A 44,577-nucleotide genomic window follows, 5' to 3' on the forward strand; every position below is an offset into this window, starting at 1 on the left:
CGTAGCTCCGGCAGCCGCCGACAGTCTGATCGTCTCTACATCCCTTCCTACAGATGTGCTGGTCAATCCGATGCGGCAGGCGGTTCATGCGATCGACAAGGATCAGCCCATCGTCGAGACGATGAGCCTTCGGCAGATGCTGGATATGTACGGCTATGCAGGTCCGCGCTTCGCATTGGCGCTGTTCGGAAGTTTCGCGGTTGCGGCCCTGTTGCTTTCGCTTGTTGGAATATACGGCGTACTTTCTTTCGTCACTTCTCAGCGCACTCACGAGATTGGGATTCGCATGGCGCTTGGTGCGAATCGGTCTAAGGTGATGTGGTTGGTGTTGCGTCAGGCCTTGATCCTGGCGCTGCTTGGTGTGGCGATTGGACTTCCGCTCGCGTTTGTAGCCGGGCGATTGGCGAGGCGAGAGCTGATTCAGACGTCGCAGTTCGATCCACTGACAATCGTCGCCGTAGTTTGTATATTGCCCCTGCTGGCAGTTGCAGGAACGTGTTTACCGGCGAGACGCGCCGCTGGAGTCAATCCTGTGTCAGCCCTTCGCAACGAGTAGTGCGGCAGTAATGCTCACAAATGACGTGACCGCGAAGCAACTCAAGACTCACTCCGCGCAGAGTATTATTGCTCTGATTTAAGTTCGGGAGACCCTGGATGCCTGTTCCCTCTTGTACTCCCCGTTCCCTCAACGGCCCCCTGCTCCGCTTCAGTTTGATTTTTGTTGTTCTGATTTTCCAGGCTTCATCTCTCTTGAGTCAGACCGCGAGCTGTCCGACAGCATCCCCTCCTGCAGCTACTCCCGCAGCCACAACATACGCCGAAGGCCGGTATGCAGATGCGGAACGGGAATATGCGCAATCCTTCGTGCAACAGCCGCATGATGCATTGATCGCCGCTTCGCTCGTGCAGACGCTTTTGCGGGAAGGCAAGATTACACAGGCATCTGATCGCGTATCCGCAGCCCTTGCGGACGATCCCCACTCGGCTCCGATCCTCACCGCGCAAGCCGAAGTGCAGCTGCGCCAAGGGCAGCCCTGGCTGGCTCTGCAGACGCTCGATGCCGCTGCAGCCGCGGACAAATGCTACGCGCGCATCCATCTGATTCGCAGCCGCGCCCTGCGCATCGATTCGATGTACGCATCGGAACGCGCCGAGATCCAGAGAGCGTATGAGATCGACCCAGAAGACCCCGACATCCTCTACGCGTGGCGCAGGGTTGTTTCGCCGGCGCATGAGATTGAGGGAATCTATCAGGCGCTTCCCACGATGAAGGGCCTGGATGCGGAGACACGGCAAAAGGCTGAAGCATCCATGAACGCGATGCTGCCGCTGCTCTCAGAAAACTCGCAGACCTGCAAGATTCAGCCTGCCGTTCAATCGGCAACGCTGCACTTGATCCGCACCATGGAGGATGGCAAGCATCCGGATGGCTACCGGCTTGACGTGCAACTGCCAAAGACCAATGCAAGGCTCGTGGTGGATACGGCAGCCTCGGGAATCTTTATCACCAAAGCTCTTGCCGACGCGAATGGACTGCAGCAGGACGCCAATGATCCGCCCGGAACGGTACACGCCGACAGTGTACATATTGGGCCGCTTGAGTTTCGCGACTGCCTCGTGGGTGTGAGCAATGCACCATTTGCGGGAAAAGCCGACGGTATGATCGGCACCGATATCTTCGCCTCCTATCTTGTGACAATTGATGCCCGGGATGCCGGGCTCACGCTCGATCCACTTCCGCCGCGTACCGGAATTTTGCCGGGCGATCGTGCGACGTTGCCGGAATTCGCGGATTACACTCCGGTTTATCACCGGCGCCAATTTCTGCTTGTGCCGGTGCTGCTCAATAACAAAGCCCGCAGGCTCTTTGTACTCGACACCGGTATGCGCTTAAGCACCATGACATCGGAGACGGCGCATGCCATTTCCAGTACCAGGGCCAACTTTACCAATGCCATGCAGACCGCTTCCGGCCCAACGGCGCAGGTGTATCGCGACAACTTCGACTTTCAGTTTGCAAAGCTCTCCTTGCCCCGTCGAAGCCATATACTCCAGTGGGATCTTTCGACACTCGATCACGATATGGGGTTTGAGGTTGCAGGAATGCTGGGCTTCGACATGCTTCATTCGCTCACTTTGCACCTGGACTATCGCGATGGATTGGTGAAATTCGAGCCCACGACAAGTGAGGCTTCGCCGGCGCTCGCTAAGGGAACCATGACCGCATCCGCAGCGACGGCTGATGACACCGGTACCCCTGCATGTCAACAATTCGAGAATAGAGACTGGCCAGTTGCCTCCACCATTGAGGCTCGTGTCACGGAGTTGATGGACTCGGCGCACCTCAAACCCGGCAAGGAAGTATTTGTGAAGGTGCTGTATGGGCTTACCTATCCGGGTTGCGTGTTGACGCAGGACGCAATTCTATATGGGCACGTAACGGCTGCGGCCTCGTCGAAGAATCCCAATTCCTCTGAACTGGGGCTAGTCTTCGATCACGCCGATTGCGAGGGCCGGCAGAAACAGCAGCTCCCGCTGCGGTTGATCGGCTTGGTAGCCCCTCGCGACCAGTCGAGCATGTTGCACGACGCCTTGCCGACACAGGTCGCGGGCGGAGCTCGGTCGATCTCGAGCCCCGTTTCGGGCTCGACCGGTCGCGACGACGATCTGAGTCCCGGAGGTCCGCCACGCACCGTTCATCCGGGGATCGTAGTCCGCATGCCGAAGGTGAAGCTGGAGCCGGAAGGAGGGCCAGGTTGCAGCGCCAGAATCAGCAGTTCCGATCGCTCTGTCCAACTCGGGCCGGGCACTGAAGTTATCCTGACTGTCGAAAAAGTGGCCCCATGATGTGAAAGCCTCACCGAAGCTTGCCTTTCAAAAATGCGCCGCCGCGAATCGCGCTCCCGACAATGGTCAGTCAATGAAGGCTGTCCGGCCTGCGCTCTCCGATGTTTTCGATATTTGAAATGCCCTGATTCGATTTGCGAGCCGACCATCGTTCTCCGATGAGAATCGCATCGCCGGCTACGGATCGCTGCCATTTCCCTGCTTCCGGGATGCTCGCAATCCACCCCGGGGAGGGCAGATCACATTCTCGAAAAATCGACGCCCCTGTGTTCCACGATACGCACAAGAATGCGCGGGCAGTTGCAGACGCGATGGTGTCATGAATCGCAAAATGAACGCCCCGGGCTCTCTGAATGTCAGTATTGTCCGATTGACCCGGTGCAACGCTGGCATTGGTTTTGGGATTGCGTTTGCCGAATGAAGGCAGTACGCTTTCTGCTATCTCCCCGGAGTCTCCATGCGGCGCCTCACTTCCCCATTGCTGATTTGCTTGGCCCTCTTCGTATGCCAGGTTCCCGCGCAGACTCGTCGAGCCTTGCTCATTGGCATCAACACTTATCAGCCGCCGGGCACCACCGCCGCGCATCCGGCAGGATGCATTTACGGGCGATTCGAGCTGGGATCATTTGAAAACCTGGAAGGCTCAGTCAACGACGCGCAGGCGATGGCCGATCTTCTGACCAGCCCGAAGTTCGGTTTTCCGGCGGCCAATGTAGCTCTACTCACGAATCCCGCACCGCCCCAGCCGCGGCCAGGCGTGTTAGTTTTGCCGGCCGACCAAACGACTCGCGACGGCATTCTTGCCGCCATGCAGAAATATCTTGTCGATTTGCCCCGGCGTGGAGACACGGTGGTGTTTTACGACGCCAGCCATGGCTCGCTCCGCATCAACAGCAAGGGAACCAAAATGGAGGTATGGGCAGACGGCAAGCTGTTGCATGCCGACAGCACGTTGGTTCCTTCAGACGCGTACAAGGGCGGCTTTGACGTGCGCGACCGTGAGATGGCGCACATTTTTAACGCCGCGTTGGACAAGGGCCTTCATCTCACCGTTATCTTCGACAGTTGCCATAGTGGGGGCGCAGCGCGCGGGATCGGTCCGAAGTACCGGGAGCGCACCCTTGCCTATGATCCGCGCGACATCGACGAGCCTCCTGAAACCGGCCCCGACGGCAAAGAACGGACGCCACCGACGGAACGCGCGGACAATCCCGCCCTTGTGTTTTCCGCAGCGCAACAGGATCAGACGGCGAAGGAGTCGCCTCCGCCGGACACCGCGCAGGAACCACACGGCGCATTCACAACGGCCCTGATTGAATCGCTGCAGGTTCTGCCTGCGGATGCGCCGGCGGCGATGGTGTATCAGAGGGTGAAAGCGGTTCTCGAAGGAAACGGAGTTTCCGACGAAGAACCGGATCTGGATGCGAATGCGCAACGCCGTCAAGAGCCTCTGTTCGGGGGGAAGGCCACAAGCAGCAACAAGGTACTGACAGCCGCGATCAAGACCGATGATGACGGTTCGGTGTGGCTCGACATCGGACGCGTTTCAGGTGTCGGACCAGGGAGCGAATTTACGTTGGCAACGGATGACAGCGGCACTTCGCCGGTGAAGCTGCGTGTGACTGACCTGCTGGGAATCGCGCGTTCAAGTGCGCAGGTGGTAAGCCCCGCGGGAGCCAAGGTTTTGCCGGGCGAGATTTTTGCGCTCAGCAAGCTGGTACCGCCGCAATCCGATCCACTTCTCTTCTGGCTTTGGCCCTCACACCTTGCGCAGGAGGACATTGTTGCAGCGGCTGCGCAGGTGAAGGCGGCAGGAGTGGTTTCAGTCGTTGACCCCGCGGAAGATAACTGGACGCATCTTCTCAGTTGGGATGGAGCGAACTGGATTCTGCTGCAAGCGAAGCCGGGTGGCGATGCAAAATCGGCCCCACAGGGGGCAAGAAGCCTGAATACGACTGCGCCTCCGCCAATGAATCTTGGGCCGAAGCTCACGGTAGACGCCTTGAAGCAGCATCTCAGCGCAGATGCGCGGGTCTGGGTGAACCTGCCTGTGCCTCAGGAAGTGGCGGATAAACTCGCCCTCCACGATCCGCAAAGCGCCGTGCAAGCTGCGAAGGATTTTGCCGCCGCCAATTATCTCCTGACGGGAATCCTTACCGATGACGGTCCCGCATATGCATGGTTCCACAAGAGCGAGTTTGCCGCTGGACCACGACCGAGCAGTGCCGTCGCGGATCATAGCCCCGGCTGTTCCACGGATTCTCCTTACCCGGTTCGGACCGATTGGACAGCGCTGGGAGCTCCGCCGCAACCCGGCGCACTTACCAGAAAGCTGAATGATTACGCGCAGCGCCTGGGCAAGGTCCATGGCTGGCTCACGCTGCAGGACAGCGCGAATGGCGAGTCCGCCGAATCCTTCTATAAGCTCGCCCTGGTGCGTGCGCCCGATGGCGGTACCCTCTCGCAGGATCAGGCCGCGCATTCCGGCGACAAGCTTCAGATGCTGTTACAGTCGGAGGATCGCGTTGTCGATGCGCGCTGGGTGTACGTTCTCGACATCGGTTGCAACGGCCAGGGCACTCTTCTCTATCCGATCAATTTTGCAGAAAATCAATTCCCCAAGGCCGGAAACAGCGACCGCAGGTTTGTTTTGCCGCACTCGCTTACGCTGAAGGTCGGGCCTCCTTATGGAGTGGATACGCTGATCATGTTGAGTACAGCGCAGCCGCTTCCCGATCCGTCATCGTTGACGTTTGAGGGGGTCGCCACACGCGGCGTACGCGGCGCCGACTCTCCCTTGCAGCGGCTGTTAAACAACGCGAGCAGTTCGACTCGCGGATTATCTGAACCAGTGCCGACCGATTGGGGCATCACGGTTACAACACTTCGCAGCGTCCCGGGGAACGAAGTGATACGGGCTCAGTGATCGGGCGAATTCCGCCTGATTGATTCGCTCACGCAGTTACACAAGCAAGGAGAAAGATCATGTCCGTTTCCCGTCGCCGTTTTCTTGGAGACGCTTCAGCAATCAGCCTGATGGCCGCACTCTTGCCCGGGATTTCTGCTGCGCAGGAAACCCCGCCGCAGAATAACTCCGCGGACGATACTCCACACGACTCGTATGATTTCTGGAACGGATTCTTCGACTCGGTGAATCCGATGAGCCGGAACTATGGGCAGAAATCGGCCTCGCGCGGGCCAAAGGATCAACTTCCTGACCCGGCTGTGGAGACACAGTATCTGCACTACAAGAGCGACGAGAAGAAGCTGCGCTATGCAACCGATATTGGGAAAGACGAGCTGCTGGACCACGATGGCGATGTCGCCGTCGGCATCGCACTCTCGCAGTTCCATCCAGGTACGGGTGAGACCAATCTGAAAGCCTCACAGCTTCGCGTCGATACGACGCAGATTCACGCCTATCGGGACATCATTGCTCCCCTTGCGTGGACCGCAATCGCATCGGTTGAGCCGGATAAGGCGGGCAAGATTTCCCTCGAACAACTGGGCTTCAGAACACCCCAGGCCATGCAGGGCACCAGCAAGATTTTGCTCACACAAGGATCCGGCAAGCTGGCCGTGAACGTTTCCAGAGCGCCCGGGACATCGATCTTCGTGAAGGCGCTGAACGTCATCATTGCGGGAACAAAAGTTGCGGCGCCGCTGGTGACGCTGCCTGCGATCAGCGTTCCTGCCTTGAACGCATTCACCCAGGTGATGAGCTACTGGGAAGATCGGACACGGTTTGTGATGGCCGGGAACCTGACCACCGCGGTAGCTACTCAACAAGCACATGGCGATCCAGATCGCGAAGACCACTATATCGGGCTGCTTTCAGGTGACTACTTGATGGTTCCGCAAAAGTATACTGAGGAGCTTGCAAAGTCCCTTCCCGACCTTGACCTTGTGCAGGGCTACCTTGTTCGCAAAGACGCCGATCCGAATTTGCCGCTGGCAACGCGCGCGCAGAATGCGTTGCCCGGGATTACGTATGCCTCAATGCGCATCAGTGTGACGCCCCTCGATGCATCGTCGACGAGCAAGACGACCCCTGCGGGCGGAGGTGACACTTCCGGTGGCTCAGGGGGCGGATCGAGCAAGAAGGGCGGTTCCAAGAAAGGGTCGGGGAAAGGTTCGGGAAAAGGTTCGGGTTCAGGCTCGGCTTCAGGCTCCGGCTCCGGCTCGGGTTCCGGCAAAGACGGCAGCAAGGGTGGCGAAAAGACCGGCTGCAAGCCAGGCGATGCGACAGATGAGAAGAAATCCCAGACCAACTGATTGCGATTAATCCGCAGCGGCGCCGACTCTTCGATGTCGGCGCCGCTTTTCCTTTGCTCCGCGTAATGGATTCTGCGGCGTGATGCCGTTGACGGCCCCCGCCTTGCGGCGACCATGGCAGCCGTTTACACTTGCTCGTTCAGCTGATTACGAGACATGCTGCGCCGACGCCGAGGCACGTCAACGACAGTGTCGATCGCGTAAATGGAGCAAACGATGAAACGCATTGCCCTCCTCCTTGCTTGCGCCACTCTTGCAGGACACGCCCAAAACTATACGCGCGGCATTGGTGTATACCCCGGAGATCCGAAGCAGTATACCGGGCCCGCACTCGTGGCGGACACGCATACCTATCGCAACCTGGCGCTTCATCGCCCTGCCTATCAGTCGAGTGCGTATGACTATAACCTGACGGCGCAATTGATCACCGACGGCATCAAGGAGACCACGATTCCGCAGTGGCTTGAGACCTCAACCAGCAATGCAGGGGTCTTACCGAAGACTCAACGAGAAACCTTTCTGGATGGCAACGTCACTTCTTCGCTGGACGTGTCGGGCAATGCGCCGTGGGTCGAATTCGATTTGAAGGGTGGGAAAGAAGTCCCGGAGACCGATCGGATCGATCTCTATCTGCGCAAGATTTATGGTAGAGCGTTATCCGGCGCGTGGACGTACACAGTCCTGGGTTCGAATGATGGCGCGAATTGGAAAGAGGTGGGCCATGCTTCGGGTTCGCTGTGGCCCGACATGCGGGCTCCGGGTCCAAGCTTTTTCGAGTCGATTTCATTCGCCGCACCTGCCAGGTTTCGCTCCTATCGCGTCCAGCTTTCAGCGCCGAACGTACCCACCTGGGGAGTGGCGGAGCTTGCCCTTTTCGACCGGGGACACGCAGTTCGCGTGGCGGGTCCTGATATCTTCTCGAGTGCGTGGATGAGCGCCGGCAGCAGCGAAGAGTGGGTCTACGTCGATCTCGGCGCCATGTGCAACTTCGATCGCATCGCGCTCAGTTGGATCGCACGCGCCGCAGAAGGTGAAATCCAGGTGTCGGATGATGCGAGCAACTGGAAGACATTGCAGGCGATCCCGCCTTCCGGCGGCGCGAACGATGATATCCACCTCGCACAGCCGGGTCGCGGCCGCTATGTCCGCTTGCTGATGAGCAGGCCGGAGAATCCGGGTGACCGGTACATACTGAGCGAGTTCGAGGTTTATGGGCGCGGCGGATTCGTATCACGGCCGCATGCGCCTGCTCCGGTAGACGACAACGGCGTCTTGCCTCTCGCCGGCGGCAACTGGCGCGTGCAGCGTGCATCCCTTGTGCCGATTGAGGGTGAGAAGCTCGCGATGCCCGGCTTTGCAGACAAGGATTGGATGATCGCGACGGTTCCGGGAACTGTGTTGACCAGCTATCTGAATGATGGAGCGATTCCTAATCCCGACTTCGGCGACAACCAATACGCCATCTCCGATTCGTTCTTCTGCGCGGACTTCTGGTATCGCGACGAATTCAGCGCGCCAGTTGAACAGCGGCCGGGCGAGCACACGTGGCTCAACTTCGACGGCATTAACTGGAAAGCAGAAATCTTTCTCAATGGCCATCGCGTGGGCCAAATCGACGGCGGCTTTATGCGCGGACGATTTGATGTATCGGCCCTCGTGCACCGCGGCGGTGTGAATGCGCTGGCCGTGCGTATTCTTCGCGTTGCGAACCCAGGCAGCACAAAAGACAAGGCGGCACCGATGGTAAATGGCGGCGCGCTGGGCCGCGATAATCCCACGTACCATGCTTCGGCAGGATGGGATTGGATGTCGACGATTCGCGGCCGCGACACCGGCATCTGGAGCAATGTTTCAATCACCACCACCGGCCCGGTGAAGATCGAAGGACCGCTGGTGACAACAACATTGCCGCTCCCGGACACCACCCGCGCCGATATCACTATGCAGGCCACGCTGCGGAATCTCGAAGCCAAGCCGGTGACTGGGACGCTGCAGGCTCGCTTCGGAAACGTGAGTGTCGAGATGCCGGTGGCGATCGATGCTTCGTCTATAAAGGCAGTTGAGTTTTCGCCGGAAACGCAGGCAGCGCTCCGCCTCGTGAATCCAAAACTCTGGTGGCCGGTCGGCTACGGCGAACCCAACCTCTATCCGGTTTCATACAGCTTCGTTATCGATGGCGTGACCTCGGACCGGACTTCATTCAACATTGGGGTGCGTCAATTCACGTATTCAGAAGATGGCGGAGTGCTGAAGATCTGGATCAATGGGCGGCGCTTTATCCCGCGCGGCGGGAACTGGGGATTTCCGGAATCGATGCTGCGATATCGCTCCCGTGAATACGATGCTGCATTGCGCTATCACCGCGACGAGCACTTCAACATGATTCGCAACTGGGTGGGTCAGACCGGCGATGAGGCATTCTACGACGCCGCAGATCGCTACGGCGTGGTGGTATGGCAGGATTTCTGGCTTGCCAATCCCTGGGACGGACCCGATCCGGACGATAACAAATTGTTTCTTGCAAACGCGCATGACTACCTGTTGCGCATCCGCAATCACGCCTCGCTTGGAATCTTCTGCGGTCGCAATGAAGGATTGCCACCCCAGCCGATCGACGATGGGCTCCGCGAACTGGTGGCGACGCTTGAGCCGGGATCGCATTACATTTCGAGTTCGGCCGATGGGCCCGTCAGCGGTCACGGACCGTATCGCGTTGAGCCGCTTCGCTACTACTTCGAACATGCGCCAACAAAACTGCACAGCGAGATGGGCTCGCCCAATGTTGTGGAAATGGATGACCTGCGCCGGACAATGCCGGAATCGGCGATGTGGCCGCAGGGCTATCAGTGGCCGCTCCACGACTATCACGAGCACAATCCCTTCACCACGGCGGTTGAGAAACAGTATGGCGGAGCCGGCGATGTTGCTGCCTGGGTGAGCTTCGCCCAGTTCGTGGATTATGACGCGTATCGCGGAATGTTCGAGGGACAAAGCAAGAATCGGCTTGGTCTTCTGATCTGGATGAGTCATCCCGCGTGGCCTTCGCTGCTGTGGCAAACGTACGACTACTTCTTCGACACCGATGCCGGATTCTACGGCGCGAAGAAAGGCGCGGAGCCTTTACACATCCAGTGGAATGCGTCGACCGACGCGGTGGAGGTGGTGAACTATAGCGCCGGCGAACAGACCCGGCTGACAGCCCATGCGCAGGTGATCGACATCGACGGCTCAGTACATTGGGAGAAAACCGCGGTACTCGACAGCACAGAGGACAGTACCGTGTCTCCTCTGCAACTGCAATTCCCCGCCGGGCTGGCGCGAACGCATTTCATTCGCCTGACGCTGACCCGGGGCGCAGTCGTTTTTTCGTCGAATTTTTATCTCCATGGACTTGCCGAGGGCGATTACCAGGGGATTCGCGATCTGGCCGCCGCCAGGGTGAACGCAAAAACGCGTGTCGTACGCGACGGCGTGGAGTGGAAGATCGCGACCGAGTTGCACAATCTTTCGAAGTCGCCGGCTCTGATGGTGCGCGTCAAGGCCGTTCGCAGCAAGAGTGGCGACCTGATTGTGCCTGCGCTCTACAGCGATAACTACATCGCGCTCATGCCCGGAGAGAAACGGACCATTTCCATTTCGCTCGACGATGCGGATACGCGCGGCGAAAAGCCGAGAGTGCGCGTGGAGGGCTATAACCTCGCCGGCTCTGCGCCTCGATAGATTGGGCTCTTCCCTCAGACGCGAATGTCGCGCTCGAGATTTTCACGGTCCCAATTCGCGGCTGTCGCACCTGCTTCGTAGGTGCTTTGGCAGAAGGCAAGCAGGGCTCCTGTGGGAGAGGCCGCCGCGCGGATATCGTCGTACATGACGATGAATTCGCCGAGTCCTTCGTCATAGCGAGCTGCCGCTGGCGAAACTCGCGTTTCGCGGAATCCCGCTGGCGACGGCGCCATGTACGAGTAGAATGCCGGTCCTGCGAAACCGGCCCCGGGCCAGAAACCAACACTGCTAACTTCGTGCGAATACGCCTCCCGGGTGATGGCGTCTGCCCCATCGCGGGGCGGCGCTTTGCGGCCGGAGAATCGCGTGACCGCAAGATCGAAACTCCCCCAGAAGAAATGAACGGGGCTGGACTTCCCGATGAACCGCGATCTGAATTGCTCTAAGACCGCATGCGCTGAGAGGAGGATGCGCCAGAGCCTGGCCACCGCGTCGGGATCATAGAAGCAATGCTGCCGATCCTGATCGAATCGGATGGGTTCCGGAATCTCGACCGGCATCGGCCAGATTTTTACGTCGATGCCAGCGGAGCGGAGCATGCCGAAACATTCCTTGTAGAAATCAGCCACGGCGCGCGGCCCAAGCGGAAGCGTCTTCACAATAGCGTCGCTGGTCTCAAGAACAAGCTCATGGCGAATAAAGTCGAAACGAAGTTCGAACGATCTCTCTCCATAGGGAATACACGAGGTGGTCAGCCCGCGCGCCGTCACATACAGCGGCACGTTCCACCAGTGATTAACCAGCGGCGTCAGCCGCAAGCGGATCTTGCCGACGATCTGCGTCCACATGTGGAGAGTGGCATACGTGTCTCGCCAGGATTCAAGCGGGAGGGCCGGCCAGCAATTCGGGTGATCCGCAGTATTGGACATTATCGTGACCTCTTATGCATCGGCCTGCAGAGGAAGGCTGATGTCGTTGAAACCGATTATCCTCCTTTCATTTCGGCTGCTGCGAACGCATCTAGATCCCTGGCATCGAGGATTCTCCTAAAACCCTTTCTTCATGCGAAACTCGCGGACAACTTCAGCAGGATCGCGATGCTGACCGTCGACGGCTTCGTTCATGGCCCGCATGTCGTCTGCGCTGATTTTTCCGGCCAGGGCGTGAAGCGCGACCGCGATCTGCGGCCAGCGCCGAAGAGCATCATCGCGCACCAACGGGACAGCCTGATAGGGCGGGAAGTAATGGCGGTCATCCTGCAGCGCCACAAGACCCATCGACCGGATAGGACCGTCTGTCGAATTTGCTGCAATCATGTCGACCTGGTGCGCGCTGAGAGCGCGGTAGAGAAGGCCAAGATCCATGGTGCGCGGAGCACCTGCAAAGTGCAGATCGTAAGCGGCGCTGAGTCCCCGCAAGCCGTCGGGGCGCTGCTCAAATTCGTATCCCACGCCAGGACGCCACTGCGAAGCATATAACGCGGCCTGGCTCAGCGTCGTCAAGTGCAGGCGTCGCGCATCGTCACCGCGAATCACCATGGCAAAGGTGTTTTCGAAGCCGAGCGGCTCGGCAACTGTGACGTCGTACCTTGATGCGTAAAGACTCCGCACTGCTGCCAGAACAGCCTGCGGGTTCCGGTCGACCGGCTGCTTGAGAATTGCGGTAAGCGCCGTACCGGTGTATTCCACGTAGGCGTCAATGCGGCCGGCAACGAGCGCCTGATTGCAGATATAGCTGCCGGCAAGGTAAAACCGGCGCTCCACCTTCAGGCCGGATTTGGCTTCGATCTCTTGCGCAAGAAGCTCGCCGAGGATGACCTGCTCGGTGAAGTTCTTCGCACCAATGATGGGGTGGTTGGGACGCGGAGGCGAGCAACTGATGAGTGAAAGGCAGAACAAAAGAATCGAGGGAACGCGAACGAATCGCCTCATCGGCCGGGACCCTCTGCGTTGGGAATTTTAAATCGACGTTCCAGCAATCCGAGCGCCGCATCCGCTGCAAGCGCAAGAAGCGCCGCTGGAATCGCTCCCGCCAGGACCAGCCGGTTGTCGATGGAGGCAACGCCGCGAAAGATCAGTTCGCCAAGGCCGCCGGCGCCAACCGCGGCTGCGATGGTCGCGATGCCGATGCAGGTCACCGTGGCCGTACGAAGTCCCGCGAAGATGAACGACGCTGCGAGGGGCAGCTCGATTTTAAAGAGGCGTTGTGCGTCCGTCAGGCCAATGGCCCGAGCAACCTCGTTCAGAGTCGGATCGATGCCGCGAATTCCTGCATACGTGTTACGCAGAATGGGAAGAAGCGCGTAGGCAATGAGCGCAACAATGGCAATGCGCGCGGCGCGCTCGCCAAGCCATGGCAGCGGCAGAAGGAATCCGAACATGGCCAGCGATGGGATGGTTTGCAGCACATTGGCAACTCCGATCACTGGCTTGGCCCAGCGCGGCGAACGCGTGAGCCAGATGCCCGCTGGTACGGCGATAAGGGTCGCAAACAGCATGGCCGCTCCGGTGAGCCAGAGATGCTCGACCGTGAGTGTGGCGATTTCGCCGCCGTATTGGGAAAGAAATGAGGTCATCTGATTCCGTCCGTCGCAATCGGATTCGTCGCGGCCGCGAATTGGCCGCGGCGGAATGCGCTGGCATAGGCGGCGATCTCCGGCAGTTCCGATTGAAGAAATTCGTCGCGGGCAAGATTTGCGACGACACTTCCCTCGCCAAGCAGCACGATGCGGTCAGCGAGATAGAGCGCTTCATCGAGGTCGTGCGTTACCAGCAACACGGTGGTGCGAAGCCGCTTGAGAAGATCGCGAAGCATGTCCTGCATCTCCGTCCTGGTCAGGGGATCGAGCGCGCCGAAGGGCTCGTCCATCAGCAGGATCTTCGGCTCTGCAGCCAGTGCTCGGGCCAGGCCGACACGTTGCCGCTGGCCTCCGGAAAGTTGATGGGGATAGCGATGCGAAAACGCCGCGGCATCCAGTCCCACCAATCGCAACAGCTCGGTGCTCCGTTCCATTCGCTGCGGGCGCGGCTGTCCTTGAGCTTCAAGAACGATGCCGACGTTGCGCTCCACATTGAAGTGCGGAAACAAGCCCGTTTCCTGGATCACATAGCCCATCGTCCTGCGCAGATCCACCTGCGCCAACTCTTTGGTGTTGGCGCCGTCGACCAGAACGTCGCCGCCGGTTGGCTCAATCATGCGATTTGCAGTCCGCAAAAGCGTGGTTTTCCCCGAGCCGCTGCGTCCCAGAATCGCAGTGACGGTGCCCTCTTCGAGATTTATGGAGACGTCCTTCAGCAGCAGTCGTCCGGTCGCAACCGCCACGGAAACTTTTCGGAATTCCAGTGCAGCACTCATCGCAATGACTTGAGGTGCAGCTTACCACGGCAATCGAAAGAGATCTTCCTCCCGATCGCTCGATCGCTGTCCAATGCCCCTCGCTATTGCTTCGTCACGTCCGTCTCGTTATCGTCCGCATCGCGATCGATAAGCTTGTTCAACGGGTCGATCCCGGCGCGATCGGGCATCTTGTCCACGACGACTTCGAAGGTCTGCTTGCCGTCGTGTACCCATTGCTTCTGCAGGTAGAGCGGCTTCTCGTTGTCGCGCGAACCGGTGAACACGCCAATATCTACGAGATCGTTCATCTTCATCGGCGTTTCATTTCCGCTGCCGTCGGACTTGATCTTATGTGCTTCGACAACCAGCGTGACCTTGTATTTGTGGTCCGGCGTCTGTGTCACAGTCGCTGACTCCACACGATTGTTATAGAGCACAATATTCTCGAATGAGTCGTCGATGAAGTACTGGAGGTTTGCGGGAGTTTGTGCTCGCAGAGCCGCCACAAGTTCGCGCGTGTCGGGATATGGACCTGACTGACTGGCGTCGGCATTGGCATAGCGATACTGCATCAGGAAGTTGTGCAGGGCAAGGTTGACCTTGTCTTCCCCGATGTAGTCCGACAGCGCGTACATGATCTGACCACCCTTCTGGTACCAGACATACGCCTCCTGCTGAACCTGGGCGAGCGGCTCTTCGCGGCGAACCTCGGCGCCGCGTCCACGCAGATATCGATCCAACTCGTACTTGAGAAACTTGTGCATATGGTCATCGCCGTAACGGTGCCGCATCGTCATCAGCGCGGAGTATTCGGCCAGCGTTTCCGACATCATGTTCGATCCGGCAACCCGGCCGCCGATCAGTTGATGCGCCCACCACTGGTGCCCGAGTTCGTGCGCAGTAACAAAGTAAGTGAAGTCTATGTCGGTCGGTTTCTGCATCCGCTCGATAAACCCGATCCCCTCTGAAAAAGGAACGGTATTCGGAAACGACTGGGCGAATGTACGATACCTCGGAAACTCAAGAATGCGATATTGCTTGAATTGGTAGGGACTGAAGGCCTTTTCGTAGAACGCGAGTCCCGCTTTTGCGGCGTCGATCATGTCCTGCACGTCGAAGGTGTGCGATGGCAGATGATAGACATCGATGGCGATGGGGCCGTTGGCTCCTTGAAACGTGTCGCGGGTAAGCTCGTACTTGCCGGAGACGAAGGAGAAGAAGTCGAGCGTCTGAACGTCCCCCATGTCGTAGGTAAAGTAGTGACGTCCGTTGGCCATCCAGTCCTTTGTCAGGTAGCCAGGAGAGATGGCGATCTGATCGGCCGACGTGCTGACGGTGGTGCGGTAATGCACCCAGTCTGCTTGTGGCGTAAACAAATTGGTGACGCTACCGACAGGATCTCCACGCTTGGGCAGCAACTCTTGCGGGCTAAGATGCTCTTCGCGACGTCGCCGAGGATCGCCCAGTTCGTTATCAGCGCTATATCCGATACTTGGAAAGTATCCTGAGTCGAAGAATGTTCCGCTGTAGGCGAGTTCGGCGCGCTCGTGGCCGTCCATGAAGCCGCGGCTTTCCTTGCCCACGTTGAACGTCATGTTCATCGTCTCGCCCGGCGCGAGCGGCTTGTCGAGTGCATAAATTACGTAGAGATTGCGCGCGCTTGCCGAGGCGATGTGGAAGGGCCGGTCGAAGGCTACGTTTGTGACTGCTTGCTGCGCATCCGTGAGATGGATCTGCGCGATTGGTTGGGGCGTTTTGTTCTGAAGCACGAAGTGGCCCGTTCCGCTAAAGGAACGGCGCTCAGGAAAGATGTCGATTTGTGCACCGACTGAAATGATCTTGGGCTGCGGTAGGTGCTCATATTTCTTGAAGTTCTTTTCGTAGTCTGCCTGGATGTCGCGCCGATCCTTGTTGGTCAGGTATTCATTCAGAACATGGGTGTTGTAGTAGAACCACCACCCGCTCCCTACCGCAACTAGACAGAAGATCGCGGCTGCAGGGGCAAGCCCGAGCGCGTTCTGGCGCAGTAGGTGCAACCGCGCACGCAGCGAATCTTCTGCACCCCGGCGTGCGAGCCCGATGGAGAGGACTCCGAGGAATGCAGCTATCGACAGCCAATACGTAATCGACCAGAGCAGCGGTTGAACGAAGTGCCCGTAGCCGTTCATGTCGGAGTACGTATAGGGTGGAGTGGCTCCGAAAAGATACAGCGTGTTCTCCCATCCAAAGTTGAAGAGCACGGGCTGCATGACGAAAATGCCGATAACGATTCCGTGCCCGATGAACTTGTTGGACACGATGGTTTGCACAAACATGGCAAAGAGAGCAAACGTGAGGACCTGCGGAAAAGTGATTACGTAAAGTTCCTTGGCGTACTGCAACAGCTCGTAGTGATAGTAGCCGGCGATCGTCTGCATGATGATTCCGCAGAGCTCTGCGATCGTAAGCAGTGCCAATTCCACCACGCAGAGCGCCGTGAGCTTTGAGAGCCAGTCTGTCGATTCCTTCATCGGCAGCGCGTCATGAATCCCCTCGAAGTGCGTATCGCGCTCCCGCCAAACAAGCTCAGCTGCATAGAATGTGGCGACAATATAGAGGAAGATGATTGCCCCACCCTCGACAGCTTGCAGCATGAGATAAGTGACCGGCCAGACGTTCGTCCCTTCCGCACGCCCAGCGTAGTGCCCGTTGTTGAGGGCTAGCCCCGCCATCAGAACGAGAAGAACCCAGAATGGAACATCGAGCACGATGTTGCGCACCCGCATGCGGGTGAGGGAAACGTATTGCGCAAACGATGTGCCGAGGCCGAAGAACTGTTGCACCAGCGGAAATCTCGCAACGGCTCGACTGCGTACTGGTTGCAACTCCTCGTCCTGCTCGAGAGCAATGCGGGCACGCTTGCTGCTGGTGCGGGCCGTGAGCGCCTCGAGCGACATGGGAAAGAACTTCCACAGTAGCCCCAGAGTCAAGAAGCCAACGCAGATCCAGAGCATCCGGTTGTAGAGGAACACTCCGCCGGCAGCGTGAAGCGACCACGAATACAGAAGCGAATTCTTCTCCACCACCGTCCAGTAGCGCGTGATCGAGTCGCTGAGCATGAATCCGACCGGGTCGAATACACCGGGCCAGAAAAGTTTCGTGGCGCGCGTAGCATTATAGGCACCAATAAAGATCAAATAGATGATCAGGAAGGCCGCGCCTTGCACGTACACGATGAAGATACGGCGGGTCAGCGCCGCGACCATGAAGAACAATGATCCGGCGAAGAAGATCTCCACCAGGACGATGGAGAGAAAAGGCAGAAGATACCACGACAAGTGCGTCGGCGCGATGCGGGTGTGGTCAGCCCAGGGCGCCAGTGTGCCCAGCAATTCGCCGAATACCAGTCCGGAGAAAGCGAATGCCGTTACCACGTACGACCCAGCCCATCGACCGCCAAGATACGCAAACTTCGTAATCGGCTTTGTAAACACGATCTGCGTGGTATCGCGCTGAAAGTCGCGCAGAATTGATGTGCCGAAGATCGCGCCGATAATGATCAGCCCAATGAACGATGCCCAACAATCGTTGACGATGTTCGCATATGGTCCATTCAGGAGCACCTTGCCATTGCCGAACGCGACCGGCCCAAAGTCTTCCCAGGCGATACAGAAAAAACTGAAGGCAAACCATATGGCAAAGTAAACATACGTCGAAACGCTTTTGAAACGAAACTTCAACTCAAAGTAGAAAAATTCCAGAAACAATCGCATGGCGCTCTCCGGGCTCTAGTTCTTCGCGTGACGGGAAAGACTGAGGAAGTAGACGTCTTCCAGTTCTGACTCGGAGGGCTTGAATCCGTCTCCGGGATCGGCATCGGAGAAGACGCGAACCTCGTGCTGCCCCGCGATCAAGTGCGTCGAGATGACCTGCAGACTGGCTTCGAGCGCCTTCAGTTCATCGTCGCTAACCACAACTTTCGACCAGATCTTTCCACGCAATGCGCTGAGCGACTCTGTCGGGGAGCCTTCCAGCAGAACCGTTCCATTGGCGATGATAGCCATGCGCGGACACAGCTCGCGAACATCTTCGACGATATGCGTGGAGAGAATCACGATGACATCGCGTCCGATAGAACTGAGCAGATTGAGGAACCGGTTGCGCTCCGCGGGGTCGAGGCCCGCCGTCGGTTCGTCCACAATGATCAGCTTGGGCTTGCCGAGCAGCGCCTGTGCGATTCCAAAGCGCTGCTTCATCCCGCCGGAGTACGTGCCGAGCGACTTCTTGCGAACGTCCCAGAGATTCGTTTGATTCAGCAGCGCATCGACAATCTCGTTGCGCTCGCTCTTTTTGGTAATGCCCTTCATCACCGCAAGATGATGCAGCATATCGAGCGCCGAGACCTTCGGATACACGCCAAATTCCTGGGGCAAATATCCAAGGATCTTGCGGACTTCCGTCTTGTTCGAAAGAACATCCAGCCCGTCGAGGCTCACCGTGCCGGCATCGGGCGCTTGCAACGTAGCCACGGTGCGCATCAGCGTGCTTTTACCCGCGCCATTCGGACCGAGCAAGCCGAACATGTTGTTCCCGATTGTCAGGGAAACGTTTTGGAGCGCTTTCACACCGTTGGGGTAGGTCTTCGAAAGACCAGAGATGGTGAGAGCCAAGGCTGTGGACCTCCTGCCTGATATTCAGATATGCCAGATTTTGGAGAAAGACGGGAACTTAGCGGCCATGCTATCACACAGACAGATCAGCTAGATATCTCGCGCGCTATCGCATTGGCAGCGGCTCAATGCTGATTTGCCGTCTCTGCGATCTGCATCCGGCGCCACATCAATGAATAGATCGCAATCACGCAATAGCATAGGAGCGGCACTCCGTAGGCCAGCGAAATGCGATGCGTCTCCTGCGAAATCCATCCCATCAGCGGGGTAAGGACGCCTCCGCCGACAATCGACATCACAATGAGCGAGCCGCCGATCTTCGTGTTCCTGCCAAGACCCTCAATGCCCAGCGCAAAGATGGTTGGATACATCACGGACATGAAAAAGCTGGTGAGAAAGATGGCCCAGAGTCCAACCCAACCGGGAAAAATCACACCGATGGCAACAAGCAGAATATTGATCAAGCTGTAGAGCGCCATCAATCGATCGGGACGCACAAAACGCATGATGGCCGATGATCCGAACCGTCCGATACCAAACGCCCCCAGCGTTCCTGTCAGTAGGTAGCCGGCAATTTTCTCGTGCTGGTGCGTTGAGTCCTGCACGTACTGGATGAAATAACTCCACGTGCCCACTTGCGCTCCGACATACATGAACTGGGCAACGATGGCGAAGAGAAATGTGGGATAGCCGAGAAGTTCCCGGAATCTTCCGTGGCTTTCACCGGCTGCCTGGCCTTCGCCAGCCACCACGGGAAAGCGCGTAAAGGCGATGAGCACAGCCCACAGGATCGTTACCACGCCAAGCACCATGTACGGCGCCACGACGCGCATTGTCTCCGTTCGAAGATAAGCCGTGTACGTGTGCGCGGCCTGCATCGCCGCTACTTGCGATCCGCTGAGTTCGATTCCGGAGAAGATGAACACTGTCCCCACCAGCGCTCCTGCAATCGAGCCAAGCGGATTGAAAGCCTGGGCAAAGTTGAGCCGTCGCGCTGCGGATTGGGAATCTCCGATCTGGGCGACGAAGGGATTGGACGCAGTCTCGAGAAACGACAGCCCGCTTGCGATCACAAAAAGTGCTGCGAGAAAGTACGGGTAGCGGCCGATAATGGCCGCCGGCCAAAACAGAAAAGCGCCAGCGCTGAACAGCAGCAGTCCCGTCACAAAACCGGATTTATACCCGAAGCGCCGCATCAGCAGCGCCGCCGGAGTCGCCAGAAGAAAGTAGCCCATGTAGAAAGCTGACTGAACCAGCCCGGCCTGGAAGCGGGACAGCGCAAACGACTTCATGAACTGGCGGATCAGTACGTCGTTCAGGTTGTTGGGAACGCCCCACAAAAAGAATAGTGCGGTCACCAGCACGAAGGGGATGAGCACTCCGTGCGGAATCAGTCGAGGCTGAACGGGCTCTGCCGGCGTGTCTTCCGTGGAACTGATGGACATCAACGCTCCCCTCTTGCATTTGATTGTCCGAGTTCGCCGTTGGAAGACTTTGCCATCCGCGTCAGCACCAGCGAACACGAAACATCAACTCTGCCATGCCGGCGGCACGAAGAGCAAGAGGGGTTGTGCCTTTTAAATCCTCCGGCTCACATCGCCCGCATTCCGGCGTAACGACGAATATCGGGGGTAAGCGAGATCGCCGCGCTCCCCAGCACAAGTACTCCGACGGCAATCAAAATCCATTTGAGGCTCTGCATTCCTCCTCTTTCCTCAGTTTCTGCAATTTCCTTCCGGCGCTTTGCTGCGAAATCATCGATGGGAAGCCGTGGCACATCCACTCCTGTGGCAGGTGCATTTCGAGAACGACCGACAAATCAAACACACCGCACCGGTGTTGCTGTCGCCATCTCCTGCAACTGTCAACTCGCCGCTTGGATGCTGAAGTTTCTTGAAGGGGATGCCCGCGGTCCGCATCCGTTTGAAGCCAACCATCATGGAGTGGCTGGCTTGAATTTCAGGGCCCTGGTCAATCCCCCGAGTGTGAAGTTTGACGTGCGCGACTGGCCCACTTGCTCCACAACTCCGGGTCGCTCAGCATCTTGATATACACGCCGCCCACCACGGAGCGTGCTTGAAAGCCAACCTGCTTAGCCGTCACCGTGTCGTACCAGTCCGTCATCGGCACCCTGTCCGGAGTCTTGTCAAGAAACGCTGCAATCGGCGCGACGATTGTTCGAAAATCGGCCGCGGACGTTGCCAGCGTCGCCGACCAGACCGTCCAGTCAAGTTTGGTGTACGTAGCCCGATTATCGAGCGGCAGGCCGTATGGATTCAGGTGCGCCTTATAAAACGCCACTTCCTTTTCCGCTACTTCCGGGGGAAACATGTGAAGCCCCAGGATGCCATCCCACACGAGATTGTATTTCTGGCTCCATGTGCCGGACTTATCAAACGCGAGCCTGTAATGATCTCCATCTGCGGCCATCTTCACCCAATTCGCAGCCATGGTTTTCGCCGCGCTCCTATACTTCGTCGCCGCTGAATGATCCCCCAGTTTGTCAGCCAACTCGGCGTAAGCCGCCAGCGCCTCAATCGCCTTAATCGAGAGATTGGTATTGTGCGCCAGATGTCCGGCAAAGTCATCGGTACACAATTGATTTTCCGGATCGAATCCCTTCTCCAGCAAAAACTCCGCCCACTTGGTCAGCAAGGGCCAATGGCGCTGTGCGTAAGCCGCATTGCCTTCTGCGTGCGCCAGAGCGGCAAACATTAGAATCATGTTGCCCGATTCCTCCACCGGCATTTGATCCTCTTCGCTCACCTCGCCCCCGCCGTAGAGTTGTCCGTTTGCCAGCGGATAGACTCCCAGGTCGTGCGGCGCGAAACGAAACTTCCAATGGCTGCTTTCTGCATAACGCACCACAGGCTCAAGCTGCGCCTCCACCAGCTTGGGATTCAAAAGCAGAAACATGGGCGACGAGGGGTAAAGAACATCGACCGTTGAAATCGAGCCGTTGCTGAAATTCTCCTTGGGCATGAAGAACGCAACGCCGGCGTCGTCCTCAACGAGTTTGTGCGCCCCGATTGCCTGCCGAAATGCCAGCGTCGCAATCGCCGCATACTCCGGGCCCCCGGCTCGCAGCAGATCTCCTGTCAAATCCGCATCGTATTGCTCGGCTCGGCGCTCCATCGACGGATAATCGCGCTCGGCGCCCTTCATCATTCCGCTGAAACTCGAGAACTCTTTGCGCCAATACGGCAGAAGCTTCTGCCGCATGTACTCCACCGAATAGACATCGTCATAACCCAGCAGCATGTGACGCGTCACCACGGTTGCTCCCACTGCACCGAGCGGCAACACGACATTCAACGCCGGCGGAGGAGGATAGCGGCTCTGCGGCATTCTCGGCTGATCGAGATCATCCTCCGCGGGAATCTTCCCGGTCCTGGCGAAGTCATCGCGATACGCCTGGCTTCCGGCCGCGCATTCAGCTTCTTCTCCGCTCGGAACCCCCAGGTAAAAGTAGCCCCAGTCGATCCGAACGTTGTCGCCCCAATCCTTGAGAACTGGCTGCTTCGAACTGCCGACCCGCAACAGATGCATCCCCTGGATTTCCGCGCGCGACCACGTCACGGTCTCATCGGAATGATTCACGGCCGTGTTGCCATCGGCATCGAAATAGAGCGCGACATTGTGCGTCGCTCCATCGCGCGACTTCACATCCCAGGTGAGATACGTGACCGGCCGCGCGATCGCGGCAAGATCGTCGGGAAAGGCTGGAGTTAGAAACGTCAGCTTCAACTCGATCTCCGGCGACTGTAAGGTGACCATCGTTCGCGTTGGCGTGATCTCGCGATGCGTCTCTGTCAGCGCTTGGATGTCCCCATCCGCATCGCCCAGGTAGCGATATGTTTTCGTGTCGACCCTGATCAGCCCATTGAGGGCCTGCCGCACGCCCGTCCAATGTCGCGTCGAACTATCCGTGAGCCGGTCGCTCATCGACCAGATGCTGAAATATGGACCGTGGACAATGAGAGGCGTTGCCGGAGCGCGCAGGGTCTGCCCCCCATCCTGCGCTTTCAAGAACTGACCGGCCATCCCGCCAACCAGCAGAACGGCCCAGACTCCCATCGAAAATAAGCCCTTCATCGATTTCCCCTTGGCTTAATCGAACCGACGACAAGCCGCGCCCTTCGTTGACTTCCATATATGCAACTATCCAACATAATTCACTGGGACGGGGCACGTCCGGTGAACGGCCGTTCTGCAAGCGCGAACATAGATCGGGAAGAATGCGCTTTCTGCCATGGCAGGAAAGCGAGAATCGCATTTCGCACATCCAACCTTCTCTTTCAAGAGTCGGTTCAAGATGACTCAGTGAACGCAAAAACGGAGTCAAAATGCGCGCCACGACCCGCGAGAGTTTAAGTGGACTGGGAAAAAGATGAGACTGCGAGCCGGAACGGCGGGTCGAGAATTCCGTCACAGTTCCCGCGGCAAACAATACAGTTATATCTCGCTCCACGCTGGTCGGTGATTCTCAAACAGGTGCCTGCGACAGTAACCCGTCCTCTCCTCCTGCCGAGGGAACTTCTCATCATCGGACGATCTCCAGGGAATAGGAAAATTCAACGGGTGCTAAGATCAATGTATGAAGAAAGAATGGCGCAAGTTCAACCCCAGAGATCCAAATACTCATCCCAAAGACAACTCGCGAGTGGAATTGAAGTATACCGATGGAACGCAGTTTTCGGGAGGGTACTTGAGGGGCCATTTTCTTCAAGGCGGCGTTATCTCAGCGGCCAGCGTTCACCTGAGCGTACGCTGGCGCTACACGCAGTAGATCCAGTCAGCCCGTGAAATGTAACGCTCCGAATGGCCGTCCGAAAATACCAAAGGCGTCCCCGCCTCAACAACTTTTGGAACGCTCGTAACTAAATCCACACTCGGCGATGGCCCTCGTCGTACCGGCAATCTTCCCGTCTTCCGATGCAACAGCATCACCGGCTATTCGGAGCTGGACGTGTCCATCGAGACAGCAAACGGCAGGCTCAGCCACGCGAATCATTAATTGCCAACCTGCCGATACCGCACAATCAGCAGAGTGAGATCGTCCGCCTGTCCCGTGCCTCGAGAGAACTCCTCTACCGCATCCAGAATTGCCTTCATCACCGTATCGATTGAGGCCTGCGCACATCGCGCCGTCACTTCGTTGAGCCGCTCGAAGCCGAACAGTTCGTTCTGCGTGTTTGCGGCTTCCACAATGCCGTCAGTGAACAGCACCAGCACGTCGTTGGGTACCAACTGGACCCGCGTCGCCTCGAATATAGCCTCGTCCGCTAGCCCAACGGGAAGCGTTCCTTCTGTGTACAGTTCGCTCACCTTGCCGTCGCGAATCAGCAGCGGCGACGGATGCCCTCCATACAGATACTCGAGCACTCCCTCCGCATCGACCTTACCGAAAAACATGGTTGCGCAACGTCCCACCGATGCGTGCTCGCACAGAAAGCGATTTACGTGGTTGAAGACGATCTCAGGAGCGACGCCGAGGCTCATGCCGCTCAGCGCGCCTTGCAGCATCGTCGTCAGCAGCGCCGCACCCAGCCCCTTGCCTGTCACATCGGCAACCAGGAAGGCCGTCGACTCGTCGCTGAGTGGGAACACATCGTAGTAGTCGCCGCCCACCCCGTGGCAGGGCAGGTGTATGCCTTTGATCTCCAGATAAGGGAATTCGCGAAGTCCCTGCGGCACCAGCCCTTGCTGGATTTCGCGCGCGATAGCCAGCTCCTGCTCCAACCTTCGTTGCTCGCGTTCCTTCTCCACTAGCCGTGCATTGTCCAGAATGCTCGCCGCCTGCGCCCCCAGCGCATCCAGAATCTGCCGGTCGACATCGGTGAAGGCGGTCGTGCGCCGCGAGTCGAGATACAACGCCCCCAGCAACCGCCCTGCCGCTGTCTCACTCCCATCGGCATTGGCGTGCGCCACGGCATACAGCGGAATGGCCACCACCGCGCGCAGGCCCTGGATCACCACGCTTTGCGCGCTCTTCAGGTTTAGATCGGCCAGGTTCAAATCGTCGGTAATTGTCGCCGCGCGCTTGCTCACCGCCTGCCGCAGCGCGGTCTGGCTCGGTGCAATGCTTTCCGCAGCCAGCGTCCTGCCCCCGCTGCCACGCGCCAGCCGGACCGTTAGCACGCCCTCGTCGTCTGCCTCGAGCAGAAGTCCCCGCTCCGCCTTGGTCACCGACATCGCGTGATCCAGCATCGTGCCCAGCACCGACTCCAGCGGCAGCGCCGAGTGCAAAAGAGAAGTGGCCTCGAGCAGTAGGTTCAGCCTGCTTAGGCCGCCGGTGACTGCGGCCGTTTCGATGGCAGGCAACGAGCCGAGCCTCGTCAGCATGCTTTCTACATAGTGCTCCGCGGGCCGGCGCATGAAGACAATCTGCGGGCTGTTCTCCAGTCCGAACTCGATCGTGTCGCCGTGCACGAGAATCTTCTGCACAATGCGACGGCCGTTTACCCAGATGCCCGGCCGATGACCGCGATCCTTAAGAAGGTAATCGCCGTCGACTTCCTCAATGACCGCGCAGCGTCGCGAGATGCGGGGATCTTCGAGCACCAGGTGATTCCCCGCGTCTGTCCCGCGCCCAATGAGAAACGGCGTTCGCGAAACAACGACCGACTCCGGCGCCCTGTCCCAACGCGCCACTTCCAGAATCGTTTCGTATCCTGAATACTCCGACATAGTCTTGTCCGGCTTTCGATCTTAACCTGCGTTGCATGCGTTGTCTTCGAGAATCGCCATCGGAGCAAGCTCATTGCCTCTGATCGGAGAACCTCGTGCCGCATCCCGCGACACGTGTAGCACTGCTCCCCAAACGCCGCGCTCGTGCATGCGATCGTTTTCGCTTCTCCGACGCACGCGCGCAGCTCAATCTCCGAAGCAGCATCGACTGACGATCCGCGAACTGCATCGGTCGCTTATCCACCGCAAAAATTCCGCTCGGTAACTTCGAGCGGTTACCAAAAATACACGCAGCTTTCCTAAACTCCGATGGTTCAATAAGCATTCCCCACGTTACACTTACGAATCGCTCACAGCAGAGTTCGGCACTTTCCCCAGGAGGTCTCAAGCGTGACCGACCAGTTCACTGGCGCTGTCTCTTGCGTTCCTTTCGCCCGTTTGTCACGTTTTTTTGAAAATTCCTTGAGATCTCTACCCGGAACTTCGCAATGGGGTCTTGCCCCGGTGTGTGGCGCTGTCTCGTTCGTGGCAGCGCTGTTGCTGACAGCCACGGTCGGCGCATTCGCGCAGGCGCCAGTTCTGCAGCCTGGTTGGAATCAGCTATCGCCTGCGAATCCCCCACAGGAGCGCTATATCCACGCCATGACCTACGACGCGGGACACGGCCAGGTGGTCTTGTTCGGAGGTTTCGGTCAAGTTTCCCCTTACTACCTGAACGACACCTGGCTATGGAAGGGAAGCAGCTGGACCCAGGCAAATCCGGCGGTTAGTCCTGACCCACGCGCGGCTCACGCGCTCGTCTATGACGCCGCGCACAACAAGGTGGTGCTCTTCGGAGGAACAAGCTCCTCGACCAACCGCTTCGGCGATACGTGGACGTGGGACGGGACCAACTGGACGAATGTGACCCCCTCCAACCCGGCGAACAGTCCTTCGCCGCGCGATGCCACCGTCATGGTCTACGACGCGACTAACCACAACGTTGTTTTGTTCGGAGGGAGCGGTTCGGGCAATCTCGGCGACACGTGGACGTGGGATGGAACGAACTGGACTCAGCTGAGCCCTGGAAGCAGCCCAAGCGCCCGGGCTGATTATTCGATGGTTTACGACGTCGCGCACGGCCAGGTCGTTCTATTCGGAGGCAGCGACAATACGGGCTTTCGCAACGACACTTGGACTTGGAACGGAACAACCTGGACTCAGCTGAGCCCTGGAACCAGCCCGCCCGCACGCGACACGCAGGGAATGGCGTATGATGCGGCGCTCGGCGAAGTGATCATGTGGGGCGGCGAAGGAAGCGGCGGCTTTCTGAACGACACCTGGGCGTGGGATGGAAGCAACTGGACACAGCTGACTTCCCCCACCACTCCTCCGGTCGGGCGTTATGCTCCGAATGCCGTTGTCTACGACTCGGCGCAGAATCAACTCCTCCTGTTCTCAGGACAGAACGCAAGCCAGGTGTTCGACGATACATGGACATTCGCGCCGACGCAGAACTTCGGCAGCATCAATGTCTGTCCGTCGGGTCAGAGCACGCCCACCCCGTGCAGCAGTACGCTCACGCTCACCTACAACGTCGGGAGTGCGAGAACGCTGCAGCCAGCACCCACGGTAGTTACGCAAGGCGCAGCCGGCCTCGACTTCACGCTCGCCACCGGCAGCACCTGCTCCGGCACGCTCAGCGCCGCCACCTGCACCGTCAACGTGACCTTCACTCCGAAGGCGCCTGGACTGCGCACTGGCGCAGTGGAACTGTTTGACTACTTAGGGAACCTGCTGGTGACCACCCCGATCTATGGCGTTGGCCAGGGACCTGAAATTGTCTACGGTCCTGCGTTGAGCGGCACCACCATCCTCGGCGGCCCGTCCCTCGAAAACGTGCTCGCAACTCCAGGCTTTACGCCCAACCCTCGTGGCATGGCAACAGATGCGGCGGGCAACCTGTATATTTCAGACCCCTCGAACGGGCGTTTGTTGATGCGGACTAAGAACGGTACGACGACTACCGTGGGAACGCTTAGTTCCCCTCAGGGTGTAGCGATCGATGGAGCAGGCAATCTCTTCGTCGCGGACACTGGATTGCAAGAGGTCGTGGAGATTCCAGCCGGCTGCGCCAATGTCGCCTGTCAGGTCCCCGTCTACAATCCACCCTCGGCTGACCCGGTCGCCGTGGTGGTGGATGGGTTGGGCGATCTCTTCGTCGCCGCCCCTAGCGCGGGCGGGGTTGTAGAAGTTCCGGCCGGTTGCACAAGCAGCAGTTGCTGGATTCCCATTGGCAGCGGATGGCACAGTGTGAACACCCTGGCAATCGACGCCGCTGGAGATCTCTTCGTTCCAGACAGCAGCGCTGGGTTCGTCTCGGAGATGCCCGCTGGCTGCACCACCAATAGCTGCTGGATCGCAGTTGGCCCCGGATGGATTGCCCCCCGGGGTATAGCCGTGGACGCTGCTGGAGATCTCTTTGTGTCGGATAACACCGCGGCTGGCGGAATGGGTCAGTTGACTGAAGTTCCGGCCGGATGCTCCAGCAGCACCTGCGAAATCGCACTGGTCACCGGGATCTTCGCCTACGACCTGGCCGTGGACCAACTCGGCCAGGTTTATGTCGGGGATGGGGGCAATCATCGGATTCTGCAGATCAACCAGTCGCTCGTGCCGGTAGAGGACTTCGCCACTACGAATGTCGGCTCTTCCAGCACCGACAGTCCTCAATCGCTCACGATTCTGAATGCGGGCAATCAGACCTTGAGTGCCGCCGGTCCCGGACTCGTCACCACCGGCCCCAACTTCCTGAAAGTTGCCGGCACGGGCACTCCGGCCGACTGCACGGCGAGCTTTTCGCTGGCGCCGGGTGCGGGCTGCAATTTGAGCATCAGCTTCGAGCCGCAGTTCGGGGGCAATCTCGTCAGCACCTCAACCTTGACTGACAACAATTTGAATGCGTCTCCTGCCACGCAGACGATCGCCCTCAGCGGCTCCGCGTTCGAGCCTGCAGAGCCATTGAATCTGACGGGTGCTGGAACCGGCAGCGGGTACGTATCCTCCAGTCCCTCAGGGGTGTCCTGCAACGTGATCGCAGGCGTCGTGTCTCCGGCGTCGGGTGGATCCTGTTCACCGAGCTATCCAGGCGGAACCGGTATATCACTGCAGGAGATTCCGACATCGGGATCTACATTTACGGGCTGGGGCGGGGCCTGTGCGAGCCAGGGAACGAGTCAGGCCTGCAACATAACTACGAACATAGGCTCACCGACAGATGTTTCCGCAAGCTTCTCTCCGGTCGCCACAAGTTTCGCGCTCACGGTGACAGAAGTAGGCACGGGTTCGGGAACGGTGAGCGACGATCTATCGCAGATCAACTGCATGAGAGCCAATGGAAGCACCTCGGGATCATGTTCGGGAAGTTATGCGGGCTCGGTGTCGTTGACGTCGACCGCTACCGGCAACTCGATATTCGCCGGATGGGGCGGCGCCTGCGCGAGCTCGGGAGCGAGCCCGACATGCAGCGTGACCGTGAACACGGCGCTGAATGTCACCGCGAGTTTTGTTGCGCCGGGACCCACGCAGCCTGGGCTGATGAAGCCCATTACCGCGGGCGTTGTCTACGGCCAGGGAGGCAGCTTTACCAGCGGGACCGCGGACAACGGCGGCATAAGCGCTAACAGCCTTCAGGCCATTGATGGGGTCGTCGTGGACGCCAACGGCAATCTCTTCGTGGCCGACGGCCAAAACAACAGAGTGCTGTTCTATCCCTCCGGCAGCACCATCGCCACGCGCGTCTACGGGCAGAGTGGCAGCTTCACCTCGGGCACCGCAAACAACGGCGGAATCAACGCCAACAGCTTGAACAATCCACAGGGGCTTGCCCTCGACAGCAGCGGAAATCTCTATGTCGCCGACCAGTACAACAACCGCGTACTGTTCTACCCCGCCGGCAGCACCACCGCCACGAAGGTCTACGGGCAAAACGGCAGCTTCACCACCAACACGGCGAACAACGGCGGGGTCAGCGCCAACGGCCTCTATGAGCCCTTCGGATTAGCTGTGGATAGCAGCAGCAATCTCTACATATCTGACTACCAGAACAACCGCGTACTGTTCTACCCCGCCGGCAGCACCACCGCCACGCAGGTATACGGGCAAGGTGGAAGCTTTACCAGCGTCAATTTGAACAACGGCGGCCTCGGCGCGAACAGCTTGAACCAACCTACGGGAGTTGCCTTGGACTCGAGTGGCGATCTCTACGTGTGCGACATTTTTAACAATCGCGTGTTGTTCTATCCCTACGGCAGCACCACCGCAACGCAGGTCTACGGGCAGCCCGGGTTCACGACAAATTTCGCGAACAACGGCGGAGTCAGCGCCAACAGTCTGAACAATCCCATGTACGCCACCGTGGACTCGAGTGGCGATCTCTATGTGACCGACCGCTCCAACAACCGTGTGCTGTTCTATCCCTTCGGAAGTACCACCGCGACGCGCGTCTACGGACAGGCGAACGACTTCACCGCCAGTTCCTCCAACAACGGCGGGATCGGCGCTAACAGCTTATGGGCGCCGTTTGGACTGGCCCTCGACAACGGCGGCAATCTCTACGTAACCGACTACGCCAACAACCGTGTGCTCGAATATGGATCCTTTGGCAACGTCAATGTCTGCCCTGCCGGCCAGATCACTCCTGCACCCTGCAAAACGACCATCACGCTGAGCTACTATGCTCCGGCGCCCACCACCCTTGGCGCCGCCCAGGTCGTCACACAGGGCGCAACCGGCCTTGATTTCGCGCTCGCTGGCGGCGACACCTGCACCGGCGTCATCTCCGCGGGCAGTTCCTGCACGGTCAACGCCACATTCACCCCACTCGCTCCCGGATTGCGCTCAGGCGCAGTCACCCTCTACGACAGCACTGGCGCCCAGGTTGCCAGCTCGCACATCTACGGCATCGGCCAGGCGCCGCTAGCCGTCTTCGGCCCGGGCACGCAGATCACGCTACCGGCAACCGGGCTGAATGGCGTATCCGGCGTGGCGGTGGATGCAGCGGGCAATGTCTTCATTTCGGAGAACGCAGGGGCGGTTAAGATTTCGCCCTCTGGCGTTCAGACCGCGGTGCCCACGACCGGTATATCTCTCGCATACGATGTGGCGGTGGATGGGGCAGGGAATGTTTTCCTCGCAGATTTGGGCGGCAACAAGGTGGTAAAGGTTACACCCGGCGGCGTCCAGACCACGGTGCCCGCCATCGGTCTGTTAAATCCAACTGGCGTGGCGGTCGATGGATCGGGCGATGTCTTCATTACGGATCGAGACAACAACCGGGTGGTAGAGGTTACGCCCAGCGGCGTCCAGACCACGGTCCCCGCCAGCGGAGTGGACCATCCTTACTATCCGGCGGTGGATGCCGCCGGTGATGTCTTCTTCCTGAATTCCGGAACCGGGCAGGTGCTGAAAGTTACAGCCGGCGGGATTCAGAGCACGATACCGACGGGCGGATTGGGTGCAGGCAATGGTGTGGCCGTTGATGCAGCGGGTGATGTCTTCGTCTCGGATCAAATCAACAACGTGGTGCTGGAAGTTTCACCCAATGGCGTTGAGTCGACCGTGCCAACCAACGGGCTGAATATTCCAGCCGGCTTGGCGGTTGATGCGTTGGGCGATATCTTCATCGCCGTCAATGGTCAGACCCGTGTCGTGGAGGTGAACCGCTCGCAGGTGCCTTCCCTGGCCTTTGCTCTCACCAATGTCGGCAGCACCAGCACTGACAGCCCGCAGATCGCCACATTACAAAATGTCGGCAACCAGCCGTTGAGTGGTACAGCTACCTTCAACTCAGGCACGAGCTTCTCGATGCTCTCCACGTGCGGGCCCACGCTTTCGCTTCTTCCCGGTTCCAGCTGTTCCCTGAACTTCGGCTTCTCGCCGCAGAGCACTGGGTATCTGACGGGCTCGGCGGTTTTCAGCGACAACACGATGAATCTCTCCCCCGCGGTTTCCCTCCAGACCATCAGTCTCAGCGGCATCGGCGGTCTGAATGGCCAATCGGTCACTGCCGCAGTTCCCAACGTCGTCGGGTTTACGCAGCCCACGGCATCCTCGACCCTCACTGGCGCGGGCCTGGTCACGGGTTCCGTCAGCACGGCGGCCAGCAGCATCGTTCCATCCGGAAGCGTCATCGCCTCCAATCCCGCCGCAGGCACGCAGGTCGCGCTGGGTTCTTCCGTCAAACTCCTCATCTCCAGCGGCGCCGGACAACCGCCAGCGCCCAATCCACTCTCCTTGCTCGACAACTACTTCGTCACCGGCGACTATGCCGCCGCCGGCGTCACCCTCCGCGCAGCACCGGTCGTCAACAACGTGGTCACCGGAACCATCAGCATCCCGGCCAGCACTGGCCCCAACACTCCCGGCGTACCCACGGGCGCTGACCTCATCGATGGCTTCTTGTATTGGACAACGATCGAGAGTTCCGCAACGCCTTCCGGCGCCAACGCCATCTTCCTCGGCTATCCCATCGCCGGTCAGCAGATAGGCAGCGACCTGCCCTACACTGACACGGTCGCTTCCGTCACCGGAACCCTGCGCGTCTACCGCGCCAACGTCAACACGTACTTCCAGAATGGCGCAAACGGCATCCGCGCCGGCAGCGGCAGCTTCACCGTCTCACTGCCCGCAGGCGGCGCCAACGGCGTATCGCTCACCGAGGGCGCAAGCCTGGTCATCATCTATCGCGTCTTGTCACCCAACTTCCCCCTCAAGGCTGTCGTCATCTACGACGGCTCGGCGATCCCGCCCTCCTCGACAACCCAAAACATCCAGGGATTCTACGATGCTGCCGGCGGAGGGAACATTTCAGGCGAGGTCACGACTCTGTTCGTCGACTCCACCGGCTGGAACAATGCCTTCAGTAATCCTGCGCTCGGCCACCCCGACCATTACGACGCGCCGCTCAATGCCGGCGCTGCGTACGGCGCAGTCATTCTCTCCGCGCTGGTCAACAACCCCGACAATGACGGTATTCTCGGCGCCTGGAAGGCCGGGCCTTCCGGGAACGATTTCCATAGCGGCGAGCCCGGCTACTACGACGTGAAGACCGGAGCATGGGTCGGTCTGCCCGGCGCAAAAGCTGGACACAAGGACCTCTTCGTCCAACTCGACTACATGTGCGGCGGCATCCTCTCCGACGGATCGTGCGATCCCAACAAAGAGAATCTCTTCCCCTCGCCAGACTCGCAAGGCAACGATCCGCTTGCCATGGTTCAACAGGCATTCGCGAATGCGGGTGTCGCGCTCCATCTCCAGATCGGCAATGCCGTCCCCGAAAGCACCTGCGTCGACAGCCCCGGCCAGCCCTGCCAGTTCCCCGGCGAGCCCGGCGTCGTCGGCTGGAAGAACAGCCTCGAGTTCTCCAAGGTCTGGCCGCGCAACTTCGCTTCCTGCGCCGCCGGCAGCGATTGCTCTCCGCGCTTCCCCTACGGACAGAAAGACAGCTACCACTACGTTCTTTTCGGTCACTCCCTCGCCATACCTGCGTGGAACACGCGTTACCAGACACTCACATCCATCAATGCTGTCGCCAACGGCACAACCACCATTGTCACCACCGACCGCGGCGCTCAGGGAACCATCAACTATTGTCCGAGTCGCATCACTGTCTCCGGCATACAGGGAATGCCGAGCCTCAACGGGGTCTACGATACATCGTCCTGTCCCGACTCCCGGATCATCGTCATTCCCACTCCCTCCAGCGTCACCACCAACTGGAGCTACCCCAACAACACGCTCCCCGAACCCGTCATCGGCATCACCTCTGGAACGGTTACCAGCATCTCCGGCTACTCCGATCTCGGCGGCGCAGACTCCGCCGTCACGCTCGGCCTCTGGGAGACATCTCTGACCCAGGACATGAGCAAGAAAGCCACCGTCCTTGCCGGCACTCTCTTCCACGAACTGGGCCACACCATCGGCCTCAGCCACGGCGGCCTCTACTACGACACAGCCGGCAGTTACGTCCCTACCTTTGAAGCCAACTGCAAGCCCAACTACCAGAGCATCATGAATTACCTCTTCCAGCTCGATGGCGTGGGACCGACTTCAGCCGTTGCCTTCTCCAACCAGACACTCACTATGCTCACCCAATCCTCGTTCGGTTCCATCACCACGCTTCTTGACACTGACCCGGGATTCGTCGGCAACGCGGCCACCTTCCCAACCTCATCCTGGTACACTCCAACCGCTCCCAGTCCCACCGCCAGCTCCGCCACGCTGCACTGTGACGGCGCTCCGCTCGGCGGTGATGTTGGATACCGCGTCAATGGGTCCATCGCTCCCATTACTCCAGCCTGGTCGAACGGGCAGAACATCACCTTCGATGGACAGTCCTACTCCACCCTGCGCGGCTTCAACGACCTCTCCAACATCGACCTTCGCCAGGTAGGCGCAACCGGGGGACAGTTCGCGTCGCTGGCGAGTGTGCTTGCGTTTGGCTCCTCAACCACCCCGCTCAATATCGCTCCGGGCGGAAGTGTCTCCGTCGGTCCCGGGGGCACCGTGACTCTTGGCGCCGGCGGCTCCATCACCGTCCCTGGCGGAAACGTGACCATGCCCACCGGCGGCACCATCAGCGGCGGCGGTACCATCACCCTCGGCGGAGGCGGCAACGTAACCCTCGGCGCTGGCGGCAACACCATCCTCACCGCGGGTAGCAACGGCATCATCGCACTCCCAGCCGGCGGCAATGTCACCCTTGGCGGCGGCGGCACCATCACCCTCGGCGGTGGCGGCAACGTCACCCTCGGTGCGGGTGGCACTGTCACCCTCGGCGCGGGCGGCACCATCACGCTTCCCGCTGGTGGCGGCACTGTCACGATTCCCTCCACGGGCGGCTCTTATTTCGTGCCCGCTGGTGGAACGGTCACGCTCGGCGGCGGCGGCAACATCACCCTTGGCGCCGGTGGCAACGTAACCCTCGGCGCAGGTGGCAACGTCACGCTCGGCGCAGGCGGCAATGTCACCCTCGGCGGCGGTGGCAACGTAACCCTCGGCGCAGGTGGCACCGTCACGCTTGGTGGCGGCGGTACCGTCACTCTCAATGGCGGAGGCAACATCACCCTCGGCGGTGGTGGAACCATCACCCTCGGCGGCGGCGGCAATGTCACTCTCGGCGGCGGCGGCAACGTCACGCTCGGCGCAGGAGGAACCGTCACCCTCGGCGCCGGCGGCAACATCACCCTCGGCGGCGGTGGCAACGTCACTCTCGGAGCAGGCGGAACCGTCACCCTCGGCGCCGGCGGCAACATCACTCTTGGCGGCGGTGGAACCGTGACCCTGGGCGGCGGCGGCAATGTCACTCTCGGCGCAGGCGGCAACATCACCGGCGGCGGAACCATCACCATGAACTCACCCGGCACCGTTACCCTCGGCGCTGGCGGCGGCACAATCAACGGCACGCAGGACGGTCCGGGCATCTACCCCGTCAGTGCTGGCGGTACCGTCACTCTGGGTGCCGGCGGCAACATCACTCTCGACGGCGGCGGCAATGTCACCCTGGGTGGCGGCGGCAATGTCACGCTGGGCGCCGGCGGCAACATCACTCTTGGCGGCGGCGGCACCGTCACGCTCGGCGGCGGCGGCAACGTCACCCTCGGCGCAGGCGGCGTCGTTACGCTCGGTGGCGGCGGCAACGTCACCCTCGGTGCCGGCGGCAATGTCACGCTGGGCGGCGGCGGCAACGTCACCCTCGGCGGCGGCGGCGCGGCTTCCACTGAATTGGATTACAGCACCGCCAACTCCATCGTCCGTCCCCCGACCGCACCCACCGAGACTTCCACCACGCAAGGCGTAGTCGTCAATTGGACTGCTCCCGGGTTCGGTGTCGTCGACACCTACACCATCTACCGCAGCGTCAACGGCGGAACTCCAGTTGTGATCGGCAGTGTTAGCGGCGTTGGTGGAAATCCGCCGGCGACCACGTTCACCGACACCAACCCGCCTCTGTCCGGAACCGTTGTCTACACCATCACCACCACGCTTGCTCCAGACCCCGGCACTGCCACGCAACGACAGAGCGGACCTTCGTCTCCGGCAGTGATGACGGTTGATCAGACCATTGTTCTCGCGCCTCTGCCGAGTTCAGTGCCGCTCTCGTCATCGACACTCCCTGTCTCCGCGACTGCTGGTGTCCTTTCCAATGGAACGCTGACGCCAAACCACCAACTGGTCAGCTTCGCCGCCACTGGCTCTTGTTCCGTAGGAGCTTCGTCGCTCGATACAAGCCAGGTTGTTTCTTCGGCCACGGTGACGCTCAACGGCACCGGAAGCTGCACCATCACCGCGTCGCAGCCAGGCGACAGCACTACCATTCCAGCGCCCGCGCCTGCCTATAACGCCGCCGATCCTGTCTCCGGCACATTCATGATCGTGCCCCAGGGTTCGAACCTCACTGCGCAGACCATCACCTTCCCGCAATTGCCCAACGCGCAGTATGGCAACAGTCCGGTCTCGGTCAGTGCGACGGCCTCCCCTTCCGGCTTCACTGTCACCTTCACCGCATCGGGCCCGTGTACCATGACAGGCGCCGATAAGATCGCGATCACCGGTGCCGGCAAGTGCAGCGTTACCGCAATGGCGCCATCGGGAGTCGGTTCGGATAACAAGACCTATAGCGCAGCCTCGGCCACCCAGTTGTTCAACATCGCCCCTGCGGTCCTCACGGTTAAGGCGGGAAATCTCACCATCGCCTACGGCCAGTCGATCCCATCGTTAACGAACGACTACACCATCACCGGCTACGTGAATTCAGATACCTCGTCGGTCCTGAACAACACCGCGCCGGCTCTCTCCACCACTGCCACTTCAGCCAGCAATCCCGGCAGTTATCCCATCACGGTTTCAACCGGCACCCTTGCCGCAACAAACTACGACTTCCTCTACGTGAACGGCACCCTGACCGTTACGTACACCGGATCGGTTCCTCCATCCGGCACCACTTGCAACGGAGCGTACAGCGGCACCTTCAAAGGCAGCCTGAGCGTCAGCAAAGGCCAGAACTGCGTCTTCATCGGTGGAGGCACATCCGGCAGCATCACCGAGACCGGCGGCAATCTCGTTCTGAACGGCGCGACCGTCGGAAGCAGCGTCACCATCACCACGGGCGGCGCCTTCACCATCGGTCCGTCCACCACCATCAAGGGCAGCCTCACCATCCAGAGCCTCACCAAAAGCACGGCTACCAACCAGGTTTGCGGCGCCACGATCTCCGGCAGTCTGGTGGTTCAAACCAGCAGCGCCGCCGTCCTCATCGGTTCCGGTACGCCATCCTGTGCAGGCAACATCGTCAAAGGCAGCCTGCAGGTTGCCAGTAACCCCGCGCCTGTCACCATGGATGGAAACAAAGTCAGCGGCAGCGTGCAGGTGCAGAGTAACTCCGGAGCCACCACCATCGATGGAAACACGGTGGGCGTCAGCATGCAGGTGCAGAGCAACAGAGGAGCCACGCAGATATTCACGAACGTCATCGCCAATGCGCTGCAATGCCAGTCAAACAGTTCCATCACCGGCGGTGGAAACACCGCCCCAACCAAACAGGGACAGTGCGCAAAGTTCTAGCCGAGCACTGTTCACTGTCGACTGTTCACTGTCTACCGTTCACTGTCTACCGTTCACCGTCTACGTCAGCGCAGGTTTTGTAACAAGGGCACGGCCTTACAGGCTACGGAAGAACTCGTTGCTTTGAAAGGGCATGGCTTCAGCCATGCCGTAAGCAGCACAATATCCTCGTCGGCTTTAGCCGCTGAGGGAAATGCGCGCCATGGGCGTGAATCCACAAACGCCGGTTCCCACTAACTTCGCTCCGCGCACGCCAATACTGTCTCACTCAAGGGGTTCACCTCAATTGATGTCAATAGCCATTCGGCCAAAAATCCATCCATCTATTTGATTCTATTGCATATATTTTCTACGGAGTTTTGCAGGTTATTTCTCCGAATTCCCTACACTTGCCTTAGTACGACAAAGTGACGAAGACGGCGCGGGCGGCCTGGTGAGCATTCACCCCGGGCCGCCCATTTTTGGGGACTCCAGGCCACCATATGGGACAATCCTGCCCCTGAAACGGCGCAAACCGTCGAAAACGCCCACAAGCTCTTATTTATGAATACTTTGCGACTTAACCTGTTTGCTTCCAAGTAGTTACGACGACCCCATTTGAGGCTAACTCGCCTGCAATCAGGACTTTACCGGAAAAGGCATTTGAAGGGAGTTTCACCAACATGTTCATGGCATGTCGTCACATCAAGACCAGCGGACTCCGCTGCGAGTCCCCCGCCCTGAAGGGCGGCCCGTTTTGTTACTACCACTCCAAAACCCAATCGGTCGGCGCCGAGCCCCACCTGAAGTTTGGACCGCTGCAACTCCCCGCACCCGACGATCCCGCCGCCATCCAGCTCTCCGTTGCCCGCATCAACGACGCCGTCATCAGCGGCCGCCTCGAACTCAGAAAGGCCGCGGCTCTTTTCAACGGCCTCAGAATCGCCGCGCAGCTCATTGATAGCAAGCAGCTCTTCGACGCGGCCGAAACTGTCCAGTCCGCCGAGCAGGCCCCGGACGGCGCCGAACTCGCTCCACTCGATTATGTCTGCGAAGACGACGAGGACTGCAACGACTGTCTCTACACCGAACTCTGCCCCCGCTGCATCCATCCCGGCGACGAGGATGAAGAAGAGGACGATGACGAAGAAGAGGACGATGACGAAGAAGAAGACGAGGACGAGGACGAAGAAGAGAACGGGTAGTCCCCCGCCGCGAGACGCTTCAGTTGCCTAAACGGTGACGTATATCCAACACCAGCGGATCATCCGACGACTGCCCCCGAATGCCGAGATAGCTCCTGTAAAACTCCGCGAACCCCGCGCTCTTCATGCCCTCCCGCGCGCGGCCCTCGTAGTAGTACACGGGCGGAAAATATTCGAAAGTTGGCACGTTGTCGTCGAACAGCTCGATCGCTTCGCCGCGCCGCTTAAGGCATCGATCGAATTCGGCGTCGGCCTCGGTGAACGCCCCCGCTTCAAGGTAGGCACGCCCGAGTTCGAAGTGGCCGATCCAGGTGTCGAGCAGGTTGTTCGCGGCCGTCATCTCCCGGATCGCTTCGTTGGTATCCTTCTTCTTCATTGCGATCAGGCCCGCAATGATCTTGCCGTAAGCCTGCGACTCGCTTGACAGCGACGAAGAGAGACTGGTCTCCAGCTTTTGTGCTTTGCCCAACTCACCGGCATCGGCATACGTGCTCGCTGCCAGAAACTCAATCGGAGCAATCTGGCTCTCGGCGAGTGCCCTGTCGGTGTCGGCAAGCGCGGCGGCATGGCTTCCTTGCGATTCCTCGATCTTCGCAAGCATCACGTATTTCCTCGCTGCGCCGTCGTTGTTCTTGGCCGCAAGATCGGCGGCGGCGCCTTGCTTCAGGATGCTCACTGCGTCTGCATGTTTGTCCTGGTAGGCAGCGAGATCGGCCAGTCCTGCCGTCGCGGTGGATGCGGCGTCCGGACCAAAACTCTCCAACTGGTGATACGAATGGCTCGCATTCTCGATCTGGCCTTGCCCCAATTGCGCTTCCGCAAGCACCAGGTAGCCCTGCGCAGCCTTCGGATTGATTTGAAGCGCGGTGCGCGCCTCCCGTTCGCTCCCGGCGAAATCTCCCGCAAAGGCGCTGATGAATGCCAGGTTCAGACGCGGGCCAACGCCCTTGGGAACGATCGCTACCGCGCGTTTGGCCGCTTCCAGCGCCTTGGGCGCGTTGCGTAACTGTGTATAGCAGATCGAAAGATTGTTCTGGCCCACGCGATCGGCCGGATAGCGGGTCACGAGCCGCGTATATTCCTGCACGCAGTTCTGCCAGTCGCCTGTCACGCGATAGTACAGACCCCGGTCGCGATACTGTTCCCGCTCCGTCATGTTGTCAACGTACTGCATCGCCTGCTGCATGTACTTCACAGCATCTTCGGGCCTTCCCAGGTTCTGCGCCATGGCTGCCATGCCTGTATAGGCCCACGTAAGTTTCGGATCCAGAGCCGCGGCCTTCTGGAACGCATTGAAGGCCTCCTGGAATTTGCCCGCGAACTGTTCATCCACACCGATCGAAGCCTGGTGAACCGCCTCAAGCGAAGCCGCCTTGAAGCCGCCGCTGACCTCGGCAAATTGCACTGACGTCGGCGTCGAGTCGCCCAGCGCCTTGCGAATCGGCGCTGCCAGTTCCGGAAGGCTCTTCAGGATATCTTGCTTATTTGAAACCGTGACTTCCGATTTTGCGATTTCCTTCCCGCTCACCGCATCCAGGGCAACGGCCGAAATATCGTACTGGTCGCCGCGCAGGTCGATTTCGCCCGTAATCACCGTGTTGATGTCCTGGTTCACGGCGATCAGCCGCGCCGACTGCTCGTCCAGCTTGTCCGTGGAATGCGGAAGCTTCTCGGCCTGCTTCCGTGCGTCCCCGCGACTGTATACGTTGATGAAGCTGGCGCCCTCCAGCGCAACCCCCAGCATCTGCTCCAGAGTGTTATCCAGAATCGGGTCGCCGGTATGATTCGCAAAATCCCCAACCAGCACCGAGATCGGACCATGCGCCGCTGATTTCGCCGACTGTTGCCTCCCGATCACGTACCAGGCAATTCCGGCTGCGATCGCCACAATCAGAAAGCCCGCGATCGCGAGGCGAGGCCAGGGAAGCTCCCGAATGCGGTTCATCCGCAGCCGCGTCGAAGATGCAGAAACCTTCTTCCCTCCGCTTCTGCCTTGCCAGGCGCGGAGATCCGCATCGAGTTCCTCAGCGTTTTGGTAGCGGTTGGCCGGTTCCTTCTCGAGACATTTGCTGACAATATTGCTCAGCTGACCGGGGATGTGCTTGTCGACATCTGCCAACGGTACAGCGCGTTGTTGCGTGCGCTTCAGTAAGCTCGCGATCGCGCTTTCTGCATAAAATGGCGTGACTCCGGCCAGCAACTCATACAGAATCAGACCGAAGGTAAAGATATCCGAGCTGGCCTTCAGTTCCATGCCCTGCGCCTGCTCCGGAGACATATATTCGATCGTCCCAAGCATCGCGCCGGCGCGCGTCATTCCATCACCGGAGAGGGTCCGAGCTAATCCAAAGTCCATGACCACCACGCGGCCGCTCTTGTCGCGCATGATGTTGCCCGGCTTCAAATCCCGATGGATGATTCCTTCCCGGTGCGCCGCGGCCAACCCGCAGGCCACCTGTTCCATGATGCCGACTGCTTCCGCGACCTCCAGCTTGCCCCGTTCACTGAGTATCTGATTGAGGTTTTCACCCTCCAGGTACTCCATGGTGATGAACTTTGTCTTTCCCGCTTCACCGATATCGAAAATACGGATGACATTCCGGTCTGTGACCTGGCGCGCAAGGATCAGCTCTTGTTTGAAGCGCTGCAGAATCTCAGGATGATCCGCCATCTCGGGCCGGATTACTTTGAGCGCGACTTCCCGCTCCAGTTCAAGGTCTCGAGCCTTGTAGACGGCGCCCATACCGCCTTCGCCGAGCAACTGCAGAAGTTCATAACGTCCGCAAAGCAGTTCGCCAATCCTGGATTCGGCAGCACCCCCTCGCGGATCGGAAATCGTGCCGCGAGGGGATGGCGATCGCGGCGAAGGGGTTGCTCGAACCGAGGTTCCCGGCGGAATTGTGACGTTGGCATCCACCACCTTCGCTTGGAAATCAATAAGGGTGGCGTCAGCGTCCGCCAGCTTCCCTTCGGGAACAAATCGGGATGGAGTGTCGACAATAGTAGCGTTGGGATCGAATTGGGGGCGCTTCTCTGCGGGATTTGGGATGTTCCCAGAGGAACTTTCACCCGCAAACGGAGTTCCAATGCCCGCAGGGCCGGGCTTTCTGGGGACAGGTTTCTTATCGGACCGCGTGGAGTCACTCATGTTGAGTTCTCAGAAAACTGCCTGAAGCTGGAGGAAGCGGCAACCCTGTCGGACACGCCCTGGAACGACCACGTGTTGACATCCCGTTAAAATCATATACCTTGCACCTCAACGAGGCTGTCCTCTCCATGCAATATCTATGTCTCTCCATGCAATATCGATGTGGGGTTGTCGAGCCCTCCCCGCAATTCCGGATAGGCTGCTCCCATGAGTCCACCAGCCCATTGTCCCCTCCGCCAAAAGCATGGTTCGAACAGTTCGTATTGCGCTTCTCGAATTGAACGCTGCTTCTCGATCATGATGGCAAATGATCCGCTCCGACCACCAACGCTGTGAACCAGAATCAATTGGTCTTTCGATGCTGATTTGTCCTCGAAAACGTTAGAACCCTTTCGGGACTGCCCCGGCACGAGAAGTGTCGACGTCGCGGTGTGCTTCAGGCGCGCCGGCTTCCCCACGAGCATGCCAAAGACAGAAGATCTCTCGCTCTCGATTCCTAAACCCTTGCCGACATCTCGATGAGCAATCCGACTCACTGAGTGATTTAACGATTATGCGCTCTTCTAGAATCAGCATCATATGGTCGATAATGTGGGCCAACAGGTGTCAAGATGGGCTTTCAAGGGATTGTCGATTTGGCAAAACAGATAAGGCAGGTGGGCCGCGGACTCTTCCGCAGTCCTGGATTCACCTTCACCGGAGTGGTCACCATGGCCCTGAGCATCGGCGCTATTACGACCATGTTCAGCGTGATCAAGGCGGTTCTGCTGCGTCCGCTACCGTATCACGCTCCGGCTCGCCTCGTGATGCTTTGGTCCGCAGTGCCTAGCAAGGATATTCAGAGGAACTGGACTTCTTATCCGGACATACAGGACTGGAAGCGTGAATCCCGCAGCTTCACCGAGATTGCCGCCATGCTTCGTGTGGACACGGCGGATCTTACTGATGCTGTGCCTGTCGAACGCACCAAGGTGGGGCGAGTCTCCTCAGAATTCTTTTCCGTGCTGGGTGTTACGCCAGTACTCGGCCGAGACTGGACTCAAGAAGAGGAGGACCACCGTGTGCAGGTGGCTGTGATCAGCCACGCATTCTGGCAATCGCATTTCGCCGGCGCACGTAATGCGATTGGCGCATCGATTGAAATCGATCACAAACGAGCTATTGTCACCGGTGTAATGCCGGCTGGTTTTGATTTTCCGTCCTCAGAAACAAGCATCTGGATTCCTCTGTCGTTCATTTCAAACTGGCCCGCCTTCTTGACAGCGAGACAAGCCGATGCGTTCAATGCGATCGCGCGGCTTGAACCGGGAATCACTTGGCAGCGGGCGCAACAGGAAATGGACTCGATCAGCACAGGTCTCGGTTACCAATACCCGTTATTCGAAGCGGGAAAATCGATTAGCGTCGTGCCGCTGCCAACTGAACTCGTTCGTCCGGGGACGCGCGCCGCCCTCTGGACGCTCTTTGGCGCCGTCTCCTTTCTCTTGCTGATTGGGTGCGCGAACGTCGCCACTCTCTTACTTGCCCGTCAGAGCTCACGGGAGCGAGAGCGTGCTGTCCGGACCGCATTGGGTGCCAGCGGCGCACACCTTATCCGCTTGCAGATGCTCGAGTGCTTGCTTTTGTCGCTTTTCTCTGCTCTTCCTGGCATAGCGTTAGCAGCGGCTGCCATTCCCGTGCTCCGAGCTCTTGGCCCAACGGAAATCAGAGGCTTCGGAGACATTCACCTTGATCCAGCGATACTGACTTTCTGTCTGCTTGTTTCCCTCTTGACCAGTCTGATCTTCGGTCTTGGTCCGTCCTGGATGAATGCTCGCCGTGACCCTCACGCGGCGCTAAAGGCGGGCGGACGGACCGTTGCGGGCAGCCGCGCCCGCCGCCGCATGGGGAGCGCGTTCATGTCGTTGCAGATCGCTCTTGCAATGGTTTTGGTTACTGGCACGGGACTGATGATCCGTAGCCTCATGCGCGTGGAGAACGTGGACCTAGGCTACCAGCCTCATGGCCTGCTCTTTCTCCATCTTGACGCTCCTTCAGATCAGGACCCTGCGAAGTTTTATGACGAAGTGCTCGAACGTATCGGGGCGATACCGGGAGTACGAGGGGCAGGGGCGATCGATGCACAATTCAGCGATTATGTTCCCGATGACGTGATTGAACTGGAAGGACGTTCGCAATTTTCAAGAGACGATAAAGCGGCTACGTGCAGTTCTCATGTGGTCAGCGACGCGTACTTCAAAACTGCCGGCGTAGCGCTGCTGCGTGGCCACTACTTCTCACCCGAGGATAACGCTGGTTCTCAGCTCGTCGCTATTGTCAACCAAGCCATGGCGAGACGATTTTGGCCCGGCGAAGATCCGACAGGCAAGCGATTTCGCTACGGGGTCCCCGGTGAGAGTCCGTCCGCCTGGCGAACAGTAGTTGGTTTGGTGAGCGACACGCTTCCCAATGGTCCGGAAAGCCGCTCCTTGCCTCAATTCTTTTTACCGCAGAATCAGGCTCCGTGGACTGCGTCCATGGATGTGATTGTGCGTGGCGCGCAAGATCGGCTTTCTCTTGCAAGTAATGTGCGGGGTGCGATCTTGAGAGTTAGCCCCGACATTCCGAGGTTCGAAATCTCTACGGTCGAATCGCAACTTGAACGGCTGGGAAATCGCCGGCGTTTTCAAACATGGTTGCTTAGTGTGTTCTCGACTATTGCTCTTGTCCTTGCTGCGATTGGAACGTATGGACTGGTCTCGTACTCCGTAGCCGAGCGCACGAACGAACTCGGGATCCGCATGGCCCTGGGAGCTTCCCGCAGGGATATCCTGCGGCTGGTTCTCGGCCACTCAATCACCGTCACTGGAGTTGGGCTGTTCGTTGGCTCGACGGCTGCCCTGGTTTTCTCCCGTGCAGCCTCCGGCTTGCTGTTCGGTGTGTCGTGGGCCGACGGACTCACAATGTCCCTAACCGGTGTGCTGTTGCTTTTTGTCTCTTTGGCCGCGGCGTATGTGCCGGCTAGAGCATTTCACTAGTTACTGTGCACGGGGTCATTTGTGTTGCAAGCTAAAGGTGGCGATTGTCCGCACACCCAGATGCCGGAACCATACTCGAACGATCTGCGAGGGAAGTTCTTTGCGGCGTA

Annotated in this window: 19 protein-coding genes (1 of these 19 cut by a window edge); 9 read left to right on the top strand and 10 right to left on the bottom strand. The window is 59.1% G+C overall.

Features of this window, described 5'->3' with window-relative positions; translation table 11 throughout:
* From WCA10_RS25165 to WCA10_RS25185, 5 genes are all read left to right on the top strand, one after another.
* Nucleotides 1–556, top strand: partial view of an ABC transporter permease gene (locus tag WCA10_RS25165; RefSeq protein ID WP_472825305.1) — the 3' portion only. The gene continues 1,928 nt to the left of window position 1, outside the view; the window shows 556 of its 2,484 coding nt (coding positions 1,929–2,484); its start codon lies off the left edge, out of view; its stop codon occupies nucleotides 554–556.
* A 98-nt stretch (nucleotides 557–654) separates the two neighbouring features.
* The gene (locus tag WCA10_RS25170; RefSeq protein WP_472825306.1) at nucleotides 655–2,847 is read left to right on the top strand and encodes a tetratricopeptide repeat protein; all 2,193 of its coding nucleotides are present in this window, start codon (nucleotides 655–657) and stop codon (nucleotides 2,845–2,847) included.
* Between the two features lie 457 nt (nucleotides 2,848–3,304).
* Nucleotides 3,305–5,773, top strand: a complete 2,469-nt coding sequence (locus WCA10_RS25175; protein WP_472825307.1) for a caspase family protein — start codon at nucleotides 3,305–3,307, stop codon at nucleotides 5,771–5,773.
* A gap of 59 nt (nucleotides 5,774–5,832) precedes the next feature.
* The gene (locus tag WCA10_RS25180) at nucleotides 5,833–7,122 is read left to right on the top strand and encodes a hypothetical protein (protein ID WP_472825308.1); all 1,290 of its coding nucleotides are present in this window, start codon (nucleotides 5,833–5,835) and stop codon (nucleotides 7,120–7,122) included.
* A gap of 216 nt (nucleotides 7,123–7,338) precedes the next feature.
* The gene (locus WCA10_RS25185) at nucleotides 7,339–10,842 is read left to right on the top strand and encodes a glycosyl hydrolase 2 galactose-binding domain-containing protein (RefSeq protein WP_472825309.1); all 3,504 of its coding nucleotides are present in this window, start codon (nucleotides 7,339–7,341) and stop codon (nucleotides 10,840–10,842) included.
* 14 nt (nucleotides 10,843–10,856) lie between these two features.
* Here WCA10_RS25185 and WCA10_RS25190 read toward each other — a convergent pair whose 3' ends face one another.
* The 8 genes from WCA10_RS25190 to WCA10_RS25225 all read right to left on the bottom strand — a co-directional run bounded on the left by WCA10_RS25190 (nucleotide 10,857) and on the right by WCA10_RS25225 (nucleotide 22,922).
* A complete protein-coding gene (locus tag WCA10_RS25190; RefSeq protein ID WP_472825310.1) occupies nucleotides 10,857–11,771 on the bottom strand; it encodes a DUF5996 family protein in 915 nt (304 codons plus the stop codon).
* A 117-nt stretch (nucleotides 11,772–11,888) separates the two neighbouring features.
* Entirely contained in the window at nucleotides 11,889–12,773 is an 885-nt protein-coding gene (locus WCA10_RS25195; protein ID WP_472825311.1) for a glycine betaine ABC transporter substrate-binding protein, read from the bottom strand.
* Nucleotides 12,770–13,417 (bottom strand): ABC transporter permease, encoded by a 648-nt coding sequence (locus tag WCA10_RS25200; RefSeq protein WP_472825312.1) that lies wholly within the window; start codon nucleotides 13,415–13,417, stop codon nucleotides 12,770–12,772. The genes WCA10_RS25195 and WCA10_RS25200 overlap by 4 nt, the downstream gene beginning before the upstream one ends.
* Nucleotides 13,414–14,163 carry an ATP-binding cassette domain-containing protein gene (locus tag WCA10_RS25205; protein WP_472825313.1) on the bottom strand — a complete coding sequence of 250 codons (750 nt, stop codon included), beginning with the start codon at nucleotides 14,161–14,163 and terminating at the stop codon, nucleotides 13,414–13,416. The genes WCA10_RS25200 and WCA10_RS25205 overlap by 4 nt, the downstream gene beginning before the upstream one ends.
* Nucleotides 14,164–14,279: 116 nt before the next feature.
* The gene (locus WCA10_RS25210; protein ID WP_472825314.1) at nucleotides 14,280–17,930 is read right to left on the bottom strand and encodes a M1 family aminopeptidase; all 3,651 of its coding nucleotides are present in this window, start codon (nucleotides 17,928–17,930) and stop codon (nucleotides 14,280–14,282) included.
* A gap of 15 nt (nucleotides 17,931–17,945) precedes the next feature.
* Nucleotides 17,946–18,827, bottom strand: coding sequence for an ABC transporter ATP-binding protein (locus WCA10_RS25215; protein WP_472825315.1), 882 nt, complete (start codon nucleotides 18,825–18,827; stop codon nucleotides 17,946–17,948).
* Nucleotides 18,828–18,952: 125 nt separating this feature from the next.
* A complete protein-coding gene (fucP, locus tag WCA10_RS25220) occupies nucleotides 18,953–20,272 on the bottom strand; it encodes an L-fucose:H+ symporter permease (protein WP_472825316.1) in 1,320 nt (439 codons plus the stop codon).
* 526 nt (nucleotides 20,273–20,798) lie between these two features.
* Nucleotides 20,799–22,922: a glutaminase family protein gene (locus WCA10_RS25225; protein ID WP_472825317.1), complete on the bottom strand. Its 2,124-nt coding sequence runs from the start codon at nucleotides 22,920–22,922 to the stop codon at nucleotides 20,799–20,801.
* Between the two features lie 502 nt (nucleotides 22,923–23,424).
* On the opposite strand from WCA10_RS25225, the gene WCA10_RS25230 reads away from it, so the two are divergent.
* Nucleotides 23,425–23,616: a hypothetical protein gene (locus tag WCA10_RS25230; RefSeq protein WP_472825318.1), complete on the top strand. Its 192-nt coding sequence runs from the start codon at nucleotides 23,425–23,427 to the stop codon at nucleotides 23,614–23,616.
* Between the two features lie 224 nt (nucleotides 23,617–23,840).
* Here WCA10_RS25230 and WCA10_RS25235 read toward each other — a convergent pair whose 3' ends face one another.
* The gene (locus WCA10_RS25235; RefSeq protein ID WP_472825319.1) at nucleotides 23,841–25,517 is read right to left on the bottom strand and encodes a SpoIIE family protein phosphatase; all 1,677 of its coding nucleotides are present in this window, start codon (nucleotides 25,515–25,517) and stop codon (nucleotides 23,841–23,843) included.
* Nucleotides 25,518–25,979: 462 nt separating this feature from the next.
* Between WCA10_RS25235 and WCA10_RS25240 the strand changes: the two genes are divergently transcribed.
* Both WCA10_RS25240 and WCA10_RS25245 read left to right on the top strand, forming a co-directional pair.
* Nucleotides 25,980–37,118, top strand: coding sequence for a Kelch repeat-containing protein (locus tag WCA10_RS25240; protein ID WP_472825320.1), 11,139 nt, complete (start codon nucleotides 25,980–25,982; stop codon nucleotides 37,116–37,118).
* A gap of 662 nt (nucleotides 37,119–37,780) precedes the next feature.
* On the top strand, nucleotides 37,781–38,302 hold the full coding sequence (locus WCA10_RS25245) for a hypothetical protein (RefSeq protein WP_472825321.1): 522 nt from the start codon (nucleotides 37,781–37,783) through the stop codon (nucleotides 38,300–38,302).
* Between the two features lie 19 nt (nucleotides 38,303–38,321).
* Here the strand turns inward: WCA10_RS25245 and WCA10_RS25250 are convergent, their stop codons facing one another.
* Nucleotides 38,322–41,450 carry a protein kinase domain-containing protein gene (locus tag WCA10_RS25250; RefSeq protein ID WP_472825322.1) on the bottom strand — a complete coding sequence of 1,043 codons (3,129 nt, stop codon included), beginning with the start codon at nucleotides 41,448–41,450 and terminating at the stop codon, nucleotides 38,322–38,324.
* A 635-nt stretch (nucleotides 41,451–42,085) separates the two neighbouring features.
* Here WCA10_RS25250 and WCA10_RS25255 point away from each other — a divergent pair.
* Nucleotides 42,086–44,467: an ABC transporter permease gene (locus WCA10_RS25255; protein ID WP_472825323.1), complete on the top strand. Its 2,382-nt coding sequence runs from the start codon at nucleotides 42,086–42,088 to the stop codon at nucleotides 44,465–44,467.
* Nucleotides 44,468–44,577: the final 110 nt, after the last annotated feature.

Source organism: Occallatibacter sp. (genome assembly GCF_049582745.1).
Lineage (GTDB): Bacteria > Acidobacteriota > Terriglobia > Terriglobales > Acidobacteriaceae > Telmatobacter.

Bases quoted from the DNA above. Each gene is read 5' to 3' on its own strand.
- WCA10_RS25170 (WP_472825306.1), top strand. From the start codon at position 655: ATGCCTGTTCCCTCTTGTACTCCCCGTTCCCTCAACGGCCCCCTGCTC.
- WCA10_RS25175 (WP_472825307.1), top strand. From the start codon at position 3,305: ATGCGGCGCCTCACTTCCCCATTGCTGATTTGCTTGGCCCTCTTCGTA.
- WCA10_RS25180 (WP_472825308.1), top strand. From the start codon at position 5,833: ATGTCCGTTTCCCGTCGCCGTTTTCTTGGAGACGCTTCAGCAATCAGC.
- WCA10_RS25185 (WP_472825309.1), top strand. From the start codon at position 7,339: ATGAAACGCATTGCCCTCCTCCTTGCTTGCGCCACTCTTGCAGGACAC.
- WCA10_RS25190 (WP_472825310.1), bottom strand. From the start codon at position 11,771: ATGTCCAATACTGCGGATCACCCGAATTGCTGGCCGGCCCTCCCGCTT.
- WCA10_RS25195 (WP_472825311.1), bottom strand. From the start codon at position 12,773: ATGAGGCGATTCGTTCGCGTTCCCTCGATTCTTTTGTTCTGCCTTTCA.
- WCA10_RS25200 (WP_472825312.1), bottom strand. From the start codon at position 13,417: ATGACCTCATTTCTTTCCCAATACGGCGGCGAAATCGCCACACTCACG.
- WCA10_RS25210 (WP_472825314.1), bottom strand. From the start codon at position 17,930: ATGCGATTGTTTCTGGAATTTTTCTACTTTGAGTTGAAGTTTCGTTTC.
- fucP (WP_472825316.1), bottom strand. From the start codon at position 20,272: ATGTCCATCAGTTCCACGGAAGACACGCCGGCAGAGCCCGTTCAGCCT.
- WCA10_RS25225 (WP_472825317.1), bottom strand. From the start codon at position 22,922: ATGAAGGGCTTATTTTCGATGGGAGTCTGGGCCGTTCTGCTGGTTGGC.
- WCA10_RS25230 (WP_472825318.1), top strand. From the start codon at position 23,425: ATGAAGAAAGAATGGCGCAAGTTCAACCCCAGAGATCCAAATACTCAT.
- WCA10_RS25235 (WP_472825319.1), bottom strand. From the start codon at position 25,517: ATGTCGGAGTATTCAGGATACGAAACGATTCTGGAAGTGGCGCGTTGG.
- WCA10_RS25245 (WP_472825321.1), top strand. From the start codon at position 37,781: ATGTTCATGGCATGTCGTCACATCAAGACCAGCGGACTCCGCTGCGAG.
- WCA10_RS25250 (WP_472825322.1), bottom strand. From the start codon at position 41,450: ATGAGTGACTCCACGCGGTCCGATAAGAAACCTGTCCCCAGAAAGCCC.